At 72.2% G+C, this 44,498-nt stretch carries 37 protein-coding genes (1 of these 37 cut by a window edge); 25 read left to right on the top strand and 12 right to left on the bottom strand.

Going from position 1 to position 44,498, the window contains the following annotated elements; genetic code table 11:
• Positions 1-1,054: 1,054 nt before the first annotated feature.
• A complete protein-coding gene (locus tag ACFVTC_RS20375; protein ID WP_390128834.1) occupies positions 1,055-1,747 on the top strand; it encodes a hypothetical protein in 693 nt (230 codons plus the stop codon).
• Between the two features lie 411 nt (positions 1,748-2,158).
• Here ACFVTC_RS20375 and ACFVTC_RS20370 read toward each other — a convergent pair whose 3' ends face one another.
• Both ACFVTC_RS20370 and ACFVTC_RS20365 read right to left on the bottom strand, forming a co-directional pair.
• Positions 2,159-2,740 (bottom strand): TetR/AcrR family transcriptional regulator, encoded by a 582-nt coding sequence (locus ACFVTC_RS20370; RefSeq protein ID WP_390128831.1) that lies wholly within the window; start codon positions 2,738-2,740, stop codon positions 2,159-2,161.
• A gap of 117 nt (positions 2,741-2,857) precedes the next feature.
• Positions 2,858-3,307: a lipocalin-like domain-containing protein gene (locus tag ACFVTC_RS20365; RefSeq protein ID WP_390128828.1), complete on the bottom strand. Its 450-nt coding sequence runs from the start codon at positions 3,305-3,307 to the stop codon at positions 2,858-2,860.
• 217 nt (positions 3,308-3,524) lie between these two features.
• On the opposite strand from ACFVTC_RS20365, the gene ACFVTC_RS20360 reads away from it, so the two are divergent.
• Both ACFVTC_RS20360 and ACFVTC_RS20355 read left to right on the top strand, forming a co-directional pair.
• Positions 3,525-4,154, top strand: a complete 630-nt coding sequence (locus ACFVTC_RS20360) for an isochorismatase family cysteine hydrolase (protein WP_329292240.1) — start codon at positions 3,525-3,527, stop codon at positions 4,152-4,154.
• A 1-nt stretch (position 4,155) separates the two neighbouring features.
• Positions 4,156-5,733, top strand: a complete 1,578-nt coding sequence (locus ACFVTC_RS20355; protein WP_390128825.1) for an aldehyde dehydrogenase (NADP(+)) — start codon at positions 4,156-4,158, stop codon at positions 5,731-5,733.
• 344 nt (positions 5,734-6,077) lie between these two features.
• On the opposite strand, the gene ACFVTC_RS20350 is transcribed toward ACFVTC_RS20355, so the two are convergent.
• Complete coding sequence (locus tag ACFVTC_RS20350; RefSeq protein WP_390128824.1) at positions 6,078-6,281, bottom strand: hypothetical protein; 204 nt, start codon at positions 6,279-6,281, stop codon at positions 6,078-6,080.
• A 511-nt stretch (positions 6,282-6,792) separates the two neighbouring features.
• Here ACFVTC_RS20350 and ACFVTC_RS20345 point away from each other — a divergent pair.
• Positions 6,793-7,446, top strand: coding sequence for a hypothetical protein (locus ACFVTC_RS20345; RefSeq protein ID WP_390128822.1), 654 nt, complete (start codon positions 6,793-6,795; stop codon positions 7,444-7,446).
• Between the two features lie 104 nt (positions 7,447-7,550).
• Here the strand turns inward: ACFVTC_RS20345 and ACFVTC_RS20340 are convergent, their stop codons facing one another.
• Both ACFVTC_RS20340 and ACFVTC_RS20335 read right to left on the bottom strand, forming a co-directional pair.
• Positions 7,551-8,600: a PP2C family protein-serine/threonine phosphatase gene (locus ACFVTC_RS20340; protein ID WP_390128820.1), complete on the bottom strand. Its 1,050-nt coding sequence runs from the start codon at positions 8,598-8,600 to the stop codon at positions 7,551-7,553.
• Positions 8,601-8,900: 300 nt separating this feature from the next.
• Positions 8,901-10,028 (bottom strand): MFS transporter, encoded by a 1,128-nt coding sequence (locus ACFVTC_RS20335; RefSeq protein ID WP_390128818.1) that lies wholly within the window; start codon positions 10,026-10,028, stop codon positions 8,901-8,903.
• A gap of 194 nt (positions 10,029-10,222) precedes the next feature.
• On the opposite strand from ACFVTC_RS20335, the gene ACFVTC_RS20330 reads away from it, so the two are divergent.
• The 3 genes from ACFVTC_RS20330 to ACFVTC_RS20320 all read left to right on the top strand — a co-directional run bounded on the left by ACFVTC_RS20330 (position 10,223) and on the right by ACFVTC_RS20320 (position 12,935).
• Complete coding sequence (locus tag ACFVTC_RS20330) at positions 10,223-10,795, top strand: CGNR zinc finger domain-containing protein (protein ID WP_390128816.1); 573 nt, start codon at positions 10,223-10,225, stop codon at positions 10,793-10,795.
• An 817-nt stretch (positions 10,796-11,612) separates the two neighbouring features.
• Entirely contained in the window at positions 11,613-12,290 is a 678-nt protein-coding gene (locus tag ACFVTC_RS20325; protein WP_390128815.1) for a hypothetical protein, read from the top strand.
• Positions 12,291-12,428: 138 nt separating this feature from the next.
• Entirely contained in the window at positions 12,429-12,935 is a 507-nt protein-coding gene (locus ACFVTC_RS20320; protein WP_390128814.1) for a hypothetical protein, read from the top strand.
• On the opposite strand, the gene ACFVTC_RS20315 is transcribed toward ACFVTC_RS20320, so the two are convergent.
• Complete coding sequence (locus tag ACFVTC_RS20315; RefSeq protein WP_390128812.1) at positions 12,913-13,503, bottom strand: NAD(P)H-dependent oxidoreductase; 591 nt, start codon at positions 13,501-13,503, stop codon at positions 12,913-12,915. The two genes, ACFVTC_RS20320 and ACFVTC_RS20315, sit on opposite strands and share 23 nt — an antisense overlap.
• A gap of 70 nt (positions 13,504-13,573) precedes the next feature.
• Here ACFVTC_RS20315 and ACFVTC_RS20310 point away from each other — a divergent pair, with 70 nt between their 5' ends.
• On the top strand, positions 13,574-14,557 hold the full coding sequence (locus tag ACFVTC_RS20310; RefSeq protein ID WP_390128810.1) for a GlxA family transcriptional regulator: 984 nt from the start codon (positions 13,574-13,576) through the stop codon (positions 14,555-14,557).
• Positions 14,558-15,299: 742 nt separating this feature from the next.
• On the opposite strand, the gene ACFVTC_RS20305 is transcribed toward ACFVTC_RS20310, so the two are convergent.
• Together ACFVTC_RS20305 and ACFVTC_RS20300 are read right to left on the bottom strand one after the other, a co-directional pair.
• A complete protein-coding gene (locus ACFVTC_RS20305) occupies positions 15,300-17,387 on the bottom strand; it encodes a SpoIIE family protein phosphatase (RefSeq protein ID WP_390128808.1) in 2,088 nt (695 codons plus the stop codon).
• 377 nt (positions 17,388-17,764) lie between these two features.
• Positions 17,765-18,421, bottom strand: a complete 657-nt coding sequence (locus ACFVTC_RS20300; protein ID WP_390128806.1) for a DUF3159 domain-containing protein — start codon at positions 18,419-18,421, stop codon at positions 17,765-17,767.
• 63 nt (positions 18,422-18,484) lie between these two features.
• Between ACFVTC_RS20300 and ACFVTC_RS20295 the strand changes: the two genes are divergently transcribed.
• Together ACFVTC_RS20295 and ACFVTC_RS20290 are read left to right on the top strand one after the other, a co-directional pair.
• Complete coding sequence (locus ACFVTC_RS20295) at positions 18,485-18,961, top strand: MarR family winged helix-turn-helix transcriptional regulator (protein ID WP_390128803.1); 477 nt, start codon at positions 18,485-18,487, stop codon at positions 18,959-18,961.
• Between the two features lie 40 nt (positions 18,962-19,001).
• Positions 19,002-20,216, top strand: coding sequence for an FAD-dependent oxidoreductase (locus ACFVTC_RS20290; RefSeq protein ID WP_390128801.1), 1,215 nt, complete (start codon positions 19,002-19,004; stop codon positions 20,214-20,216).
• Between the two features lie 121 nt (positions 20,217-20,337).
• Here ACFVTC_RS20290 and ACFVTC_RS20285 read toward each other — a convergent pair whose 3' ends face one another.
• Complete coding sequence (locus ACFVTC_RS20285; RefSeq protein ID WP_390128799.1) at positions 20,338-21,174, bottom strand: SAM-dependent methyltransferase; 837 nt, start codon at positions 21,172-21,174, stop codon at positions 20,338-20,340.
• A gap of 163 nt (positions 21,175-21,337) precedes the next feature.
• On the opposite strand from ACFVTC_RS20285, the gene wrbA reads away from it, so the two are divergent.
• The gene (gene wrbA / locus ACFVTC_RS20280) at positions 21,338-21,970 is read left to right on the top strand and encodes an NAD(P)H:quinone oxidoreductase (protein ID WP_390128797.1); all 633 of its coding nucleotides are present in this window, start codon (positions 21,338-21,340) and stop codon (positions 21,968-21,970) included.
• Positions 21,971-22,035: 65 nt separating this feature from the next.
• Here wrbA and ACFVTC_RS20275 read toward each other — a convergent pair whose 3' ends face one another.
• Together ACFVTC_RS20275 and ACFVTC_RS20270 are read right to left on the bottom strand one after the other, a co-directional pair.
• Positions 22,036-22,518 carry a MarR family winged helix-turn-helix transcriptional regulator gene (locus ACFVTC_RS20275; RefSeq protein WP_390128795.1) on the bottom strand — a complete coding sequence of 161 codons (483 nt, stop codon included), beginning with the start codon at positions 22,516-22,518 and terminating at the stop codon, positions 22,036-22,038.
• Between the two features lie 236 nt (positions 22,519-22,754).
• Positions 22,755-26,828 carry a discoidin domain-containing protein gene (locus ACFVTC_RS20270; RefSeq protein ID WP_390128794.1) on the bottom strand — a complete coding sequence of 1,358 codons (4,074 nt, stop codon included), beginning with the start codon at positions 26,826-26,828 and terminating at the stop codon, positions 22,755-22,757.
• Between the two features lie 352 nt (positions 26,829-27,180).
• Here ACFVTC_RS20270 and ACFVTC_RS20265 point away from each other — a divergent pair, with 352 nt between their 5' ends.
• The 12 genes from ACFVTC_RS20265 (at position 27,181) to ACFVTC_RS20210 (ending at position 40,620) form a co-directional block, all read left to right on the top strand.
• A complete protein-coding gene (locus ACFVTC_RS20265) occupies positions 27,181-29,259 on the top strand; it encodes a glycoside hydrolase family 27 protein (protein WP_390128889.1) in 2,079 nt (692 codons plus the stop codon).
• Between the two features lie 35 nt (positions 29,260-29,294).
• A complete protein-coding gene (locus tag ACFVTC_RS20260) occupies positions 29,295-30,578 on the top strand; it encodes an ABC transporter substrate-binding protein (RefSeq protein WP_390128792.1) in 1,284 nt (427 codons plus the stop codon).
• A gap of 1 nt (position 30,579) precedes the next feature.
• On the top strand, positions 30,580-31,518 hold the full coding sequence (locus ACFVTC_RS20255) for a carbohydrate ABC transporter permease (protein ID WP_390128790.1): 939 nt from the start codon (positions 30,580-30,582) through the stop codon (positions 31,516-31,518).
• Positions 31,518-32,375 carry a carbohydrate ABC transporter permease gene (locus ACFVTC_RS20250; RefSeq protein WP_390128788.1) on the top strand — a complete coding sequence of 286 codons (858 nt, stop codon included), beginning with the start codon at positions 31,518-31,520 and terminating at the stop codon, positions 32,373-32,375. Before ACFVTC_RS20255 ends, ACFVTC_RS20250 begins: the two co-directional genes overlap by 1 nt.
• Positions 32,372-34,477, top strand: a complete 2,106-nt coding sequence (locus ACFVTC_RS20245; protein ID WP_390128786.1) for an alpha-galactosidase — start codon at positions 32,372-32,374, stop codon at positions 34,475-34,477. Before ACFVTC_RS20250 ends, ACFVTC_RS20245 begins: the two co-directional genes overlap by 4 nt.
• Before the next feature lie 64 nt (positions 34,478-34,541).
• Positions 34,542-35,315 carry an SDR family NAD(P)-dependent oxidoreductase gene (locus tag ACFVTC_RS20240; protein ID WP_390128783.1) on the top strand — a complete coding sequence of 258 codons (774 nt, stop codon included), beginning with the start codon at positions 34,542-34,544 and terminating at the stop codon, positions 35,313-35,315.
• Positions 35,316-35,346: 31 nt separating this feature from the next.
• Positions 35,347-36,084, top strand: a complete 738-nt coding sequence (locus tag ACFVTC_RS20235; protein WP_390128781.1) for a FadR/GntR family transcriptional regulator — start codon at positions 35,347-35,349, stop codon at positions 36,082-36,084.
• Positions 36,081-37,226 (top strand): galactonate dehydratase, encoded by a 1,146-nt coding sequence (gene dgoD, locus ACFVTC_RS20230; RefSeq protein WP_390128779.1) that lies wholly within the window; start codon positions 36,081-36,083, stop codon positions 37,224-37,226. The genes ACFVTC_RS20235 and dgoD overlap by 4 nt, the downstream gene beginning before the upstream one ends.
• Before the next feature lie 2 nt (positions 37,227-37,228).
• A complete protein-coding gene (locus ACFVTC_RS20225) occupies positions 37,229-38,041 on the top strand; it encodes a hypothetical protein (RefSeq protein ID WP_390128777.1) in 813 nt (270 codons plus the stop codon).
• A gap of 31 nt (positions 38,042-38,072) precedes the next feature.
• A complete protein-coding gene (locus ACFVTC_RS20220; RefSeq protein WP_390128774.1) occupies positions 38,073-38,705 on the top strand; it encodes a bifunctional 4-hydroxy-2-oxoglutarate aldolase/2-dehydro-3-deoxy-phosphogluconate aldolase in 633 nt (210 codons plus the stop codon).
• The gene (locus ACFVTC_RS20215) at positions 38,702-39,601 is read left to right on the top strand and encodes an SMP-30/gluconolactonase/LRE family protein (RefSeq protein ID WP_390128773.1); all 900 of its coding nucleotides are present in this window, start codon (positions 38,702-38,704) and stop codon (positions 39,599-39,601) included. The genes ACFVTC_RS20220 and ACFVTC_RS20215 overlap by 4 nt, the downstream gene beginning before the upstream one ends.
• Positions 39,598-40,620 carry a sugar kinase gene (locus ACFVTC_RS20210; protein ID WP_390128771.1) on the top strand — a complete coding sequence of 341 codons (1,023 nt, stop codon included), beginning with the start codon at positions 39,598-39,600 and terminating at the stop codon, positions 40,618-40,620. Before ACFVTC_RS20215 ends, ACFVTC_RS20210 begins: the two co-directional genes overlap by 4 nt.
• Positions 40,621-40,830: 210 nt before the next feature.
• Here the strand turns inward: ACFVTC_RS20210 and ACFVTC_RS20205 are convergent, their stop codons facing one another.
• A complete protein-coding gene (locus ACFVTC_RS20205; protein ID WP_390128769.1) occupies positions 40,831-42,231 on the bottom strand; it encodes a pyridoxal phosphate-dependent decarboxylase family protein in 1,401 nt (466 codons plus the stop codon).
• A 228-nt stretch (positions 42,232-42,459) separates the two neighbouring features.
• Here ACFVTC_RS20205 and ACFVTC_RS20200 point away from each other — a divergent pair, with 228 nt between their 5' ends.
• The gene (locus ACFVTC_RS20200; protein ID WP_390128768.1) at positions 42,460-43,164 is read left to right on the top strand and encodes a DUF2470 domain-containing protein; all 705 of its coding nucleotides are present in this window, start codon (positions 42,460-42,462) and stop codon (positions 43,162-43,164) included.
• Positions 43,165-43,456: 292 nt separating this feature from the next.
• Positions 43,457-44,498: the 5' portion of an MFS transporter gene (locus ACFVTC_RS20195; RefSeq protein ID WP_390128767.1), read on the top strand. Its footprint extends 230 nt past the window's final position; 1,042 of the gene's 1,272 nt are visible here — the first part of the coding sequence; its start codon is at positions 43,457-43,459; the stop codon falls past the right edge of the window.

Genomic DNA, 44,498 nt, shown 5'->3' with positions numbered 1-44,498 from the left:
GGCCCGACCCCTCACCGTCCGCGGGCGGTTGACGCGCACGCCCACGTCGCCCGGCCGCGGTGGGGCCGGACCGGAACCCGGTCCGGCCCCACGGCGTAGCGCTGCCCGGCGACGGGAATCCCCGCGCCCGAAGCCGGCGGACGGCAGTGACGTGCCACGGGTGCCGTGCCACGGGTGCCGTGGGCACGAGCGCTGTGGACGTGGGCGACGTGTACATGGGCGCCGTGTACATGGGCGCCGTGGGCACGAGCGCCGTGGGCACGAGCGCCGTGGATCTGGGCGGCACACACGCGGCGGGCTTCCCGGAGAAGGGGCGGAGAGCCGGTTGGCCGCCGGCACGGCACCTTCCTGGGCTGACAGGGCGTCAAACGCGTCATGCGGGGTGCCGGGCGGGTGTGCGGTGCCGCGTTGGAGTGCTGCCGGGGCGCTCGTCGGGGTGCCCACGTGTCTTGTCCTGCCCGTGGGAGCCGGGAGGCGGGATCGGGTGGGTCGATGGCCGCTGGTGGGGCGCGGGCCGGAACTCGAAGCCTTCGCCGGTGGCGCTGGCGAACCCGGAACGCCGGGGGTTCGTGGTGGGCGGTCCGGCCGGGGTGGGCAAGTCCCGGCCGGTGGAGGAGTGTCTGGACAGGGCCGCGGCCGCGGGTTTCCGGGTGGGGCGGGCCACCGCGAGCGCTGCCGCGGGCGCGGTGCCCCTGAGGGGCGATCGCGCATCTGCTGCCCGCCGGGGTGGACCTGTCCGACCCGGTGGCCGGGTTCGCCACCGTCGTGAGCGGACTGGCCGCCGGGCCGGGGCAACGACGGTGGGTGCGGCTGGTCGAAGACGCGCATCTGCTGGACGCGGCTTCCGCGGTGCTGTTGCGGAAGCTGATGGACGCCGGCGCGGTCCTGCTGATCGGCACCGCCCGCACCGGTGAGCCGCATGGCAGGGCGGTCACGGCGCTGCGCGGCGGGGACGAGGTCTCCCGGGTCGACCTGACCGTACTGGCCCCGGAGCGGACCGAGGCGCTGCTGCGGGCCGTGCTCGGGGGACCGGTCGACCGTCGCACGGTGCACGGTGCACGAACTGTCGGTCGCGAGCGGGGGCGACGTGCTGTACCTGCGCGAACTGGTGCTCGGTGCGCTGACCGCCGGGGACCTGACCGAGGACGGGGAGATCTGGCACCTGCGCGAGGGCCGGCTGCCGGGCACCGCGCGGCCGGCCGAAGTGGTCGGAACCCGGCTGGACACCGCCGCCCGCGCCGGACGTCCCGTCCTGGAACGCCTCGCGCTGTGCGAGCCGTTGCCGCTCGCCGATGCCGAGTCCCTCGCTCCGCCGCGGACGCTGACGGCCCTGGAACGGGCGGGACTGATCCGCGTCGTCCAGGACCGGCGGCGCGTCACCGTGACGCTGGCCCACCCCCTGTACGGCGAGGTACCGCGGGCCGGACTGCCGGTCCTGCGCCGCCGGACCCTTTTACCGGACCAGGCCGCACGCGTCGAGGCCCGTGGTGCCCGCCGCCGCGGCGACCCGCTGCGCGTCGCCACCTGGCGGCCCGGCCGCCACCGGCACCGCCGACCCGGCCCTCCTCGTCCGGGCCGCCGTGCCGGCCCGCCACGCCCACGACTATCACCAGGCAATCGCGAACCGGCCCGGACGTTCCGGAGGGGGTGCCGCCTGTGCCTTCGGTGCCCCCGGGCGCGTCCGTGCGTCACACGCGCCGTCCGTCGTAGAGCGCGACCGCGAGCGGCTGAGTGGGTGAGCGCCTGAGTGGCTGAGTGGCGGCCGTGTCGTGTCGGCCCCGTTCCGGTGGGTTGGCGGGCGGCCGGGCGGAGTCGGGTACGGCCTCGCCGCGCTGCCGTACGCGCCGTACGCGCCGTACGCGCCGTACGCGCCGTACGCGCCGTACGCGCCGTACGCGCCGTACGCGCCGTACGCGCCGTACGCGCCGTACGCGCCGTACGCGCGAGATCCTCGGCCGGGTGGCGCGGCGGACCGTACCGGACGCCGCCCGCCTGTCCGCCTCGAAGGGGCGGGCAGGGCGCGAGGGGGCGGACCCCACCCGGTCGTGCCGTTCCCCCGCGGCGCGGGCTCGGTCTCCCCGCGGTGGGGCTACCGGGCGCGGGTGACGGGCGCCCGGGTAGGTCACGGTGCCGGTTCCCCGGCAGGGGACGCGTGGGGTCAGGACTCCGCGGGCGCGCCCTTGAGCCGCGCGGCGACCGTCCGCAGAAGCTGATCGGAGAGCTCGGGGTCGGCGACCGCCCGTGACATCAGCAGCGCGCCGACCATCGCGCTCAGGGTGAGCATGGCGTCCGCCCGCGCCTCGTCGGAGTCGTCGCCGTCCGCCGTCCCGCTGATGAGCTCGAGATAGCCGCGCACCTGCTTCTCGTACGCCTCCTTCATCTCGGCCTCGCCGCGTCCCGCCGCGGCGCCGAGCGACACCACGGCACAGCCCGTTCCCGGAGCGTCACGGTGGCGGGCGCTGAGGTAGGAGTCGATCAGTCCTGTGCGGGGCTCCTCGCGGTTGCGACGGGCGGCCCGCGCCATCTTGGTCTCCCCGTCGACCAGAGCGAGGGCGGCGGCCTGACGCATCAGGTCGTCGCGCGAGGAGAAGTGCTTGTAGAACCCGCCGTGCGTCAGACCGGCCTCGTTCATCAGCTCGGCGACGCCGGGCCGGGTCAGCCCTTCCTCGCGGATGCGGCGGGCGGTGATCCGCAGGACCCGGTCACGCGACTCCGCCTTGGCCGCCTGGGAGTGACCCATGGCAAGACCTCCCGATCTGCGACGACAAGCCGCACCGATCAAATGTGGATGACGGACATCATATCCCCTGTTCGGATCGGCCTCCGGGCGGCCGGGCCGGCCCCGGCGGAGCGGACGTCACCGTGCGCGCTCCCAGACGAGCACACCCGTGCGGCGGGCGCCCCAGATCAGGGCGGGCTCGGGCAAGGACAGCCGGAGTCGGTCACCGTCCTGGTCGGCGACCCTGGCCAGGGTGGTGCCCACCCAGTTGGGAAACAGGCTGAGCTCGACGTGGTGGACCACGAAGTCGTCCTCCGGGACTTCGTAGGTCCCGGCGTAGGCCAGGTAGCCGGTGGCCGCCGCGGCCAGTTCCCCGGGCAGCCCCTCCTCGAGGCGCCCGCGGCGGAAGCGGGGCCGCAGTGGACGCATGATCTGGGCCGACATGTGACCGCCGGGTGTGTACGTGATCAGGCCCTGGGGTCGCGGGCCGAAGGGCTCGACGACCTCGCCGTCGTCGACGGCGGTGGCCCGGTACGACACCAGGCGCCAGGCGCCGACCAGGTTCTTGCGCAGTTCATCCGGATTCATGGGTTCCTCACTGGTCTTCGATGCTCCGCCGCCTCCGTACCGGGGTGCGGAAGAGGGCCGGCGTCGGAGAATGTGGATGATGGGAATCATACAGATGAACCCGTTCAGGGTGCGTGCGGGGTAGCTCACCTTGACTTTGAGGATGATGGACAACATCCTGAATGTGGATGATGGCAGTCATCCAAACTGGAACAGGAAACATCGAGAAGGACGCACCATGACGGACACCTACGACCCCACCCGCACCGCGGTTCTGCTGGTCGATCCCTACAACGACTTCCTGTCGGAGGGCGGCAAGATCTGGCCCGCCGTCCGGCAGGTGGCAACCGACGTCGGTCTGCTGGACAACCTGCGCGCCGTCGTCGCCGCGGGCCGCCGGGCGGAGCTGCGGATCGCCTTCGTCCCGCACCGCCGCTGGCAGGAGGGCGACTATGAGGACTGGGACCACCCCAACCCCACCCAGCGGCTGGTGCAGGAGCGCCACAGCTTCGCGCGCGGCACCTGGGGCGGCGAGTTCCACCAGGATCTTCAGCCCGCCGACGGTGACGTGATCGTGCAGGAGCACTGGGCGCAGAGCGGTTTCGCCAACACCGATCTGGACTTCCGGCTCAAGCAGCACGGCATCACCCATGTGATCGTCATCGGCCTGCTCGCCAACACGTGCATCGAGTCCACCAGCCGCTACGCGATGGAGCTCGGCTACCACGTGACCCTCGTCCGCGACGCCACCGCCGCGTTCATGCCCGAGATGATGCACGCCGCCCACGAACTCAACGGCCCCACCTACGCCCACACCATCACCACCACCACGGAACTCCTGCGGACGCTGGAGAACGGAGACCACTGAGATGACCCTGACCGGACACCTGCTGATCGGTTCGTCGAACGTCCCGGCATCCGCCGGCACGATGAAGGCACTCGACCCCGCGACGGGGGAGTACATCGGACCGGAGTTCGCCTTCGGCGGCCCCGCCGAGGTCGACCGTGCCGCGCGTCTGGCGGACGACGCCTTCGACAGCTACAACCGCACCGGCCCGAAGGAACGCGCCGCGTTCCTCGACCTGATCGCGGACCGGCTGGACGGGATCAACCAGGAGCTGGCCGAGCGGGCCGCGCTGGAGACCGGCCTGCCCGTGGCGCAACTCCAGGGAGAGGCGGCCAAGGCCGCCTCCCAGTTCCGGCAGTTCGCCGACGTGGTCCGCGCGGGCCGCTTCCGCGACGCCGCCATCGACCCGGCGCAGCCCGAGCGGCAGCCGCGGCCGCGGATGGACCACCGCCTGCAGAAGATCGCCATCGGGCCGGTCGCCATCTTCGGCGCGAGCAACTTCCCCATCTCCTACTCCGTCGCCGGCGGCGACACCGCCTCCGCGCTGGCGGCGGGCGCCCCGGTCGTCCTCAAGGCCCACAACGCCCACCCGGGCGCCTCGGAGCTCCAGGCGCGCGCCATCCGCGGCGCGGTCATCGACTCAGGGCTGCACGAGGGGGTGTTCTCCATGGTGCGAGGCGCGGGCAACGAGATCGGTGAGGCACTGGTGGACCACCCGCTGATCAAGGCGGTGACCTTCACCGGTTCCGAGCGTGGTGGCATGGCGCTGTACCGGCGGGCTCAGCTGCGTCCCGACCCGATCCCGGTCTTCGCCGAGATGACCAGCGTCAATCCCACCTTCGTCCTGCCCGCGGCGCTCGCGGCGCGCGGCGCCGAGACCGGAGACGGGTTCGCCGAGCGCATGCTCGTCAACGTCGGCCAGGCCTGCCTGAAGCCCGCCGTCCTGCTCGCTGTCGACGGCCCGGGTTACGCCGGGATGCGGGAGGCGGCCGCGGCACGGGTGAACGCCATGGGCGCGCGCACCATGCTGACCCCGGGTATCCACGACGCGTACGACCAGGGTGCGCGGCGACTGAGCGAGTCCGGCGCCGACACCCTCACCGAGGGCCCGGAGCCCCAGGGCCCCTGGGAGGGCCGCTCGCGGCTGCTGGAGGTCGACGGCGAGCGGTTCCTGGCGGATCCCGGACTGGCCGAGGAGGTCTTCGGACCGGCGGCACTGCTGGTACGCCTGACGGACATGGCCCAACTCCTCGAGGTGGCCGCGACGTTCCGCGGTCAGCTGTCGGCGACGATGCACCTGGACGAGGCCGACCACGGCGACGCGGCACGCCTGCTGCCGATCCTGGAACGGCGTACCGGCCGGATCGTGGTGAACGCGTTCGCCCACCCGCAGGAGGTCGGTGACGCGACCATCCACGGCGGACCCTTCCCGGCCACCACCGACAGCCGCTTCACCTCGGTCGGTATGACGTCCATCGACCGCTTCCTGCGTCCCGTCACCTACCAGGGTTTCCCCGACGCGTTGCTGCCGGACGCCCTCGCCGCGGACAACCCCCTGGGGCTGCCGCGCCTGGTCGAGGGCCACCTCACCCAGGACTGACGTACCCCGTCGCGCCGGTTGCTCCTCGAGCAACCGGCCGGAAGGCGACGTCACTTGACTACGCGGTCCGCGTCACGCGGACACGGGCGGGCTGTCCCGGCGGACCGCTTCGAGCGGTATGGCCACGGCCACCGACGCGCCGGCCGACCTGCCCGACGGCGGGACGGGGTCGCCTCGGTCGTCGAGCGGGGTCAGGGCCGGCCCATCTGTGGGAGACGGCCGCGCGGGGATCCCGCGCGTGGGTGGCGGATGCCCGGCCTCCCGGCCGCGCCGACCGTGCGGCGACCCGTGTCAGGCCGACCACCACGAGCGCTTCCCGGCCGCCGACTGTGCGGCGACCTGTGTCAGGCCGACCACCACGAGCGCTTCCCGGCCGCTGACCGTGCGGCGACCTGTGTCAGGCCGACCATGACCAGCGCCTCCCGGTACCCGGCCCCCGCGGCGACCGTGCGGAACCGCGCGGCGAGCAACTCGACGCGCTGCCGGAACGGATCCGCCGCCGACGGAGGAGCCGCCCCGTGCGGGAGCGCGCGCACCGGCTCACCCATCGGCGTCAGCCGTACGTCGGCGCGCGGCGGTGTTCGCGTGGGGTGTTCGGCGGTGGGGCGTGCGGGCGGCCTCCGGGTTGAGTGCGTGTCATCGCATCGTGAGTCCCACCAGTGGTCCGACGTCCCCGTGTGATGCGTAGGCCGACAGCGGCACGCATCACGCGGGGGCTCCCTTTGTCATGGGCTGCGGCTTCGGCTTGTCCCGGGCTGCGGCCTCGGCCGTGGGTTTTGCGGATCGGCCCGGGTTCTGCCGGGCCCCGTCCGAAGTGGGGCAGAACCACGGCTTTCACGCCGACGAAGTGCGCAATGCGCAGGTCACAGGCCACTTTTACGCGCGTTCGGACCTGTTCCGAGCGGCGGTCCGAGTGCGCCGGACCGCTGTCGCGTACGCCCAATCGGATTGCTGACTCCAGATCTTCCGCGTGTCCAATACGGCGGATAAAGGGATTATCGGTATTTTCAACCACAGATCGGCTGCTTGGCCGACGTCTCAGAGATAGGGAAGAGTGACATGACCACGCGCAACATTGCCGTGACTGCCGCCGTTGCGGCCGCTACGGCCCTCGTCGCCACGGGCGTCACCTACGCCTCGGCCACTGCAGCCCCCACGGCTACGCCCACCGTCAACCAGATCGCCCCCTCGGGCGGCGACAACGGGCAGTCGAAGGGCAAGGACGGGAACACCGGCCAGTCGAAGGGTAACGAAGGAGGAGGCGGAGGCGGAGGCGACCGCGGTGGCCGTCGCCACTACGAGGGTCGGATCGACTTCAACGAGCGGTCCTACTCCGCTCGCTCCTGGGGCTGCATCACCGTGGTGAGCGGTCTCGGTTCGCGCAGCTTCAACGTGCGCAACGACAGCCACAAGACCGTCGAGGTCTTCCGTGGTGCCACCTGTGACAACGGTTCGCCGCTTGCCACGGTCGGCCCGTGGAGCACCAGCAACGGCATCGTGCCCTTCCGCGTCCACGGTGGCGTGAAGGTCAGGGACGGCGTCGTGGGCAGCTTCCGTGTCGTCGAGGACCACCACGGCGGTGGCTACGGCGGTGGCTTCGGTGGCGGCGGCCGCGGTGGCGACCGTGGCGGCGACGGCGGCGGCTACGGCGGCGGCGACGGTGGCGGCTACGGCGGCGGCGACGGTGGCGGCTTCGGCGGCGACCGCGACTAGCCCTCACAGGCGACGTCCGCACCGCACGGAGAACCCGGCCCGCTGCAATCGGGCCGGGTTCTCCGGCATCTCCACCGGGACACCGGAGACCGCCGGAGGACGGATCAGGGACCGTGGTGAGGCGGGGCGTTGAGGATGGCCACGCAGGCGATGTCGTCGTCGAGGTGGCCGTCGCTGTGGCGCACGAGGGCTTGATGGAGGGTCCGGAGGAGCGCCGAGGGGGAGTCGGCGGCGGTGTGCGCCGTCCAGGCGGTGAGGGGGAAGAAGTCGCCGTCGGCGTCGCGGGTTTCGGTGACGCCGTCGGTGTAGAGCAGCAGCAGGTCACCGCGGGTGAAGGGGATCCGGTCGACGTGGTACTCGCAGCCGATGAGCGCGGCGAGGTTGACCGGCGGCGAGGGCGCCGCGGGCTCGATGGCCAGGGTGGCGCCGTCGCGGATGAGGAGGGGCGGCGGGTGCCCGCAGCTGAGGACCGAGACGTGCGTGCCGGTCGGCGGGAACTCGACGATGACGACCGTGGCGAATCGCTCCGGGGTGTCCTCGGCGGGGACGGCGATGTCGTACCGGGTGAGCGTGGTGTCAAGGCGGTGTGCGAGCTGCGACAGGTCGGCGGACTCGTAGGCGGCCTCGTAGAAGGAACCGAGGATGGCGGCGGAGACGCCGACGGCGCGCAGGCCCTTGCCGCGGACGTCCCCGAGGACGAGGCGCAGGCCGTGAGGGGTGTCGGCGGCGGCGTAGAAGTCGCCGCCGACACGGGCCTGCGGCGCCGCGGAGAGATAGAGGGTCGCGATCTCCAGGTTCCCGACCCGCTCGGGAACCGGTCTGAGGAGAACCTCCTGGGTGGCGTCGGCCACCGCGCGGACCTGGGCGAGGGTGCGTTCGCGTTGGAGGCGCAGATGGCTGGCGTAGACGGCGGCCAGGGTGACGGCCCCGATCGCGCCCGCGGTGTACAGGCTCGCCGTGTCGGGGACGACCACGGCGTAGCCGACGACCGGGAGCAGGCAGATCACGCCCAGGGCGAGGGTGGCTCGGACCGACCAGACCGATGCGGCCAGCGCCGGTGCTGCCGGAAGCAGGCGGCTGAAGGGGACGTCATGCGGCGTGAGGACGGCCAGGACGCCGATCACGGCTGTCAGCACGAGGGGGGACAGCAGCACGGGATCCCGACGCCGCACGGCAAGCCATACCCTCTGATATCTACTCAGGGCACCCATGGCTGGATGGTAGGTGATCCTTGATCGTCTTCCGGATGGACCCTTCGACATCCTGGCCCCGGTCTCCCGTCGGGCCGACCCCGCGTGGCCCGTGACGGTACGTGAGGAGACGGGGGGCGGGGCGAAGCCGAGAGCTCGGGGGAGGCCCGCGCGCTCGGGATCGGCTCGGCCGGAGGGGGCGGTGGTCCAGGCGGCCCACCCGGCCGGGGGACGCGGGAAGGCGGCCGCCGGTGTCCGTACTGGTCAGTGAGCCGATCCGTGTGTCAACCCGGTCGCCGCCGAACGAAGTTCATCGTGCGCAACCGGGGGAGCGGCGGCCCGGACCAGGACGGGTTGCAGGGCCGCGAGCAGCAGGCACGCGAGCGCCATCACACTCCACAAGCCCGCTGGTCCGGCGTGTTGGAGCAGTTGCGTCCCCGCCAGGGGGGCGGCGACACCCGCGATGCCCCAACTGGTGCCGTAGACCGCCAGATAGCGCCCGGTGCCGCCGGGCGGGGCCAGGCTCGCCACGACCGCGTGGGCGCGGCCGACGAGGAGCAGGTCTCCCATGCTCCACACCACGGTGGACGTCAGGTAGGCCGGCAGGCTGTGGGCGAACGCGTACCCGGCCAGCCCCAGCGCCGACAGCAGGTGACCGACGGTCAGGGCGACGGGCGTGGAGAGGGCGGCGAGCCGCCGCCACCGCATCAGCGGCTGTCCCGCCGTGACGGTGAGTGCCGAGGCGGTGAACAACAGACCGGCGTCGGCGGGGCGCAGTCCTTCGCGGACCAGGGCGAGCGGGAGCATGATCATGATCTGGAGGTGGACCACGGCGAACGCCGACCCGGCCGCGAGCATGCGGAGCAGCGCGCGATCGCGCCACGGGGCGATGGAGGACCTCTGATCGATGGCCGCCGCCGTGACACGACGGTCCGCGGGGAGGAGCAGGCGCACGGCGAGGGCGCAGAGCAGGCACGTGACGGCGTCGACGACGAACAACCGGCGCAGGTCCCAGTGGCCCACGGCCGCCGCCAGAAGTCCCGCGCCCATGCCGGCCGCGGCCAGCGCCGCGTTCAGCAGGCCGTAGGCGCGGACCTGTTCGTCCGGTGCCACGACGTCGGCGATCATCGCCTGGCTCGGTGGTTCGTAGATCTCGAAGACGAGGCCCAGCAGCACGGCGCAGCAGACAGCGCTCGCCAGGCTGTCGGCGGCGGCGAGTCCCAGCTGCGCCACCGCGCACCCGGTCAGGCCCAGCACGATCGTGCGGCGTCGGCCGATCCGGTCGGCCAGTCGTCCGCCGGCCAGGCGGGAGGGGATCGTGGCGACGCCGAAGGCGGCACTCACGCATCCGGCGACGGCGGCACTGGCCCCGAACCCCGTCGTGACGAGCACGGTGAGAAACGATAGGGAGAACGCTCCCAGCCGGTTCACCGCCCGCGCCACGGCCAACAGCCGCACCGCTCGCGGCAACCGTGTCCCGCCCCGCACCAGAACCCACCCCACCCTCGTAACCGACGAATCGACTATCGTCGGTGATGCACGAACCGGAATGGACGGTAGAAGGGGAAGGAGTGACCGGTCAAGTGATGTTCGATGGTCACGTGGTGACGCTGCTGGATGTGGCTGTCTCGCTCGTGAACGTGCTGACCGACGGCGCCCGGCAAGGCCGTCCCTACACCGCCCCGCGGGGCGACCGGCTCCCCGGGGCCGTTCACGACGCGCTGCCGCCGGCCCCCGGCCGCGCCGCGGTCGAGCCGGAGCACGCGACCTGCCTCGCGCAGACGGCCGGACGGATGCGAGAGGTGTTCGACGCCGTCGACGCCGACCGCACCGACCGGGCCGCCGAGCTCGTCAACGCCCTGCTGCGTACCACCGGGGCCCGCCCCCAACTCGACCGCGTCGACGGCGAGCCCTGGCAGGTTCACTTCCACGGTGCCGACGACAGCCTCTCCGTGGGATGGAGCGCCGGATGCGCCACCGCCCTCGCCCTGGCCATCGGCAGCGACCTCGCAGGACGCCTCGGGGTCTGCTCGGCACCGCGATGTGACCGCGTCTACGTCGACAACTCCCGTAACGCGGTGCGCCACTTCTGCTCGGACGCGTGCCGCGGCCGCGTCAAGGCGGCGGCCTTCCGCTCCCGCCGGGCCGCGCAGGACTGAGGCCTGACGGGCGGACAGGCGTTCGTGGTCGAGCGGGTCCGCCCTCGCCGGCAGCGGTGTCGCGATCGAGGGGCGGTTCGAGCCGCCGCGAGCGGCTCGGCTCGGCGTCGACGAGCAGGTGACGACGGCGTCCTGGTCGGCCTGGAGGGTGGCGAGCACGTCCCGCGTCCGGGGTGACCGGTCGGCGCCGAGGCGGGCGATGAGGGCCGACCGGCCGTCGAGCGCGGCATGCCGTTCGAGGCTCTCCGCGTTGGCCGCGCAATGCTGCTCTTCGCCGGCGTGTCGCACCGCCGGCCCGGCGGCCCCGCGCGAGATCCATCATCTGAAAAGGCCGACGCGCTTCCTGAATCTCCTCTTTCCGCGGCTTGCGAGTTCGGTCGGCCATTCCCGGGGCCGCCATCGCCGGCGGACCGCCGTCTCTTCTCTTCGCTTGGCGCCCCGTCAGCTCTCCTTCTCGGGCGGCGCCGTCCGCCGGCGAACCCCTGACGTCGGGTGACCAGTGGGCGACCCGCCGGTTCGTGACGCGCCGACCCTGTCGGCGTCGGGACGGCGGCGGGCGCCGGAGACTCCTCGTATCCGGTCCGACGAAGCGTCAAGTGCGTCCGTTCGAGGCGGCTTTGGATACTCGGCCAGTGTGCTCTGAGCTGCGGAAACGGGTGTCGTACCCCCAATTGGCCGACTTCCGGTGCGTCTCCGGCGTGCCTGATATTACATATAAAGAGATTATCGGTTCATTCAGTCAGATATTGGCTGATTGGTCGACGACTCAGAGATCTCAGAGATTGGGAAGAGCCTCATGATCACGCGCAAAATTGCCATGACAGCAGGCGCGGCGGCAGCCGCGGCGCTCGTCGCCACGGGCGTCACCTACGCCTCGGCCCCCGAGGTCCCCTCGGCTGCCGCGGCCACCCCCACCGTCAACCAGGCCGCCCCCACGGGCGGTGACAGCGGGCAGGCGAAGGGCAACGGAGCCGGCGGAGCTGTGGCCGGCAACGGAGGAGACAACGGCGGCCGTGGCGGCGACAACGGCGGCCGTGGCGGCGACAACGGTGGCGGCGGCCGTGGCGGCGACAGCGGCGGCGGTGGCGGCGGTGGCGGCCGTGGCGGCGACGACGGCGGTCGTGGCGGCGACGACGGTGGCCGTGGCGACGACGACGGTGGCCGCGACGGTGGCGGCCGTGACGGCGGCGGCCGCGGTGGCCGTGGGTACGAAGGGCGGATCGACTTCAACGAGCGGTCGTACTCCGCCCAGAGCTGGGGCTGCATCACCGTGGTGAGCGGTCTCGGTTCGCGTAGCTTCAACGTCCGCAACGACAGCCGCCGGACCGTCGAGGTCTTCCGCGGCGCGACCTGCGACAACGGTTCGCCCGTCGCCACGGTCGGCCCGTGGAGCACCACCAACGGCGTCGTGTCCCACTTCGTCCACGGTGGCGTGAAGGTCCGCGACGGCGTCGTGGGCAGCTTCCGGGTGGTCCGGGACCGCCACGGCTGGTAACAACAGCAACGCCCGCACATCACGGAGGACCCGGCCCGCTGCAATAGTGCCGGGTCCTCCGGCATGGGTGGTGCGAGCGCCGAACCCGTTCACGCCCTCGCCGTTGAGGTGACGGGCGCGCTCGTGGATGCTGGCGAGGTGGACGACGCGAGCGCATTCATGCTGAGACAGCTCCGGGCACTGGATCCCGCGGTGCGCGCGGACGTCCTGCGTGTCCTGGACCGGGTGGTCCGGGATCTGCCCGCCCACTGGCGGCGGCGCAAGGGGGTGCCTCAGCTCATGGTGTTCCTCGACGGCCCGGCGGCCGTGCGCGTGGAGCGGATCACCTTCAGGGAGATGTCCCGGCACGGCTACCTCGACGAGTTCAGCCGCTGGTCCGCGTCCGTCCCGGCGGAACGGGCCGAGGACCACGGGTGTGCCGCACTGGTGTACGGAGACCGTATCCACGCGAGGATCAACCGGATCGGTCCCTTCGGCTCGGCCTGGCACCTTCCGGACACCCGCGTCGACGTCCGCACCGTCCATCGGGAACTGCGCATCAGCCCCACCTTCTCGCTCCCTTTCGAGATCGAAGGCCGGTTCTTCCCGCGGCTCGTCTTCCCGGCGTGGGTGAGCGACACCCTCACCCGCGCGCGGCAGGGCTGACCGGAGGTCGTGCGTCGAGGTCCTGGTGGGGGAGGGGGCCGGTGATGAGCAGCCTCCGGTACCGCTCGGTGTGCTCGGCCAGTTCGTCGTCGCTGACGCCGCGTGCGTCGTGGAGGACGAGCGGCCGGCCGAAGGTCATGCCCATGCGGTGAGCGGTCTGTTCCAGCGGCCGCAGCAGTTCGGTCATGGTGAAGCGGTGGAAGGCGCCGGGCCGGTAGGCGTCGGCGACCCCGCCGGTCGACGTGACGACCAGCAGCGTCTTGTCGGTGAGCAGTCCGCGGGTGTCGTAGGCGAATCCGCGCGTCATGACCTCGTCCAGCCACTGCTTGAGAAAGCCGGGCACGGAGTACCAGTGCAGGGGGAACTGCAGCACGATCACCTCGTTCTCACTCACCAGACGCTGTTCGGCCGCGATGTCGAGGCGCCGGTCGGGAAAGGCGGCGTGCAGGTCGTGCAGGGTGACGTGGGCCAGGCCGCGGGCGGCACCGGCCATGGCCCGGTTGATCCGCGACCGGGCGAGGTCCGGGTGGCCGAGCAGGACGAGGGTGCGGGGGGACAGGTCGGTCATGGTGTTCTCTCTCGGTTCGGTGCTTCGTCGGATTCACGGCCCGGGGCGCTTAGCCTGAGGTGGGGTCGTCGTGGAGAGGCTGGAGCCGATGCCGCAGCAGCAGGACGCCGGACGCCGGGTCGCGATCCTGGCCTTCGAGGGCGTCACGTTGATCGACGTGGCGGGCCCCGCGGACGTCTTCAGCCATGCGGGCCGGTACGGGCCGGGCTACGAGGTGAGCGTGGTGTCGCCGGACGGGGCGGACGTACGGACCTCGACCGGGCTCACGCTGCACGTCGAGTCCGCCGCGGCGGACAGCGGCCCCGCGCACACCGTGTTGGTGCCCGGTGCGTACGGCATGGTGGACCGCCCTTTCGACGCCGGGCTGGTGGAAGCGGTCCGGCGGCTGACGGCCGGGGCGGAGCGGATCGCGTCGGTGTGCACGGGGGCGTTCCTGCTGGCCGAGGTGGGACTGCTCGACGGACGCAGGGCCACGACGCACTGGCGGCAGGCGAAGGAGTTCGCGCGCCGCTACGAGCGGGTAGCGGTGGAGGCGGACGCCCTCTATGTGCGCGACGGCGCCATCCTGACCTCGGCGGGAGTCAGCTCCGGCATCGACCTGGCCCTCGCACTGGTGGAGGACGACCACGGTCCAGGGGTGGCACGAGAGGTGGCCGAGGCCATGGTGGTGTTCATGCAGCGCCCCGGCGGGCTGTCGCAGTTCTCCGCACCGTCCCGCCGCCACGTCTCCCGCGACCACCCGCTGCGGGCACTGCTGGACGCGATCGCGGCCGATCCCGGCCGCGACCACAGCGTCCCGGCGATGGCGGCCATGGCGGCGGTCAGCGTGCGGCAGCTGACCCGGCTGTTCCATGACGAGATCGGAACGACCCCGGCCCGCTACGTCGAGATGGTCCGCCTGGAAACCGCGCAGGCCCAGCTCCAGGCCGGCCACACCGTCGCGGTGGCCGCGGCCCGGAGCGGATTCGGCAGTGCCGAGACCCTCCGCCGGGTGTTCACCAGCCGCCTCGGGATGTCCCCCGCCGCCTACCGCGATCACCTCGGCGCACCCTGACCGGCGCCGGGTCCACCGGCGCGCCGGCCGCCGGGGCGCGGTTCCCGTTGCCTCCTCCTCGGCGAAGACCCCGGTGACGAGGTTCTCGGTGACGAGGTCCTCGGTGACGTACGGCATGACACATCTCCCTGGCCCGCTGTCCTGATCCGTCAGATCCGTCAGATCCGTCAGATCCGCCTGATCCGTTTCGATCCGTGTGATCCGGCGACACGTCCGAGCCTGCCCGCCGCTCGCCCCCGGGTGAATGGATCTTTCTGCCGGGAGCACCACACATTCGGCCCGGGACGCCGTCGTTCCCCGGTCCCGGCAGCCCGGCGCTCCGGGTGGAAGGAGGTGCGCCGCTCGGACATGGCGCGCTTCGTTCCGGCTCTCCGGGTACGCGCGGGCAGATCGTGCCGAACCGGCGTCATCCGTATGTCGACGAGACGGTTCCGCTTGTCCCGCGGCGGGCCGGTGTGACGGACGGTCGGATCACCACCGTGTCCGTCGGCAGTCCGCGCCGGTGCTTCACCCCGATGGGCGGGAACCGGCCGCGCTCCCGCCGCCCGCCCCGGCGTCCGCGTCGGGGACCGGGCCGCCGAGCAGGACTGATCCGACAGCCGCGTCCCGACCGACTCGCGCCGACCGACTCGCGCCGACCGACTCGCGCTGACCGACTCGCGCCGATCTGACGCCGCACTGGACGCCGGTCGGTCCGGAAGCGGAGAAGCGGTCCCCGCAAAAGGGCATCGCCGACGGGGCGTCAGGCGGCCGGCAGTGACTGTTCGGCCCAGATGGTCTTGCCGCCGTCCTCGTACCGGGTGCCCCAGTGCCGGGTCATGGAGGCGACGAGGAACAGACCCCGCCCTCCCTCGTCCTGGAGGCGGGCGTGGCGCAGGTGCGGCGCGGTGTCGGCGTCGTCGCTGACCTCCACCGTCAGCGTGCGGTCGAGGATCAGGCGCAGCCGGATGGCTCCTTCCGCGTGACGGATCACATTGGTGGCGAGTTCGCTGACGACCAGGTCGGTGACGAACACCTGGTCCTCCAGACCCCACTGCGCCAGCCGGTCGCGTGTCGCCCGCCGGGCCTCGCGGACCGAGACCGGCTCGGACGGGAAGGTCCAGGTCGCGACGTGGTCCGGTGCGAGGGACCGGGTCCGGGCCACCAGCAGCGCGGCCCCGTCCTCCGGTGCTGCTCCCCGCAGCACCTTGTACGCTGCCGCGTCGCAGATCTCCGCGGGGTCGGCCGAGGCGTCGGCGACCGTCTCGCGCAGCCGGCTGGCCCGCTCGTCCGCATCGGCCGGATAGCGGTCCGCGCTGCCGTCCGAGAAGAGGGACAGCAGGCTTCCGGCGGTCAGCCGCGTGGTGTGCAGTTCGTAGGGCACACCGCGGCCCAGCGGCTCGCCGCGCGGTACGTCGAGTTCGCTGACCACGCCCTCAGGGCTGGTGACCAGGGGGCTCTCATGGCCCGCCGAGGCCGCCGCGCACCGGCGGGTCACCGGGTCGTACGTGACATACACGCACGAGGCGGTGAAGGGTGGCCGCGCGTGCAGCAGGGTCATTGGGTCCGAGTCCTGTTCGCGGGCGAGCCGTTGGGCGACGTCGTCGAGATGGACCAGCAGCTCGTCCGGCGGCAGGTCCATGGCGGCCAGCGTGGAGACCGCGGTGCGCAGGCGTCCCATCACGACGGAGGCCGGCAGGTCCTCTCCCGGCACGTATCCGATGACGAGGCCGATCCGGCAGCTGGAGAGGCTGAGGACGTCGAACCAGTGCGCGCCGTACCGCCCCGGCATGTAGCAGTGCGACGACTCCACCGCCGCCGTCATCGGGGCCGTCCGCGGCAGCAGGCTGCGCTGAAGCGTGGTCGCGACCGTGTGCTCACGGGTGAAGCGGCGGGCGTTGTCGACACAGAGGGCGGTGCGGGCGGCGAGCTGTGTCGCCAGCGACAGATCCTCCTCGTCGAAGGGTTCGGGGTGCGAGCCGGCCCGGTAGAAACTGGCCAGCCCGAGCACGAGCCCGTGCACCGTCAGCGGGGTCACGATGAGTGAGTGCACGCCGGTCCGGCGGATGAACTCGGCGCGCAGCCGGTCGTTGGCCAGCCACCGGCGGGCCGAGACGACCGATCCGACCAGGCGCGGGCGGAGATCGGCCAGCGCCTGGGTGTACGGCGTGGGGATCGCGAAGTGACTGGTACTGCCGATCGGATAGGCGCCGTACTGCCCTTCGTGGGCCTTGAATCCGGCGCGCTTCATCGGTGGTTGGTCGGTGACCGGGCCCACGGGCGCGTCGCCCGCGAACACCGACTCCAGCAGATCCACGGCGATGGCGTCGGCGAAGGCCGGGACCGCGATCTCGGCGAGTTCCTGCGCGGTGCGCGCCGCGTCCAGGGACGATCCGATCCTGGCGCGCGCGATGCTCAGCAGGTCCAGCTCCTCCTGCCGGCGGACCTGGTCCGTGACTTCGTGGATCATGGAGGCGGCCCCGATGGACCGGCCGTGCTCCCGCAACGGGTAGCCGGTGACCGCATAGTCGTGCCGGTTGCCCGGATCTGCCGCCGGGTACGTCGACACCGGCCGGTCGAACACCGGGGACGACTCCGCCATCACCTCGCGGATGATCGGCGACAGCGGGAGTCGGGGGTCGAGGTCCTGAAGGCAGACCCCGATCACCTGGCTCGCGGGCAGTCCTCGCATGGCCAGAGCCGCCGGGTTGGCCCGCAGGACGCGAAGGTCCGTGTCGTAGACCTCCAGCCCGGCCCTGGCCTGCTCGAACAGGGCCTTCTCGAAGCCCTTCGCTCCGTTCGACGCGGTGGTGTCGGCCCTCGCGTGATCGTGTCGTTGTCCACGAGACATGATCAACCTCATCTCTCACCGACAAGCCCAGTAAACCCATGTCCGCGCCGGGGCCGCCACCGAGAGCGCGGCTCGTCCCGGGCCGCGGCGCGTCTCCGGCCGGCACCGTACGGAGGGACGTCAGGACACCCGGGCCAGGTCACGGCCTCTGTCGCCGGGTGGGTCGCCCCGACCGCGGTCCGAAGGCGGCGGCGTGCCCCGCCGCGACAGGGTCGGCGACAACGGTGCGCAGGGTCACCGAAGCGTCCGAGCGCCCTTGTCGGCCCCTCGCTGGTCATCGCTGGTCGAAGAGGCCGCCGGGTCGTGGAGGTACTTCCTGGGCACGGGAACGGGCACGGGCGCAGGCCGTGCGGCGTAGGCCGTGCGGCGCGGGTCGTTCACGCTGCGGGGCCGCGTGCGGGCATGGCTCGGCGGGCGAAGGCGATGGTGGCGGCGATGATGGCGGCGAAGACCGGTCCGGTGGCGATGTGGACCATGCCCAGGACGAGGGGTTCGTCGGCGCGGTAGTAGATGACCTGGAGGGCGGCGTTGACGACGTTCACCGCGACGCACACCCATGTGGAGTTGCGGTAGACGCGGCGCAGCCGTGGTACTTCGCGCCAGTTCGCGTGGCCTCCGCTGACCCGGTTGAGGATCACTCCGGTCAGGGGGCGGCCGATCAGGATGCTGCCCAGGCAGACGGCCAGGACGACGAAGGGGATCAGGGCGGGCAGCAGGAAGAACCCGCGTGCCTCGCCGGTGATGGCCGCCGCGCCCGCGCAGACGCCGACGACGAGCAGTCCGGCAAGGGCCTGCCGCAGTCTCTCCTTGCGCAGCAGGCGCCAGGCGAGCGTGGCGCCCGCGGTGGCGCCGGCCGCGATGAGGCCGGCGTCCAGGGAGCTGGCGGCGTTGGCCCCGAGGAACGCGACAGTGGGCGCGGCGGCGACCAGGACGCCGGAGAGTTTCGCGGTCCATCCCGCTCGTGGGGACGGCGCGGGCCTCTGTCGCGGGTCGGCCGTGGGGGTCGGGGTCGTAGGTGTGTCGGCGGTGTCCATGGATCGAGCGTTGCACATGAAACAGTCTCTGACAATCTAGTTTCACATGATACGGTCTCAGGTATGACGAATGCTGCTGGGGCGTTGCCGAGCCCGCGGGCGACCGACGGCCCGGATGATCGGTCGGTCTTCGCGCTGGGGCTGCTGATGCGGCGCGCCCACGACCGGGCGTTGACCGCGGTGGCCGGCGTCCTGCGGCCCCTGGGACTGGAAACGCGGCACTTCGCCGTCCTGATCGCCCTGTGCGACAGGGGAGCGATGAGTCAGAGCGCGTTGGTGGAGGCCACCGGCAGCGACCGGGCCACGATGGTCCGTGTTGTCGATGACCTGGAGCGCGAGCTCCTGGTGACGCGGGGGACCCTTCCGGCGGACCGGCGGGTGCGGATCGTCGCCGTGACGGAGCACGGCCGCGCGGTCTTCGACCGGGCGCACACGGACGTCGCGCCCGTCATGGACGGTCTGGTCGCCCATCTGCCGCCGGGTGAGAGCGATCGGCTCGTGGACCTGCTGACGCGCTTCGTCTGTCCCGGCCGTGCCTGATCCCCCCTTCAAGCCCCACGAGTTGAGCAGGAGAGCTGTGATGCGTGTGCTGATCGCCGGCGCCGGACTGGGCGGCTTGTGCCTGGCCCAGGGGCTGCGCCGGGCCGGGATCGAGGCCGTCGTCCTCGAACGTCGCGGCCGTGATGGGGAACAGCCGGCCACCTACGGCATCCACCTCAACACCGAGGGGATGCGCGCCTTGAACGCGTGCCTGCCGGACAGGGCGTGGCAGCGGCTGGTGGAGACCTCGGTTCCGGCGCCGGACAAGATCCGCTTCCACGACCAGGACCTGGGGGTGCTGGCCGTGCGGGACAACGAGGCGCACGGGGCGGTCGACGCGGATCTGCGGCGCCGGGCGGTGGCCCGGGACGCGCTGCGTGAGGCACTGCTGGTGGGGCTGCCCGCCGACGCGGTGCTGTGGAACACGGAGGTCACCGGTTACCGGCAGACCGCGGACGGGGTGCGGGTCACGTGTGCGGGGGGTCAGGTCTTCGAGGGGGATCTGCTCGTGGCAGCGGACGGCAGCAACTCCCGCCTTCGTGCGCTGCGTCTGCCGGGCCTGGAGCGTGAGGACCTGGGCATCGTGAACGTGTCCGGCCGGGTGGCGCTGTCCGGGTCGCTGATGGCCGAGATCCCCGACGGGCTGACCGATGGCTCGGTGAACAACGTGGTGCCGACGGGGCCTGGTTGGCTGTTCCTGTCCACCTGGGACGCTCCCGCGTCCGGCCGCCACCTGGTATGGGCCTGGGCCGAGAGTCGCAAGACGTATCCCGCGGACCCGGCCGTGATGGACGGGATCGCGCTGCGTGACCACGTCGCCGTGCGGACCGCGCACTGGGCACCGGTGCTTCACCGTCTGGTCGCCGCCACCGGGCCCGACACCGTCGCGGCGATCCCGCTGCGCACCATGCCCGCCCTCCGGCCGTGGGAACCCAGCGCTGTCACGCTGCTCGGGGACGCGATCCACAACATGACACCCATGGCCGGGATCGGGGCCAACACCGCTCTGCGGGACGCCGACGAACTGCGCCGCGCCCTGCTGGGCCCGGGGCCCCTTGTCGCCCTGGTCGGCCGTTACGAGAGCGCGATGCGCGACTACGCCAACGCCGCGCTGGCCCTGTCCACCCGCAACGCCCGCAGCGCCGCCACCACCGAGCGGCTGCCGCGCACCGCCTTCCGTACCGTTCTGCGGGTGGCGGAAGCGGTGCCCATGGTCAAGCGGCGCATCTTTCCCGCGCCCCCGCCGCGGCACTGACGGTCCCGCCTCCCGGTCCGGGGCGGCGCGGAGCGCCGTGCTGCGGCCCCGGACCGTGTCCGCCGAAGGAGAACGGGTCCATGGGGGTCCGTTCCGGCCGCCGGTCCAGCCGGTGCCGGTGTCACGCGAGCGTCGCCGCGGCCAGCCAGGAGCGGCCCTCGGCCCGCGGGCCGGGGGTGTAGGCGGGATGGGGTGTGCGACCGAAGCGGGCGGCCACGTCGGCGAGTTCGTACATGTCGGGCTGCCATCCGTGGCGGTGCAGCCAGGCGGCGGGATCGGTGGGGCCGGTCTGCCACAACCGGGTCAGGCCGGGGCTGATGCGGTCGGTGGCGGCGCGCAGGGACGGTCCGACCTCGAAGTGGTCGAAGGCGAGGGTGCTGCCTGGCGAGCTCAGCCCGCTCACGGTGGCCAGCAGTTGGTCGGAGGCCCGCTCGTCGAGCGCGTACAGGAGGCCCTCGACGAGCCAGGCCGTGGGCAGGTCGTCGCGAAACCCCTCGGAGCGCAAGCGGGCGGCCCAGCCCTCGCGCAGATCGGCGGGGACTGCGCGGCGGGTGGCCGTGTCCGGCCCCGCGTGGTCCTCCATCACCGCGTCCTTGAACCGCAGCACCGGTTCCTGGTCGATGTCGAAGACGATGGTGCCCGCGGGCCATTCCAGCCGCCAGGGGCGGCTGTCCATGCCGGACGCCACCAGGACGACCTGACGGCATCCCCGCTCGGCCGCCGCGCGGAGATGGTCGTCGAAGAACCGGGTCCGTACGACGGCCTGCGTCCGCATGAGCGAGACGAAGGACTGGGCCCGATGCCGCGGACCGAGGACGTCCCCGGCCGCCTGCAGGAAGCGCTCGGCGTACGGATCGGCGAACAGGCCTTCCGGGGTGCGGTGTTCGGCAGCGCGCAGAGTGGCGACCGCGAACGCGGTGCGGCCGATCGCGTCGATGCCGGAGACGTCCCGTTCCATAGGTGAACCACCTCGGGATCCGAGGCGCGGCGGGGGCACGGCGTGGCCGCCCCGATCCGTGGCGCCGACCTTCTGTTACGATAGAGACGGTATCATTCAATACCGTCTCGCGAGATACGCCTACTGCTGACGCGCCCCGCGCGTTGCTGGGAAGGTGAGACTCATGCCGGAACCGACCGCGAACGTCGCCGTCGTCTACTACTCCGCAACGGGAACGATCTTCACGCTGGCCGGCGGGATAGGCGCCGGCGCCGCCGACGCGGGGGCCGAGGTCCGCCTGCGGCGGGTCATGGAGACGGCGCCGGCCCAGGCCGTGGCGCGCAACGACGCCTGGACGGAGCACCTTTCCGCCACCCGGCACATCCCTCTGGCCGGTCACGAGGACCTGCTGTGGGCGGATGCCATCGTGTTCGGCACGCCGTCCCGCTTCGGCAACGTCGCCGCCCAGCTCAAGGCGTTCATCGACACCCTGTCCGGACTCTGGCACCAGGATCTGCTGGCGGACAAGGTCTACAGCGGCTTCACCTCGACCGCCTCACGCCATGGCGGCCAGGAATCCACCCTGCTGGCGCTGTACAACTCCGCCTATCACTTCGGCGGCATCATCGTCCCGCCCGGCTACAAGAACCACGTGACCGACGGGCCCGGCAACCCTTACGGGACCGGCCATGTCACCGGCGAGGACGGCTCCATCGCCGTCGGCGAGGAATCCCTGACCGCCGCCCGCGCCCAGGGCCGGCGTGTGGCGGAGGCGGCGGCAGCCCTCAAGGCGGGCTTCGCCGCGAAAGCCGGGTGAAACAGTGGAACGACGCCTGCTCCTGCGATGCCCGTCCGCTCGGTCGGCAGACCGTACGGACGGACTCACTCCTCGTCGTCCGGGTGGGTGAACCGGTTGAGCAGGTCCGTCAGCTGCTCGGCCTCACCCGCCCCCAGATGCGTGACCAGGTGCTCGGCCAGCGGCTCGGCCGCGGCGTGGGCCCGGTCGAAGAGCTCCAGGCCCTTCTGCGTGATCTCCACCACCCGTACCCGGCGGTCCCCCGGGACCGCCTTGCGCACGGCCAGACCCTTGCTCTCCAGGTCGTCCACGACGCGCATGATCCCCGCCTTGTCCGACCCCGCCGCCTGGACCAGGTCCCGCTGCACGGTCGGGCCGCGGTCGGCCAGCACGATCAGCACCCCGAAGTGCCGCAGCTCGATCCCGAGCGGCCGCAGGGCCTCCGCCATCACCGAGGCCGCCCGCCGGTGCGCCCGGCGCAGCAGCAGCCCGAGCGCGAACGGCGAGGCGTCCCCGGGGCGGTCCGTGGCTCGCGCGGGCGTCTTCTCGGGAGGGGTGTCGACGGTCATGAGACGGACATTACCAGACAGTCGAATCAATCAATACCGTATCGTTTGAAATCAAATAGGCCGCCGCGAGGGACTCGGGAGGGACTCGCGAGCGTGAGAACCAACGGCACACCATGAAGTCGGACGGCCGGCAACTCGATGCCGGCCGTGGTGTCCCCCGCGCCAACGGGAGACACCACGGCCGCCCGCCCTCGGCTCGTCCGCGGCCCCGCGGGGCCGCGGACGAGCCGGCTCGGTCAGTGCGGTGCCACCGCCGTCACCGTCGGCGCGTTGTACGCCTCGACCCGCAGTTTCGGCCTGCCCGAGCGGAGCGCCCCGGCCGGCCAGGACAGGGTGAGGGCGCGGGACTCGCCGGGCAGCAGCCACAGATAGTTGTCGCTGTACAGGGTCGGCAGTACCCGCTCACCGGTCGCGGAGTCGACGAGCGAGACACGGACCATCGCCGCGACCGAACCGCCCTTGTTGCGCAGCCGCGCGGTGAGTTCACCGCGGTCGCCCGAGTGGTCCGTGCCGGTGACCTCGGCGGACAGCCTGGTCCGGTCGGCGCGGTTGAGCGCCTGCATGGCCTGGGCGGTGCGGTGGCGCCAGTAGGTGTTCTCGGCCAGCAGTCGGCCGCTCGAGTCCTCCAGACGCAGCCGCAGCAGATGGAGATCGGGCAGGTCGTCCGTCCAGCCCGCGGTGAACGCGTCCGTGGTGGCCGACGGAGCGATGTCGACGGACTTCCGCCGCTGCGCGGCCACTTCGCGCCCCGACAGGTCGAGGAACCGGGCGGTGACCGTGGCGCGACGGACCGAGTCCGGGGTGTGGTTGACCGCGATCACCCGGCCGTCCCGCGGATCGGCCTGCACGTGCAGGGCCTCGTTGGCCTTGCGGGCGCCGTAGTAGGCGCCGTTGACGTCGAAGTCGTAGTCGTAGGTCTGCCAGACGGTGCTGTACCAGGCGGGGTGTGACATCCACAGCATCAGACCGGTCGCGTCGTCCCACAACTTCGCGTTCCATGCCTCGAACATGGCCCGGAAGTTCTCGTAGTTGACGAACTGCGCCTTGCGGCAGAAGTCGTCGAGGTCCTTGGCCGTGCCGAGCCGTTCCTCGACGGCCGCCATGTAGTTCTGCGGGGCCTGGTTGCCCCGCGTGCTCCAGTCGTGGAGGTACCAGGCGCCGCCCACCGGCCACTCGGGCTCGTCGCCGACCAGCCGGCGCATGGTCTCCGCCGTCGGCAGTACGGGCATGCCGATCTCGGTGTGGAAGCCGAAGTTGCCGCTGCCGTAGGTCGTCGGCGTGTAGTAACGCTCGGGCTCCACCCAGCCGTAGGGGCCGCCGCCCGTCACGATGCCGCCGGCCGAGTTGTTCTGGTACAGCACGTCCGGAGCCTCGGCCCGCACCGCCTTGCGCATGCCGTCGTCGACCGCGCCCGGAGGATTGCCCTCGTTGGCGCCGCACCACACCACGACACAGGGGTGTACGCGGTAGCGCCGCACGGTGTCCTGCGCGGCGTCGAGGAACAGCTGGTGGTTCGGCGGGTCCATGCCCCACGCGTTGGGGAAGTCGTTCCACACGAGCAGCCCGTGTTCGTCGCAACTGGCGAAGAACTCCTCACGGTTGCTGCACCCGACCCAGTTGCGGATCATGGTGAAGTTCATGTCCCGGTGCATCCGGACGGCCGCGTCCATCCGTTCGGCGGGCATCCGGCGCAGCAGTTCGTCCCAGCCCCAGTTGCCGCCGCGGCAGAAGACCCGGACGCCGTTGACACTGATCTTGAGCGGGTCGATGGAGTTGTCGACGGAGGTGACGTCCGTCCACTTGTCGCCGTCGTCCGACACCTGGATGGTGTACGTCTTCGCGTAGGCCTGCTCCCAGGTGATGGCGACCCGGTCGAAGCGCACCGGCGAACCGAGGTCGACCTGGATCCACTGCTCGTCCTCGTACGCCGAGGCCCAGCGGGTGTTGGGGTTGCCGTCCACGGCGTTCGAGGGCCCGTTGGAGTCCTGCTCCACGGACGATGCGGTGGCCGTCCTGCGCAGCGCGAGGTCGGTGCCGGCGGCGGTGCTGTCCACGACCGACAGGCCCCATATCGACGAACCCCAACTGCTGGCCCGGGTATGGCAGAAGACCCGCAGGTAGCGCGCGGTCCGCGCCGCGAAGTCCACGTTCTGCAGGCTCGCCGAACCGGAGGTGTGGAACGGCAGCGGAACCGCCGTGTTGTCCACGGCCTTCGCGTCGGTCCACTTGTCGCCGTCGTCCGACACCTGGACCGTGTACGTCTTCGCGTACGCCTGCTCCCAGGTGAGGACCACACGGTCGAACGAGAGGGAGGAACCGAGGTCGACCTGCACCCACTGCTCGTCCTGGAACGCGGAGGACCAACGCGTGTTGGGGTCACCGTCCGTGACGTTGCCGGCGCCGTTGGAGTCGGTGTCGACCGTGGAGGCGGTGGCCGGTCTGCGCAGCGCGAGGTCGGTGTCGGGCGCCGCGCTGTCGGCGACGCTCAGACTCCACAGCGAGGAACCCCAGTCCGTGGCCCGGGTGTGGCACGCGATACGCACGTACCGGGCCTTCTGCCGGGTGAGGTCCACCGTCTGCGCGTACGAGTCGCTGCCGGTCTGGAAGACCAGCGGCACCTGGTACTCGTAGCCGAACTGGCGGATGCCGAACCGTGTGGTGCGCCGGTCGCTCTCCTGCCCGTCGACCGATGCGGCCAGCGTCAGCCCGTGCAGCGCGGCCTCGCCGTAGCCGTTGGGCCACCACAGCTTCGGGTCGCGCAGCCGGAGCCGGGAGAAGTCCGCCGGGCTGAAGACGACGTCGGTGCTCTGGCCGCCGGGGACGGTGACCGTCCGGGTCACGCGTACGTCGTCGAAGGCCGCCGAGACGGTGACGCGTCTGCCGACCGTGTCGGCGTTGCGCACCGGCACGGTGATCGTCACCTCGGCCGTCCGCGTGTCCGGCAGGTCGGGCAGCCGCGAGTCCACGCGCGGGTCGCCGATGACGGCCGCGCCGGTGGAGCGCAGACGTACGTGGTTCCAGATACCGGCCGCCCGGTCGCGCACCGCGGGCATCCAGTCCCAGCCGGAAGAGGCCAGATAGGTCGGCGAGTTGCGGTTCATGGTGTTCGCGCCGGCGTCGACGAAGGCGAGACCCTGCGGGCCCTTGTCACCCGGGCTGCCGGGAACCGGCATCGGACTGATCTTCACGGCGACGGCCTGCTCGCCGTCCCCGAGCAGCTTCGTCACATCGAAGGCGCCCCGGGCGAACGGGCTCGTGACCGTACCCACTTGGGAGCCGTTGAGCCACACCTCGGCCTCGTGGTTGACGCCGTCGAACTCCAGCCAGACGTGCCGGCCGGTCCCCGTGCGCAGGCCCTTGGGCAGCTTGAACGCGCGGCGGTACCACCAGGAGTGACGGGAGAGTGCCTCGGGGATGTGCAGGTTGTTCATCCCGGCGACCGGGTCGGGGAGGTGACCGCGGTCCACGAGAGAGGTCAGGACCGTGCCCGGGACCGTCGCGGGCAGCCAACCGCTGGTGTCCACGGAGGGCTTGGACAGTTCCGCGCCGCCCTTGCCCGCCCAGTCGTCCATCGTCAGGTCCCAGCCGGACTCCAGCGGCACGGTGCCGTCCTCGCCGGCCCGCAGCGCCGGGGGCGTGCGGTGGTGGGTTCCCCAGTCGGTCCAGCCGGTCACCGACGGCCGTGCGGTGCGGCAGGTCCCGTACACCTGAAGGCCGTTGAGCCCGACGGGGTTCGCGTTGGACCGCTTGTTGACGGTCATGCGTACCCAGCGGGCGGTGGCGGGCTTCTGGAACGGGATCTCCATCACCCCGCCCTTGCCCGCGTCGGTGCGGAACGCGGTGGTCCAGGTGTGGTTGTCACGGGAGGTCTCGACGACGAAGTCGGTCGCGCAACTGGACAGGATCTCCTGGCCGGTGGTGTCCAGCCGGGGGTTGCCGCTGGACGAGTCCACGTACGGGGGATCGTCGAGCGTGGCCTCGAAGGTGAGCCGCAACGACTCCACCTCGCACAGCGCCTGAAGGTCGACGGAGATCCACTGCGGGTCGCCGACCGCGGCGCGCCAGCCCGAATTCCTCACACCGACACCGGTCAGGCCGTCGACGGCGAACTCGGCCGGAGTGGGGGCGTAGTCGGTGGAGGACACCAGCACCGGTCGGTTCGCAGCGAGTTCACCCCGGCTGGAAACAGTGCTCGGCCGGCCGGTGGCGGCCGCCGCGGGCAGGACCATGCCGGCGCCGAATCCGGCGAGCAGGGTGGAACCGGCCGAGAGAACGGCACGCCGGGAGGGAGGGGAGGACTGATTCGACATGAACCTTGGCTCCGATCAGGGATGTCGAAAAAACCGGGCGCTCGACTCGATGAAGGATGACAACGTTGCCAACGCCCATGACAACGTTGCCGAACACTGCCCCGACGTGCGCGCCCTGTCAAGGTTTCCGACAGATGACGGGTCACGGCTTCTAGTAAATTAGGAATTAATATTGACAAGGTTTCGGCCGCGGGCCAGAGTCGTCGCCGTGACGCCGAGGCCCGCGCCCAGTGCGGCCCGCGTCTCGCCCCTACTGCTTCCCAACCACCGGGAGTGGCACGTGACTTCGCAAGCACCCGTACCGAGGCCCGGTCTCCGGCGCCTCACCCGCCGCAGTGTCGCCACCGCCGCCATGGTCGTCGCCGCGGCGACCACGGCGCCCACCGCCTCGGCCACCACCTCCGCCCCGCGGGACCACGGCGCGCCCGCCTCGTACGACAGCGGACTCGCCCCGACTCCCTACATGGGCTGGAACACCTACTACGGCCTGGGCGCGCCCACCGAGAAGGAGGTCCGCTCCGTCGCCGACAAGCTGGTCAGCAGCGGTCTGCGCGACAGCGGCTACGACATCGTCTGGCTCGACGGCGGCTGGCAGGCCGACAATCCGCGTGACGAGCGGGGCCGGTTGGTGGCCAACCCCGAGCGTTTCCCCTCCGGCATCCCCGCCCTCGTCTCGTACCTGCACCAGCGCGGCCTGCGCGCGGGCATCTACACCGACGCGGGCACCTACGACGGCGGGAAGAGCTGCGGACTGGGCAGCCGCGGCCACTACGACGACGACGCACGGCAGTTCGCCGGCTGGAAGATCGACGCCATCAAGGTCGACTTCCTCTGCGGCATCGGCGCGAAGCTCGACCCGGGTCCCGCGTACAAGGAACTCGGCGACGCGGTCGCCAAGTCCGGCCGCCGGATGCTGCTGAACCTGTGCAACCCGCTCACGGACGACTGGGGCCTGCCGCACACCCCCGAGCAGGACGCCCACAACACCTTCGTCTACGCCCCGGCCATCGCCGACTCCTGGCGCACCGGCACCGACATCGCCTGGGGCACGCCGACCCCGGGCGAGTGGCCCAACATCCTGCGCAACATGGACGCCAACGCCTGGCACCCCGAAGCCCAGGGCCCCGGCCACTGGAACGACCCCGACTACCTCATCCCCATGCGCCCGATGTCCGACGGCACACCGGAGCTGACCGAGGAGGAGTCCACCACCCAGTTCGTGATGTGGGCCGAGATGGCCTCCCCGCTCGTCCTCGGCTCCGACCCGCGCACCCTGAACTCCTCGATGCTGGCCACCCTCCGCAATCCCGAGATCATCGCCGTCGACCAGGACCGCCTCGGCGTCCAGGGCGTCCGGGTCGCCTCCGACGACACCGGCGACGTGTACAGCAAGGTCCTCTCGGGCCGTGGCGAGCGCGCGGTCGTCCTGCTCAACCGGTCCGACAAGCCGGCCCGGCGCACCGTACGCTTCGCCGACACCGCCCTCGGCGGACCTGTCGCCGTGCGCGACCTGCGCGCCCGCGCCGACCGTGGCGTCCACACCGACTCCTACACGGTCGAAGTACCCGCCCACGGAACGGCGTTCCTCAAGCTCAGCGGCGCGGACGCGCTGCCCGGCGCCGGCCTGGGGGAGCGGACCACCTCCGACCCCGCGGTCGCGCGTTCCGGCGACACGGTGCACACCTTCCTGCGCGGGACCCACGGCACCCTGGTCCAGCACACGGACACCGGCCGCGGCGCACCGCGCACCCGGGACCTCGGCGGTCCGGTGAAGGGCGGCATCCTCGGCCAGCCCGCCGTGCACGCCTCCGCGGACGGCCGCATCGACGTCTTCGTGCGCGGCGCCGACTCCCGCGCCTACCGCCGGGTATACGCGGGCGGCCACTGGGGCGACTGGCAGAGCCTCGGCGGACGGCTCGGCGACGCGCCGTCGGTCGCGTTCACCGACCCCGGCCACTGGACGCTCGTCGCCCGTGACGGCGAAGGCCGGATCGTCCAGCGCGGCCCGTCCACCGGCTGGACCTCGCTCGGCACCCCCGACGGCCGTGTGACGTACGGCAGGCCGTCCGCGGCGGTCGACTCCACCGGCCGGGTGCACGTCGCCGTACGGACCGCGTCGGACGACGTCTGGACCCTCTCCCGGGACACCTCGGGCCAGTGGTCGCCCTGGAGCGCACTCGGCGGCACGGTCAGCGGAAGCCCGACCCTCGTCACCGTCGGCGACCAGGTCCTCATGTACGCGCGGGCCGGTGACTACACCCTCTGGCAGCAGCGGTACGAGGCGGGCTCCTGGCAGGGCTGGTCGAAGCGGCAGGAGTTCCCCAGCGCCGCGTTCGACGGAGCGCTCGGAGTCGTCGCGGGTGCGAACGACACGGTCGACGCGGTCTACCGCGGCGTCGACGGCACCGTCCACCGCACCGCGTTCAAGTAGATCAGCCACCCGTCCTGACCTAGCAGGAGTTTTCCATGACCCCTTCACAGACCAGCCGCCGGCGCTTCCTCGCCGGAGCCGGCGCGGCCGGAACCGCGGCTTTGCTCAGCGGTTGCGTGACCTCCACCTCGTCCTCGTCCAAGACCTCCTCCAAGGGCCCGGTCTCCCTGCAGTCCAACCTCTCCGCACCGCAGGCCAAGGCCGCGATGCAGGACCTGGTCGCCGCCTACAAGAAGAAGGGCGGCGTCGACCTCAACACCGTCGCCGCCGAGACGTTCCGCACCCAGCTGCCGACGTACCTCACCTCCGCCAACCCGCCGGACGTCTACACCTGGTACCCCGGCTCGGTCGCGGACGCCTACGCCCGCAAGAACCTCCTGCTGGATCTCGACGAGGTGTGGACCTCGCCCGACCTGCAGCGCTACTCCAAGGCCCTGCACACGCTGTGCACCTCCAGCGGCGGCAAGAAGGTCTTCGTGCCGACCACCTACTACTGGTGGGGCATGTTCTACCGCAAGTCCAACTTCGCGAAATGGGGCGTGAGCCCGCCCACCGACTGGGACGGCTTCCTCGACCTGTGCGACAAGCTCAAGTCCAAGGGCGTCGCACCGATCGGCCTCGGCGCGGGCGGCAACACCGCCTGGGTCGCCTCCGCCTGGTTCGACTACCTCGACATCCGCATCAACGGTGCCCAGTACCACCGCGAACTCCTGGCGGGCAAGCACCGTTTCGACGACCCCGAGGTCCACAAGGTCTTCGACCGCTGGAAGGAGGTCCTCCCGTACTTCGACCCCAGCGGCACCGCCGTCGCCTTCCAGGACGCCACCACCGCGCTGCTCAACGGCCGTTCGGGAATGATGCTGATCGGCACGTTCTTCGCCGACGCGGCACCGAAGGACGCGCTGGACGACATCGACTTCTTCCGCTTCCCCGTCATCGACCCCAAGGTCCCGCTCGCCGAGGAGGCGCCCACCGACGGGTACTTCGCCAGCGCCCGCTCCGGCCACCGCGACCAGGTCTTCGACCTGCTGCGCTTCCTGGCCGGCGCCGAGGCCCAGGAGATCTACCTCAAGGGCTCCTCCGGCACCGCGCTGCCGTGCCACCCGGACGCCAAGGACACCGGCACCCCGCTGGTGATCAAGGGCCGCAAGCACGTCGCCGAGGCCGCCGAGATCACCCAGTTCTTCAACCGCGACTCCAGCGACGCCCTCCAGCCCACCGCCGACACCGCCCTGACCAAGTTCATCGCCAAGCCGAAGGAGATCAACAGCATCCTGACGGACTGGCAGCGCGACGCCCAGAAGATCTGGGGAGCGTGACGTGGCCGTCCTCACCACGGCCGCCCGCAAGACGACCCCGGTCCCGACGCCGCCCCGCGGCCGAAGGGCCGGGGGCCCGCGCCGCACCCCTCCGATGGTCCTCGCGTTCGTCCTCGTCCCGCTGCTCGCCGAGGCGGTCTGGGTCTTCTGGCCGGCCCTGCAGGGCTTCTACCTGGCGCTCACCAGTTGGGACGGGGTCTCCGCACCACGTTTCGTGGGCCTCGCCAACTTCCGGGAGATGATGCACGACGACGTCTTCCGCACCGCGGCCCTCGACACCGTGCTGTGGCTGCTGCTCTTCGGCGGTCTGTCCGCGCTGCTCGGCCTCGGCACCGCCCTGCTGCTCCAGCAGGAGCGCCGCGGCGTGGGCTTCTACCGCGCCGCGCTGTTCCTGCCGGTGGTGTTCTCCCTGGTCGCCACCGCCCTCGTCTGGCAGGCGATCTACCAGCCCGACGGCGTCCTCAACCAGGTCCTCCAGTCCGTCGGCCTCGGCAGTCTGCGCCACGCCTGGCTCGCCGACCAGGACACGGCCCTGTACGCCGTCATCGTGCCCGCCCTGTGGCGCCAGATCGGCTACGTCATGGTGCTCTACCTGGCCGGCCTCAAGGGCATCGACCCCGCCCTGTACGAAGCGGCCAAGGTCGACGGCGCCGGACGCTGGCAGGCATTCCGTCATGTGACGCTCCCTCAGCTCCGCAGCGTCAACGCGGTCGTCCTGTCCGTCATCGTCATCGACTCGCTGCGCTCCTTCGACGTGGTGTGGTCCCTCACCCGCGGCGGCCCCTACCACTCCTCGGAACTGCTGAGCACCTACATGTACTCCACCGCCTTCCAGTCCCTGCGGCTCGGTTACGGCTCCGCCCTGGCCGTCGTCATCTTCGTGCTGGCCTTCGGAGTGATCGCTTCCTACCTCGTGCGCGCCTTCCGGGAGGCGGACTGATGACGACCTCGCACACCTCCGACGCCGCCCTGCGCCGACGCCGCCTGTCCACCGCCGGATTCCACGCCGGCGCCGGGGTCCTGTCCCTGCTGTGGCTGCTGCCGATCATCCTGGTCCTGGTCACCAGTCTGCGCTCCTTCGACGACATCGCCGCGCACGGACTGGGCAGTTGGCCCCGGTCCTTCACCCTCGGCAACTTCCGGCAGGCATGGGTCGACGGCGGCCAGCAGCGCGCCCTCATCAACAGCCTGCTCGTGACGGTCCCCTGTGTCCTGGTGACCCTCGCACTGGCCGCGATGGCCGCGTTCGGACTCAGCCGCTACGAGATGCCCTTCCGCCGCTCGCTGCTCCTGCTCATGCTCGGCGGCAATCTGCTGCCCCCGCAGATCCTGCTGATCCCGGTCTCCAAACTCAGCGAACTCATGGGCCTGTACGACACCCTGCCCGCGCTGATCGGCGTGCAGATCGGCTTCGGCGTCGGCTTCTACGTCTTCGTTCTGCACGGCTTCATGCGGTCCATCCCCGCGGAGATCCAGCAGGCGGCGGTCGTCGACGGCGCGAGCCCCTGGCAGATCTTCTGGCGGATCATCCTCCCCCTCACCCGGCCCGCCCTCGCCGCGCTCAGCGCGCTGTCCTTCACCTGGATCTTCAACGACCTGCTCTGGGCGATCACCGTCCTGCGCACCGACACCCGGATGCCCATCACCGCGGCCCTCATCGGACTCCAGGGCCAGTACGTGTCCATGTGGAACGTGATCGCGGCCGGCTCCGTCATCGCCGCCGCGCCGACGGTGGCCGTCTTCCTCCGTTTCCAGCGCCACTTCGTGGCCGGACTCAACCTCGGAGCAGTGAAGTGACGTCGTACGAGCGCTGGACCCTGCGCACCGAGAACACCAGTTACACCGTACGGCTGTCGCCCGACGGACCCTGGGCCGAGCTGGACGCGTGGGGGCCGCACGGGGCCGAGGACGGGCCCTCGGTCCTCGACTGGTCGCACCGTACCCACTTCATCACCCCGGCCGACGCGGCCCCCGCCGAGTATCTGCCGTACGGACAACGGCCCTTCACCGGTGCCGACCTGATCGCCGGCCGCCCCGGCCGGGAACGCGGCGTCTGGTGGGAGTTCAACGGAGCGGAGAAGGACGCCGGCACTCTCCGGCTGACCTTCACCGACGACCTCCTCGGCCTGCGCACCACGCTGTGCTACGCCGTCGTGCCGGGCACCGACGTCCTGCACCGCTGGACCGAACTCACCTGCACCGGCGCGGAGGAGCTGCGCCTGGAGCGCTTCGACTCCGGTGCCGTCAACGTGCCGGTCACCTCCGGAGCCCGGCTCACCTACCTCACCGGACAGTGGTCGCAGGAGTTCCAGCACACCGAACTCGCCCTCACCCGGGGCACCTTCACCATGGGCAGCACCCAGGGCACGCCAGGGCACGCCTACGCGCCCTGGCTCGCCGTCCAGGACCTCGCCGCGGACGACGCGCCCGCCTACGGTCTCGCCCTGGAGTGGGCCGGCAACTGGCACATCACCGCGGAGGCCGAACCCGGCGGCGCCGTCCGGGTCCGCGCCGGACGCGTGCCGCACGAGGGCGCCGTACTCCTCGCCCCCGGCGCGACACTCACCACGCCCCGCCTCGCCTGCGCGTTCAGCGCGGACGGACTCGACGGTCTCTCCCGCGTCTGGCACCGCTACGAACGCCACCTCGGCGGAGAGCGGCTGCACCGCCCCCGTAAGGTCCTCTACAACTCGTGGGAGGCGACCGGCTTCGACGTCGAGGCGGCCGGCCAGCTCGAACTCGCCAAGTCCGCGGCCGACATGGGCGTGGAACTGTTCGTCGTGGACGACGGCTGGTTCACCGGCCGCGCGGACGACACGGCCGGCCTCGGCGACTGGTATCCCGATCCGGCCGCCTTCCCGGGAGGCTTCGACCGGTTCGTCGAGGACGTCCGCGCGCTCGGCATGGACTTCGGCCTGTGGATCGAACCCGAGGCCGTCAGCCCCGGCAGTCGGCTGCTGACCGAACACCCCGACTGGGCCTACCGGATCGACGGCCGTCCGGCCCGCCTGGTCCGCAACCAACTGCTCCTGGACCTCGGCCGCGCGGACGTGCAGGACTTCGTCCTCGCCACCCTGGACCGACTGCTCGGCGAGCACCGGATCGACTACCTCAAGTGGGACATGAACCGGCCGCCCACCGAACGCGGCCGGCCCGGCCCCACCCCCGCCGAACGCCTCGACCTGGACGCCGCCCACGTCCACGGATACCTGCGTGTCCTCGACCACCTGCGCACCGCCCACCCCCATGTGACCGTCGAGGGCTGCGCGGGCGGCGGAGGCCGGATCGACCACACGACCCTCGCCCGCACCGACGTCGTCTGGCCCAGCGACAACACCGCGCCCCTGGACCGGCTCGCCATCCAGTACGGCTTCCTGCACGCCCACGCCCCGCACGTGATGAGCTCCTGGGTCACCGACGCCCCCGGAGTCTTCGACCCCCGCCCGCGCAGCCTCGCCTTCCGCTTCGTCACCGCGATGTGCGGTGTCCTCGGCATCGGCGCCGACCTGCGCACCTGGTCCCCGCGGCAACGTGCCGAGGCCGCCGGGTGGATCGCCCGCTACAAGGACGTACGCGACGTGATCCACCACGGCGAGACCCACCTGCTCGGCAGCCCGGACGACGCCACCTGCGGAGTCCAGTACGACGGCCCGGACGGCCGGACCGTCGTCGCCGCCCTGAACACCGGCCGCCTGGACGGCGCCCCCTTGGTGCCGGGCCGTCCCGCCCGGCTGCGCCCGCGCGGCCTCGATCCGGACGCCCGCTACCGCGACGAGGCATCCGGCGCCATCTACGGCGGCGCCCACCTCACGCACTACGGGCTGCCGTTCGCCTGGACCGCCGATCACGACGCCGAACTGGTCGTGCTGACGCGCCATCCGGGCCGGCGACCGGCGTAGGTTCGACCCACCCCGCCCCATGGGCACGTATTCCGTGCCCGACCCGAAGGAGCCGTAACCCACGATGGACCAGCCCGTACGAGGCGGCGGTGCCCGCTTCACCGGCCGCACGGCCGTGGTCACCGGGGCCGCCTCCGGCATCGGAGCCGCCACCGCCGCACGCCTCGCCCAGGAGGGAGCCGCCGTCGTGCTCGTCGACATCGACGAGGACCGGGGCCGTGGCGAGGCGGAACGGATCACCGAGGACGGCGGCCGGGCCCGCTTCGTCACCGCGGACGTCGCCGCCGAGGACGACTGGCACCGCGTCGTCGCCGCAGCCCACTCCTTCGGACCCGTCGACGTCCTGGTCAGCAACGCCTACACCGTCGACGTCCACCCCGCCCATGAACTCACCCTCGCCTCCTGGCGGCGGCAGCTCGACGTCAACCTCACTGCGGGCTTCCTCGGGGTCCGCGCAGTCCTTCCCGACCTGCGCGACCGGGGCGGCGCGATCGTCCTCACCTCGTCCGTCCACGCCCACAAGGGCATCCCCGGACATCCCGCCTACGCCGCGTCCAAGGGCGCCCTGCTGTCCCTGTGCGGCCAGCTCGCCGTCGAGTACGGGCCCGAGGTCCGCGTCAACGCCGTCCTGCCGGGACCGATCCTCACGGCCGCCTGGGACCGCGTACCGCCCGAGGACCGGGAACGCAGCGTCGCCGAGACGGCGGCCCGCCGCTTCGGCACCCCCGCGGAAGTGGCCGCGGCCATCGCGTTCCTCGGCTCCGACGAGGCCTCCTACGTCACCGGGTCGCACCTGGTCGTCGACGGCGGCTGGAGCGTCCTGAAGGCCTCCGCATGACCGAGCCCCGACCACTGAAAGGCTGTACGACATGACGCCCTACGCCCGCCGCGGCGTGCACGGTCAGACCGTGGAGTTCCTCGCACGCCGCATCCTCGGTGGCGAGATCCCCGAGGGGGCCACGCTCGACCTCGTGGCGTTGCAGCGTGAGCTGGACGTCAGCCTCACCGCCCTGCGCGAGTCCCTCAAGGTCCTCGCAGCCAAGGGCATGGTCGACGCCCGGCAGAAACGCGGCACGTTCGTGCGCTCCCGCTCCGACTGGAACCTGCTCGACGCCGACGTGCTGCGCTGGCAGATCCAGGGCGCCGGTTCCGCCGAGGCCGACCTCGGCCTGCTGCGCAACCTCGCCGAAGTACGCGCCATCGTCGAACCGGCCGCGGTCCGGCTGGCCGCCGAGCGCCGTACCGACGCCGACCTCACCGCCCTGGAGGACGCCCTGACGGCGATGGGGGAGGACGGCACCGGTGCCGCCCACGCCGTCGAGTCCGACCTCGCCTTCCACCGCGCCCTGCTCGCCGCGACCCACAACGAACTCCTGGAACGCATGGAGGTGGTGATCGAGTCGGGACTCGCCCACCGCGACAGCATCGTGCACAGCGCTCCGCACAGCGAGGACCCCGTACCCGCCCACCGCGCCGTCCTGGACGCCGTACGCGACCGGGACCCGCGGGCCGCCGAGGCGGCCATGCGCGCCCTGCTCGACCAGGCCGGACGCGACCTGGACCGGATCGGCGGACCCGACGACCCGAAAGGCACCGGTGGCCGGTGAAGATCACACGCGTCGAAACCTTCCTCGTACCGCCGCGCTGGCTGTTCTGCCGCGTGGAGACCGACGAGGGCGTGACCGGCTGGGGTGAACCCGTCGTCGAGGGCCGCGCCGAACTGGTGCGGACCGCCGTCGAGGTCCTCTCCGAATACCTCCTGGGCCAGGACCCGCTCCGTATCCAGGACCACTGGCAGGTCCTCACCAAGGGCGGCTTCTACCGGGGCGGCCCGGTCCTGTCCAGCGCCGTCGCCGGACTCGACCAGGCGCTGTGGGACATCGCGGGCAAGACCTACGGCGCCCCCGTGCACGCCCTGCTCGGCGGCCCCGTGCGCGACCGGGTCCGGGTCTACGCCTGGGTGGGCGGTGACGAACCCGCCGAACTCACCGAGCAGATCAGCGCGCAGGTGGAGGCCGGATTCACCGCCGTGAAGATGAACGGCGCCGGACGCGTCGGGCCGGCCGCCACGATGGCCGAGACCGCGGCGGTCGTCGCCCGCGTGGCGGCGGCCCGTGACGTCCTCGGACCCGACCGGGACGTCGCCGTCGACTTCCACGGCCGTTTCACCGCCGCCAACGCCCGCCGCGTCCTGAACGAACTCGCACCCCTGCACCCCCTGTTCGTCGAGGAACCGGTCCTCCCAGAGCAGAACCACCTGCTGGCCGGACTCGTCGGCGCGAGCCCGGTGCCGCTGGCCACCGGCGAACGCCTGTACTCCCGAGCCGAGTTCCTCGCCCCGCTCACCGCCGGCATCGCCGTCGCCCAGCCCGACCTCTCCCACGCCGGGGGCATCTCCGAGGTCCACCGCATCGCCTCCCTCGCCGAGACCTACGGCGCACACCTCGCCCCGCACTGCCCCCTCGGCCCGATCGCCCTCGCAGCCAGCCTCCAAGTCGCCTTCGCCACACCCAACTTCCTCATCCAGGAACAGAGCAGGGGCATCCACTACAACAAGGACGCCGACCTGCTCTCGTACGTCGTCGACCCCGAGCCCTTCCGATTCGTCGACGGGCACGCACCACGCGGTACCGCGCCGGGCCTCGGCGTCACCGTCGACGAGGCCGCCGTCCGCGCCGCCGACCGCGCCGGCCACGCCTGGCGCAACCCCGTGTGGCGGCACCCCGACGGCTCCTTCGCGGAGTGGTGAGCATGCCGCTGGACATCGTCACCGACCCACTGCACGGCGGCCGGTGGACCTCACTCGCGGCATCCGGCCGCGAGTGGCTCTGGCATCGGCCCGACCCCGCGCGCCAACAGGCCCTTCCCGGCTCGGCGTTCGTGGACGCGGGCGGCCTGGAGGAGTGCGTACCCACCGTCCGCGGCACCCCGGACCACGGGGACGTCTGGTCCCGGCCCTGGACCCGGCAGGGCGCCGCCGAGTCCGTACGCCACGCGGACTTCACCCTCCGCCGTACGCTCCGTGCCACGGCCGGGGGAGCCGAGGCCGACTACGTCCTCACCGCCGAGCCGGGCTACCGCTTCGTCTGGGCCGCGCACGCCCTGCTCGACCTGTCGGCCGCGGCCACCCTGCACCTGCCCCACGGGGCGCCCACCCGGTTGTTCCCGGAGGCCGCCGCGCTCGTCGACGGCCCCTGGCCGGACGGCGCCCCGTGGATCACCGGCGCCTGGCCGGCCCCGCACGGAGTGCCGCTGGACCGGCTCGGGCCCGACGACGGCACCGCCGTGGGAGCCGTCGTCGACGCCCGGCAGGTCTGCGTCCACGACGGGCCCGACCGCCTCCACCTCGCCCTGACCACCGAGGAACAGCCGGTGTCGGTCGCCCTGTGGCGCAACCTCGGCGGTTTCCCCCGGCACGCCCCCTACCGCAGCACCGGCGTCGAACCCATGCTCGGCCGCGTCTTCGACCTCGCCGAGGCAGGACCCGACGACGCCGCCCGCGTCCCCGCCTCCGGCGAGGTGCGCTGGCGCCTCACCCTCGGCACCGCCTGCCGCTGCCGCTGAACACCGCAGTCGAGACTAGGAGTTCCCTACCGTGGATCTGCAAGCCGCCCTGGCCGCCCGCCGGTTGCTGGCCATCGTGCGCGGAGGCGACGCGGACGCCGCGCTGCGCACGGTGCTGGCCCTCGCCGAGGAGGGAGTCGACCTCATCGAGGTCTCCCTGAGCGGAACGGACGCCCTCACCGTCATCGAGCGGGCCCGGCACGCGCTCGGACCCGACGCGCTCCTGGGCGCCGGGACGGTGCTGAGCGCCGACGACGCCCACGCCGCACACCGTGCGGGAGCCACCTTCGTGGTGACACCGGGACTCGGCGACGGCGTCCGCGCGGCCCGCGACCTGGGCCTGCCGGTCCTCGCAGGGGTGCTGACCCCGACCGACGTCATCGCCGCCGGCGCGCTCGGAGCCGAGGCCCTGAAACTGTTCCCCGCCGCACCCTTCGGCGGAGCGGACTACCTCAAGGCCCTGCGCGGCCCGTTCCCCGACGTGCCGTTCGTCCCCGTCGGCGGGATCGACGAGTCCGCCGCGCACGCCTGCCTCACAGCCGGCGCGACAGCGGTCGGAGTCGGTTCACCCCTGGTCGGCGACGCCGCCGACGGAGGCAGTCTCGCCGCGCTCCGCGACCGGGCCCGCGCCTTCCGTGCCATCGCGGAGGAGTCCGGACGATGAGCACCCCCGCGCACGTCACCCGCCCCGACCGCCTGGAACTCGGCGAGGGCATCCGCTGGACGGGCGAGGAGGTCGTCCTCGTCGACCTCCTCGCCGGCCGCCTCCTCAGGGCGCCGAAGGACCCGGCCGGTCCTCTGGAGCCGCTGGCCCGACTCCCCTTCCCCGTAGGCGCGGTGGCCCCGGTGGCCGGGCGTCCCGGCACCTGGATCGCCGCCGCGGACACCGGCGTCTGCCTGCTGGCGCCCGACGGCGCGACCAACTGGCTGGCCCGGCCCGAGGACGGCGCGGCGGTCCGTACGCGCATGAACGACGCGGTCGCCGATCCCTCCGGCCGCTTCTGGGCGGGCAGTATGGGCTACGACGCCGACGAGAACGCCGGTTCGCTGTACCGGGTCGACCACGACGCCACCGTGGTCCGGGTCCTGGACGGCGTCACCGTCCCGAACGGGCCCGCCTTCACACCCGACGGCAAGGCCATGTACCTCGCCGACAGCGCCCGGGGAGTGATCCGGCGCCACCCGGTCGACCCGGACACCGGCGCCCTCGGCACACCCGAGGTCTTCGCCGCGATGGACGACGGCAGCCCGGACGGCATGACCGTCGACGCCGAGGGCGCCCTGTGGGTCGCCGTGTGGGGGACCGGCACCGTACGCCGCTTCCTCGCGGACGGCACCCCCGACCGCGTCGTGCCCCTGCCCGCGAGCCTGCCCGCCGGAGTGTGTCTGGAGAACGACGTCCTGCACATCACCTCCGCCCGGGTGGGACTCGCCGATCCGCGTCCCGAGGACGGCGCCGTGTTCTCCGTCCGCGTGGACGTGCCCGGCCCGCCGACGCCCGCGTTCCGCCTCCACGACACCGCGCCCGTACCGCCGTTCCCGGTCGGGGGGCCCGCGTGACCGCGCCGTGGCGGCCCGCCCCCGGACCCGTCGTGTGCGTCGGGGAGACGATGGCGGCCCTGGCACCCGACCCGGTCGGCCCGCTGGAGGAGGCCGAGCACCTGCGCCTGACGGTGGCAGGGGCCGAGTCCAACGTCGCGATGTACCTGGCCGACCACGGCGTACCGGTGGCCTGGCTCTCCGCCCTCGGCGACGACGCGCCCGGCCGACGCGTGCGGGCCGCCGTCGCAGCCGCCGGTGTCGACGTCACCCACGTCCGCACCGACCCCGACCGACCCACCGGCCTGCTCCTCAAGTCCCCCCACCGGGACGGAACCCACGTCCACTACTACCGTTCCGGGTCGGCCGCCTCCGCCCTCGGGCCCGCCCTGCTGGACACCCGGCCCGTACGCGCCGCGTCCCTCCTGCACCTCAGCGGGATCACCCCGGCGCTGTCCCCGTCCTGCCGGGACCTGGTGAGCCGCGCGCTCGCCCCCGCACCCGCCGAACGGCCGTACGCCGTCAGCTTCGACGTCAACCACCGCCCCGCCCTGTGGCACGACGACACGGCGGCCACCGTCCTGCGGGACCTGGCCGACCGCGCGGACGTCGTCTTCGTCGGCCTGGACGAGGCCCAGAACCTGTGGGGTGCCGGCCTCACGGCCGCCGGTGTACGGGAGTTGCTGCCGCACCCGCGGATCGTCGTCGTCAAGGACGGCGCCGACTGCGCCACCGCCGCCGTACGGGACGGAGACGTGGTCGTGGTCCCGGCGCTGCGCACGCCGGTGGTCGAAGCCGTCGGCGCGGGCGACGCCTTCGCCGCGGGATTCCTGGCCGGTCTGCTCCGCGGCGAGACCCTGACACGCGCCCTGCGCCTCGGCCACATCACGGCCGTCTCCGCCCTCGGGGTGACCGGCGACCACGGGCCGCTGCCCGGCCCGGAGGCCGTACGGCGGCTTCTCGACCTGTCCGCCGGGGAGTGGGCGCGGGTGACGCGGGCGCAGGACGCCCACCGCGAGGAGCGGCAGCCGGGCCGCTGAGGCGAAGAGGGTCCGCCGCACCTGGTACCGCCTGCGGCGAGTGTCACGAGCAGATCGGGGCGGGGAGCGTCCGGGGTGGTCGGCGGCAGGCACCCGCCGGTGACGCGCGCCCCGTGCCGCGACACCGGGCACGCTCGACCGTCGCGCGCGGGAGGAACCGCCGGGTGAGGGGTGGCCGTGAGGATCCTCGCCGGTCCTCAGGAACGCCGGCTACGAGACCGGTGCCGTCGCGTCGGTGATCGCCATGAGGGCGCGTTCCATGTCCGGCTGTGTCGTGCGCCAGTTGCTGAACGCCGCGCGCAGGGCGGGCACGTGACCGTAGACGGTCGGGGTGACGAAGACTTCACCCGTGGCGGCGATGGCACGGGCGGCGGCCTGGAGACGGTCGGGTGTCGGATCGTCGGCGAGGGTGAAGCAGACGGTGTTGAGGCGTACGGGCGCCACCAGCCGCAGGTGCGGGACGCCGGTGACGGCGTCGCCGAGACGCCGGGCGAGACCGGTGTTGCGGGCGACGATCTCGCGATGCCCGTCCCGGCCGTAGGCGACCAGGGAGAACCAGGCGGTCAGGGCCCGCAGCCGCCGGGAGTTCTCCGGAGTGAGGTGCAGGAAGTCCGGGTCGGGGAGGGAGGGCGGACCCAGGTAGGGCGAGGAGTTGTGGAAGACCCGGACCTGAAGGTCCTGTCGCCTGGTGAACACCACCGCGCTGTCATAGGGGACGTTGAACCACTTGTGGAGGTCCAGGCAGACGGAGTCCGCGGCGTCCAGGCCGTCGGTCAGGTGGGAGTGGGAGGGGAGCAGCGCGGCGAAGGCCCCGAAGGCGCCGTCGACATGCAGCCAGAAGCTGTGCCGTTCCTTGAGCGCCGCGATCGCGCGCAGGTCGTCGAAGTCGACCGTGTCGACGGTTCCGGCGTTGGCGACGACGATGGCGGGCCGGCCGTCCATCCTCTCCAGCGCGTCCGCCAGAGCGGCGACGTCGACTGCCTCACGGTTCCCGGGCAGGAGCGGGACCCGCCGTACGCTCGCGCGGCCGAGGCCCAGGACGGACGTGGCCTTCCCGATGCTGGAGTGCGGTGCACCGGACAGCACCGTGACCGGGCCGAGCGCGGCCACGCCGTCGTCGGCGACGGACACGTTCCGCTGTTCCCCCAGCCACTCGCGCCCGATGGCCAGGCCCACCGTGTTCGACATGGTCGCACCGGTGACGAACGCCCCGCTGTGGGCCTCGCTCAGCCCGAACAGCTCGCGCAGCCAGGCCAACGTCTCCCGTTCGAGTGCGGCGGCGGACGATCCGACACCGCTGCCGACGTTCTGGTCGTACACGCCGGTGAGCCAGTCGGCGACGAGGGCGGCGGGTGTCGCGCCACCGGTCACGAAACCGAGGTAGCGCGGCCCCGCGCTGCCGGAGAAGCCCGGCGACCACCGCTCGGCGAAACGGGCCAGCGCGCCTTCGGTGCCCGTGCCCTCCGCGGGAAGCGGCTGCGGCTCCGGGGCGGGGGCGAGCCGCGCGGCGGGGCGGGCGTCGACCGCCGCCAGCTCCCGGCCCGCCAACTCACCCACCGACCGGAGCAGTTCCGTGAGGCGCGCGCGGTCTTCGGCGAGTACGGGATGCATGGCGGTCCTCCGGGGTCGTGTCGGGGCACAGTAACCGCAAAGTGACGGCGTGCCTCCGACCCCGCCCGCTCGGTCGGGTCGGCCCGGTGAGCGGGGCGGCCGTCCGGGTACGGAGCGCGTGCGGGGGAGTGTCCTGCCTGTCATTTTGGCATTAGGTGAGGCTTACCTAAGTAGCTGGCTGGACCGCTTCGACCTCGCCGACCGCTTCCCCCGCCCTGGAGAACCCGTATGCGTCCCTACAGCGCCCGCGTCACACGGCCGACCCCCGCCGAGCGCGTGCAGTCCGTCCTGTACGCGGCCCAGTCCATGACCGTGGTGAGCGACGGGAGTCATGCCGAGGTCCACCGCCTCGACGGCACCGGTGCGACGGGCCGCGTCCACCTTCACACTCCGGCGGAAAGCGCCCCGGCCGGGGCCGGTCCGCGCGTTCCGGTCCGGCTCGAGTTCACCGACATCGCACCCACGGCCGTACGCGACCGGTTGCGTGCCCGCGTCACCCTCAACGGGCTGCTCGCGGCCCCGTACGGAAGCGGGTCACCCCGAAGTGCCTGTATGGAGTTCGGGCAGGCGGTCATCGAGGACGGTGAGGGCCGTCGGTTCGTCACACTGGACGAACTCCAGGCGGTCGGCCCGGACCCGATGGCCACGAGCGAGGCGAGCATGCTGACGCACCTCGTGGACAGCCACGAGGAACTCGTCCCGCTCCTGGTACGCCTCGTGCGGCCGCGGCCGGTGAGAGGCATGATCCGTGCGGTTCCCCTGGCCGTCGACCGCTACGGCGTGACTCTGCGCCTGGAGTACCCCACCGCACACCGCGATGTCCGGCTGCCGTTCGCCACGCCTGTCGGCGACATCGACCAGGCCGGCCCCAGGATCCGCGCCCTGCTGGCCACGGCCCGACGCGTCTCCCACCACAGCCGCCTGTTCGCCTGACGCAGGCCCCATTCCCGGTCGGTGAGTTCACAGGTGAGGGGGAGGGGCGGGGCCCGCCCCTCCGGCACCGGCGCAGAAGGCCGCGAGGTGGAGTGACGTAGGTCATGATGTGGCCCGCTCGATCCCGGAATGCGCGGGTCCCCGACACTGTTGCCGCGTTGAGGGCCCTGCCCTGTTCCGAGGGGATGCCGGGCAATGGTGCCCGCCAGGTGACGGGAGCTGGACACGATCCAGGCCCTTCCTGCTGCTCCCCGGTTCCTGGATCGCTGTCTTCGAAGGGTTCTTCTGCGCCATGCCACTTGCCCTGCTGGCCCTGGCTGTCGTCGCGTTCGGTATCGGTACGACCGAGTTCGCCACCATGGGGCTGCTGCCCCAGATCGCCGACGGTGTCGGTGTGTCGGTACCGCACGCCGGCAACCTCGTGTCGGCCTACGCGCTCGGTGTCGTCGTGGGCGCGCCCGTACTGACGGGCATCGGTGCGCGCGTCCCCCACAAGCGGCTGCTGCTGCTTCTGTCCGGGCTGTTCGTGATCGGCAATCTCGCGTCCGCTCTCGCACCCGGCTTCGGCCTGTTGTTCGCCGCGCGTTTTCTGGCGGGTCTGCCGCACGGCGCACTGTTCGGCGTGGGCGCCGTCGTGGCCTCACGGCTGGTCGCGCCCGATCGGGCCGCGCGCGCGGTTTCGAAAATGTTCCTGGGTCTCACCGTCGCGAACATCGTCGGCGTCCCGGCCGGAACGATCCTCGGGCAGCAGCTGGGCTGGCGGTGGGCCTACGCCGCCGTCGCCGTCATCGGCCTCATCGCGCTCGCTTCGCTGGCCCTGTTCGTGCCTCATCAGCCGCGCGGCCGGCAAGCGGGCATCGGGCACGAGCTACGGGCTATGGGGAACAGGCAGGTGGCGATCGGTCTGGCCACGGCGGTGGTCGGATTCGGCGGATTCTTCGCCGTCTACAGCTATCTGGTTCCCATGTTGACGAACCTGACGGGCATCTCCGACTCCTCGACCACCCTGGTCCTCGCGCTCTACGGCGTCGGTATGACGCTGGGCACGCTGGTCGCGGGCCCCCTCACGGACCGCGCCCTGCGTCCGACGCTGTACGCGGGGCTCACCCTGCTCGCCGCGGCACTGGTGGCGTTCTACTTCACCGTCCACAGCACCGTGCCGGCCCTGGTCACGATCACCTTCATCGGCGCGGTGGGATCCCTCATCACCACACCCGTCCAGATGCTGCTCATGGCCAAGGCGAAGGACGCTCCCACCATGGCCGCGGCCTCCAACCACTCCGCCTTCAACCTGGCCAACGCGGGCGGCGCCTGGCTCGGCGGCCTGGCCATCT

This window comes from Streptomyces sp. NPDC057950 (assembly GCF_042887295.1).
Taxonomy (GTDB): Bacteria; Actinomycetota; Actinomycetes; order Streptomycetales; family Streptomycetaceae; genus Streptomyces; species Streptomyces kaempferi.
Note: the sequence above shows the minus strand (reverse complement) of the source record. Positions and strands in the feature narration are given on the sequence as shown.

Excerpts from the sequence above, each read along its gene's own strand:
- ACFVTC_RS20315 (WP_390128812.1), bottom strand. The coding sequence starts at position 13,503 with ATGACCGACCTGTCCCCCCGCACCCTCGTCCTGCTCGGCCACCCGGAC.
- ACFVTC_RS20240 (WP_390128783.1), top strand. The coding sequence starts at position 34,542 with ATGGACCAGCCCGTACGAGGCGGCGGTGCCCGCTTCACCGGCCGCACG.
- ACFVTC_RS20270 (WP_390128794.1), bottom strand. The coding sequence starts at position 26,828 with ATGTCGAATCAGTCCTCCCCTCCCTCCCGGCGTGCCGTTCTCTCGGCC.
- ACFVTC_RS20235 (WP_390128781.1), top strand. The coding sequence starts at position 35,347 with ATGACGCCCTACGCCCGCCGCGGCGTGCACGGTCAGACCGTGGAGTTC.
- ACFVTC_RS20250 (WP_390128788.1), top strand. The coding sequence starts at position 31,518 with ATGACGACCTCGCACACCTCCGACGCCGCCCTGCGCCGACGCCGCCTG.
- ACFVTC_RS20355 (WP_390128825.1), top strand. The coding sequence starts at position 4,156 with ATGACCCTGACCGGACACCTGCTGATCGGTTCGTCGAACGTCCCGGCA.
- ACFVTC_RS20275 (WP_390128795.1), bottom strand. The coding sequence starts at position 22,518 with ATGACCGTCGACACCCCTCCCGAGAAGACGCCCGCGCGAGCCACGGAC.
- ACFVTC_RS20350 (WP_390128824.1), bottom strand. The coding sequence starts at position 6,281 with ATGGGTGAGCCGGTGCGCGCGCTCCCGCACGGGGCGGCTCCTCCGTCG.
- ACFVTC_RS20205 (WP_390128769.1), bottom strand. The coding sequence starts at position 42,231 with ATGCATCCCGTACTCGCCGAAGACCGCGCGCGCCTCACGGAACTGCTC.
- ACFVTC_RS20325 (WP_390128815.1), top strand. The coding sequence starts at position 11,613 with ATGACAGCAGGCGCGGCGGCAGCCGCGGCGCTCGTCGCCACGGGCGTC.
- ACFVTC_RS20260 (WP_390128792.1), top strand. The coding sequence starts at position 29,295 with ATGACCCCTTCACAGACCAGCCGCCGGCGCTTCCTCGCCGGAGCCGGC.
- ACFVTC_RS20300 (WP_390128806.1), bottom strand. The coding sequence starts at position 18,421 with ATGGACACCGCCGACACACCTACGACCCCGACCCCCACGGCCGACCCG.
- ACFVTC_RS20200 (WP_390128768.1), top strand. The coding sequence starts at position 42,460 with ATGCGTCCCTACAGCGCCCGCGTCACACGGCCGACCCCCGCCGAGCGC.
- ACFVTC_RS20225 (WP_390128777.1), top strand. The coding sequence starts at position 37,229 with ATGCCGCTGGACATCGTCACCGACCCACTGCACGGCGGCCGGTGGACC.
- ACFVTC_RS20265 (WP_390128889.1), top strand. The coding sequence starts at position 27,181 with ATGGTCGTCGCCGCGGCGACCACGGCGCCCACCGCCTCGGCCACCACC.
- ACFVTC_RS20285 (WP_390128799.1), bottom strand. The coding sequence starts at position 21,174 with ATGGAACGGGACGTCTCCGGCATCGACGCGATCGGCCGCACCGCGTTC.
- ACFVTC_RS20290 (WP_390128801.1), top strand. The coding sequence starts at position 19,002 with ATGCGTGTGCTGATCGCCGGCGCCGGACTGGGCGGCTTGTGCCTGGCC.
- ACFVTC_RS20330 (WP_390128816.1), top strand. The coding sequence starts at position 10,223 with ATGTTCGATGGTCACGTGGTGACGCTGCTGGATGTGGCTGTCTCGCTC.
- ACFVTC_RS20345 (WP_390128822.1), top strand. The coding sequence starts at position 6,793 with ATGACCACGCGCAACATTGCCGTGACTGCCGCCGTTGCGGCCGCTACG.
- ACFVTC_RS20370 (WP_390128831.1), bottom strand. The coding sequence starts at position 2,740 with ATGGGTCACTCCCAGGCGGCCAAGGCGGAGTCGCGTGACCGGGTCCTG.
- ACFVTC_RS20365 (WP_390128828.1), bottom strand. The coding sequence starts at position 3,307 with ATGAATCCGGATGAACTGCGCAAGAACCTGGTCGGCGCCTGGCGCCTG.
- ACFVTC_RS20215 (WP_390128773.1), top strand. The coding sequence starts at position 38,702 with ATGAGCACCCCCGCGCACGTCACCCGCCCCGACCGCCTGGAACTCGGC.
- ACFVTC_RS20295 (WP_390128803.1), top strand. The coding sequence starts at position 18,485 with ATGACGAATGCTGCTGGGGCGTTGCCGAGCCCGCGGGCGACCGACGGC.
- ACFVTC_RS20305 (WP_390128808.1), bottom strand. The coding sequence starts at position 17,387 with ATGTCTCGTGGACAACGACACGATCACGCGAGGGCCGACACCACCGCG.
- ACFVTC_RS20360 (WP_329292240.1), top strand. The coding sequence starts at position 3,525 with ATGACGGACACCTACGACCCCACCCGCACCGCGGTTCTGCTGGTCGAT.
- wrbA (WP_390128797.1), top strand. The coding sequence starts at position 21,338 with ATGCCGGAACCGACCGCGAACGTCGCCGTCGTCTACTACTCCGCAACG.